General features: G+C 59.8%; 60 protein-coding genes and 1 pseudogene (2 of these 61 only partly in view). 13 read left to right on the forward strand and 48 right to left on the reverse strand.

The features are described from left to right. A protein-coding gene (locus tag C9F13_RS14775; protein ID WP_108447038.1) for a PDDEXK-like family protein crosses the window boundary here: on the forward strand, positions 1-563 show its final stretch. It extends 571 nt beyond the left edge of the window; 563 of the gene's 1,134 nt are visible here — the last part of the coding sequence; the start codon falls outside the window, past its left edge; it ends in the stop codon at positions 561-563. 198 nt (positions 564-761) lie between these two features. Here C9F13_RS14775 and C9F13_RS14780 read toward each other — a convergent pair whose 3' ends face one another. Beyond that, positions 762-1,790, reverse strand: coding sequence for an IS481 family transposase (locus tag C9F13_RS14780; protein WP_108447039.1), 1,029 nt, complete (start codon positions 1,788-1,790; stop codon positions 762-764). 217 nt (positions 1,791-2,007) lie between these two features. Here C9F13_RS14780 and C9F13_RS17530 point away from each other — a divergent pair, with 217 nt between their 5' ends. From C9F13_RS17530 to C9F13_RS17540, 3 genes are all read left to right on the forward strand, one after another. Next, positions 2,008-3,006, forward strand: coding sequence for a hypothetical protein (locus C9F13_RS17530; RefSeq protein ID WP_157955208.1), 999 nt, complete (start codon positions 2,008-2,010; stop codon positions 3,004-3,006). Positions 3,007-3,165: 159 nt separating this feature from the next. Further along, positions 3,166-3,600 (forward strand): hypothetical protein, encoded by a 435-nt coding sequence (locus C9F13_RS17535; RefSeq protein WP_157955209.1) that lies wholly within the window; start codon positions 3,166-3,168, stop codon positions 3,598-3,600. Positions 3,601-3,741: 141 nt separating this feature from the next. Then, positions 3,742-3,999, forward strand: a complete 258-nt coding sequence (locus C9F13_RS17540; RefSeq protein WP_157955210.1) for a hypothetical protein — start codon at positions 3,742-3,744, stop codon at positions 3,997-3,999. Positions 4,000-4,148: 149 nt separating this feature from the next. Here C9F13_RS17540 and C9F13_RS14785 read toward each other — a convergent pair whose 3' ends face one another. Beyond that, the gene (locus C9F13_RS14785; RefSeq protein ID WP_108447040.1) at positions 4,149-4,523 is read right to left on the reverse strand and encodes a histone-like nucleoid-structuring protein, MvaT/MvaU family; all 375 of its coding nucleotides are present in this window, start codon (positions 4,521-4,523) and stop codon (positions 4,149-4,151) included. A 212-nt stretch (positions 4,524-4,735) separates the two neighbouring features. Here C9F13_RS14785 and C9F13_RS14790 point away from each other — a divergent pair, with 212 nt between their 5' ends. From C9F13_RS14790 to C9F13_RS14795, 3 genes are all read left to right on the forward strand, one after another. After that, positions 4,736-5,791 (forward strand): calcium/sodium antiporter, encoded by a 1,056-nt coding sequence (locus C9F13_RS14790; protein ID WP_108447041.1) that lies wholly within the window; start codon positions 4,736-4,738, stop codon positions 5,789-5,791. 179 nt (positions 5,792-5,970) lie between these two features. Then, positions 5,971-6,267 carry a hypothetical protein gene (locus C9F13_RS17545; protein ID WP_157955211.1) on the forward strand — a complete coding sequence of 99 codons (297 nt, stop codon included), beginning with the start codon at positions 5,971-5,973 and terminating at the stop codon, positions 6,265-6,267. A 92-nt stretch (positions 6,268-6,359) separates the two neighbouring features. Next, on the forward strand, positions 6,360-7,052 hold the full coding sequence (locus tag C9F13_RS14795) for a GGDEF domain-containing protein (RefSeq protein WP_157955212.1): 693 nt from the start codon (positions 6,360-6,362) through the stop codon (positions 7,050-7,052). Between the two features lie 260 nt (positions 7,053-7,312). On the opposite strand, the gene C9F13_RS14800 is transcribed toward C9F13_RS14795, so the two are convergent. After that, positions 7,313-8,953, reverse strand: coding sequence for a methyl-accepting chemotaxis protein (locus C9F13_RS14800; RefSeq protein ID WP_245888797.1), 1,641 nt, complete (start codon positions 8,951-8,953; stop codon positions 7,313-7,315). Positions 8,954-9,715: 762 nt separating this feature from the next. Between C9F13_RS14800 and C9F13_RS14805 the strand changes: the two genes are divergently transcribed. After that, the gene (locus C9F13_RS14805; protein ID WP_281261080.1) at positions 9,716-10,012 is read left to right on the forward strand and encodes an EAL domain-containing protein; all 297 of its coding nucleotides are present in this window, start codon (positions 9,716-9,718) and stop codon (positions 10,010-10,012) included. Here C9F13_RS14805 and C9F13_RS14810 read toward each other — a convergent pair. Together C9F13_RS14810 and C9F13_RS14815 are read right to left on the reverse strand one after the other, a co-directional pair. After that, positions 10,009-11,742, reverse strand: coding sequence for a PilZ domain-containing protein (locus tag C9F13_RS14810; RefSeq protein ID WP_108447044.1), 1,734 nt, complete (start codon positions 11,740-11,742; stop codon positions 10,009-10,011). The genes C9F13_RS14805 and C9F13_RS14810 overlap by 4 nt on opposite strands. A gap of 150 nt (positions 11,743-11,892) precedes the next feature. Further along, on the reverse strand, positions 11,893-13,875 hold the full coding sequence (locus tag C9F13_RS14815; protein WP_108447045.1) for a sensor domain-containing diguanylate cyclase: 1,983 nt from the start codon (positions 13,873-13,875) through the stop codon (positions 11,893-11,895). A gap of 261 nt (positions 13,876-14,136) precedes the next feature. On the opposite strand from C9F13_RS14815, the gene C9F13_RS17815 reads away from it, so the two are divergent. Continuing rightward, positions 14,137-16,722, forward strand: a complete 2,586-nt coding sequence (locus C9F13_RS17815) for a bifunctional diguanylate cyclase/phosphodiesterase (protein ID WP_281261079.1) — start codon at positions 14,137-14,139, stop codon at positions 16,720-16,722. A 30-nt stretch (positions 16,723-16,752) separates the two neighbouring features. Here C9F13_RS17815 and C9F13_RS14825 read toward each other — a convergent pair whose 3' ends face one another. Continuing rightward, entirely contained in the window at positions 16,753-17,865 is a 1,113-nt protein-coding gene (locus C9F13_RS14825; RefSeq protein ID WP_245888798.1) for a GGDEF domain-containing protein, read from the reverse strand. An 806-nt stretch (positions 17,866-18,671) separates the two neighbouring features. Then, the gene (locus C9F13_RS17550) at positions 18,672-18,869 is read right to left on the reverse strand and encodes a hypothetical protein (RefSeq protein WP_157955213.1); all 198 of its coding nucleotides are present in this window, start codon (positions 18,867-18,869) and stop codon (positions 18,672-18,674) included. 78 nt (positions 18,870-18,947) lie between these two features. Here C9F13_RS17550 and C9F13_RS17870 point away from each other — a divergent pair, with 78 nt between their 5' ends. Continuing rightward, the gene (locus C9F13_RS17870; protein WP_108447048.1) at positions 18,948-19,202 is read left to right on the forward strand and encodes an antitoxin Xre/MbcA/ParS toxin-binding domain-containing protein; all 255 of its coding nucleotides are present in this window, start codon (positions 18,948-18,950) and stop codon (positions 19,200-19,202) included. 45 nt (positions 19,203-19,247) lie between these two features. Here the strand turns inward: C9F13_RS17870 and C9F13_RS14835 are convergent, their stop codons facing one another. Beyond that, complete coding sequence (locus tag C9F13_RS14835) at positions 19,248-19,592, reverse strand: hypothetical protein (RefSeq protein ID WP_108447049.1); 345 nt, start codon at positions 19,590-19,592, stop codon at positions 19,248-19,250. 353 nt (positions 19,593-19,945) lie between these two features. Then, positions 19,946-21,176 (reverse strand): annotated as a pseudogene (locus C9F13_RS14840) (IS256 family transposase). Positions 21,177-22,395: 1,219 nt separating this feature from the next. On the opposite strand from C9F13_RS14840, the gene C9F13_RS14845 reads away from it, so the two are divergent. Then, the gene (locus tag C9F13_RS14845) at positions 22,396-22,905 is read left to right on the forward strand and encodes an MbcA/ParS/Xre antitoxin family protein (protein ID WP_157955214.1); all 510 of its coding nucleotides are present in this window, start codon (positions 22,396-22,398) and stop codon (positions 22,903-22,905) included. A gap of 426 nt (positions 22,906-23,331) precedes the next feature. Here C9F13_RS14845 and C9F13_RS14850 read toward each other — a convergent pair whose 3' ends face one another. The 6 genes from C9F13_RS14850 to C9F13_RS14875 all read right to left on the reverse strand — a co-directional run bounded on the left by C9F13_RS14850 (position 23,332) and on the right by C9F13_RS14875 (position 30,906). Then, entirely contained in the window at positions 23,332-23,757 is a 426-nt protein-coding gene (locus C9F13_RS14850) for a hypothetical protein (protein WP_108447051.1), read from the reverse strand. Positions 23,758-23,759: 2 nt separating this feature from the next. Then, positions 23,760-25,835 (reverse strand): hypothetical protein, encoded by a 2,076-nt coding sequence (locus tag C9F13_RS14855; RefSeq protein WP_108447052.1) that lies wholly within the window; start codon positions 25,833-25,835, stop codon positions 23,760-23,762. Next, entirely contained in the window at positions 25,828-27,381 is a 1,554-nt protein-coding gene (locus C9F13_RS14860; RefSeq protein ID WP_108447053.1) for a site-specific integrase, read from the reverse strand. Before C9F13_RS14860 ends, C9F13_RS14855 begins: the two co-directional genes overlap by 8 nt. 6 nt (positions 27,382-27,387) lie before the next feature. Then, complete coding sequence (locus C9F13_RS14865) at positions 27,388-28,686, reverse strand: site-specific integrase (RefSeq protein WP_157955215.1); 1,299 nt, start codon at positions 28,684-28,686, stop codon at positions 27,388-27,390. Positions 28,687-28,821: 135 nt separating this feature from the next. After that, complete coding sequence (gene ssb / locus C9F13_RS14870; RefSeq protein ID WP_108447055.1) at positions 28,822-29,430, reverse strand: single-stranded DNA-binding protein; 609 nt, start codon at positions 29,428-29,430, stop codon at positions 28,822-28,824. A gap of 81 nt (positions 29,431-29,511) precedes the next feature. Continuing rightward, positions 29,512-30,906, reverse strand: a complete 1,395-nt coding sequence (locus C9F13_RS14875) for an MFS transporter (protein WP_108447056.1) — start codon at positions 30,904-30,906, stop codon at positions 29,512-29,514. 159 nt (positions 30,907-31,065) lie between these two features. Between C9F13_RS14875 and uvrA the strand changes: the two genes are divergently transcribed. Continuing rightward, on the forward strand, positions 31,066-33,921 hold the full coding sequence (gene uvrA / locus C9F13_RS14880; RefSeq protein ID WP_108447057.1) for an excinuclease ABC subunit UvrA: 2,856 nt from the start codon (positions 31,066-31,068) through the stop codon (positions 33,919-33,921). Positions 33,922-34,064: 143 nt separating this feature from the next. Beyond that, positions 34,065-34,841 (forward strand): hypothetical protein, encoded by a 777-nt coding sequence (locus C9F13_RS14885; protein ID WP_108447058.1) that lies wholly within the window; start codon positions 34,065-34,067, stop codon positions 34,839-34,841. A gap of 85 nt (positions 34,842-34,926) precedes the next feature. Here the strand turns inward: C9F13_RS14885 and rplQ are convergent, their stop codons facing one another. From rplQ to rpoC, 33 genes are all read right to left on the reverse strand, one after another. Then, positions 34,927-35,310 carry a 50S ribosomal protein L17 gene (rplQ, locus tag C9F13_RS14890; protein WP_108447059.1) on the reverse strand — a complete coding sequence of 128 codons (384 nt, stop codon included), beginning with the start codon at positions 35,308-35,310 and terminating at the stop codon, positions 34,927-34,929. Between the two features lie 39 nt (positions 35,311-35,349). Then, positions 35,350-36,348, reverse strand: coding sequence for a DNA-directed RNA polymerase subunit alpha (locus tag C9F13_RS14895; RefSeq protein ID WP_108447060.1), 999 nt, complete (start codon positions 36,346-36,348; stop codon positions 35,350-35,352). Between the two features lie 83 nt (positions 36,349-36,431). After that, a complete protein-coding gene (rpsD, locus tag C9F13_RS14900) occupies positions 36,432-37,052 on the reverse strand; it encodes a 30S ribosomal protein S4 (protein WP_108447061.1) in 621 nt (206 codons plus the stop codon). 12 nt (positions 37,053-37,064) lie between these two features. Beyond that, entirely contained in the window at positions 37,065-37,451 is a 387-nt protein-coding gene (rpsK, locus tag C9F13_RS14905; protein WP_013331014.1) for a 30S ribosomal protein S11, read from the reverse strand. Positions 37,452-37,490: 39 nt separating this feature from the next. Then, positions 37,491-37,847, reverse strand: a complete 357-nt coding sequence (gene rpsM, locus C9F13_RS14910; protein ID WP_108447062.1) for a 30S ribosomal protein S13 — start codon at positions 37,845-37,847, stop codon at positions 37,491-37,493. Between the two features lie 123 nt (positions 37,848-37,970). Continuing rightward, the gene (gene rpmJ / locus C9F13_RS14915; RefSeq protein WP_008959154.1) at positions 37,971-38,084 is read right to left on the reverse strand and encodes a 50S ribosomal protein L36; all 114 of its coding nucleotides are present in this window, start codon (positions 38,082-38,084) and stop codon (positions 37,971-37,973) included. A 29-nt stretch (positions 38,085-38,113) separates the two neighbouring features. Further along, a complete protein-coding gene (gene secY / locus C9F13_RS14920; protein WP_071943836.1) occupies positions 38,114-39,445 on the reverse strand; it encodes a preprotein translocase subunit SecY in 1,332 nt (443 codons plus the stop codon). Further along, positions 39,446-39,880, reverse strand: a complete 435-nt coding sequence (rplO, locus tag C9F13_RS14925; RefSeq protein ID WP_108447063.1) for a 50S ribosomal protein L15 — start codon at positions 39,878-39,880, stop codon at positions 39,446-39,448. A 3-nt stretch (positions 39,881-39,883) separates the two neighbouring features. Beyond that, positions 39,884-40,066: a 50S ribosomal protein L30 gene (gene rpmD, locus C9F13_RS14930; RefSeq protein ID WP_108447064.1), complete on the reverse strand. Its 183-nt coding sequence runs from the start codon at positions 40,064-40,066 to the stop codon at positions 39,884-39,886. Positions 40,067-40,071: 5 nt separating this feature from the next. Next, entirely contained in the window at positions 40,072-40,572 is a 501-nt protein-coding gene (gene rpsE / locus C9F13_RS14935) for a 30S ribosomal protein S5 (RefSeq protein WP_071943831.1), read from the reverse strand. An 11-nt stretch (positions 40,573-40,583) separates the two neighbouring features. Continuing rightward, complete coding sequence (gene rplR, locus C9F13_RS14940; RefSeq protein WP_108447065.1) at positions 40,584-40,934, reverse strand: 50S ribosomal protein L18; 351 nt, start codon at positions 40,932-40,934, stop codon at positions 40,584-40,586. Positions 40,935-40,943: 9 nt separating this feature from the next. After that, positions 40,944-41,474: a 50S ribosomal protein L6 gene (rplF, locus tag C9F13_RS14945; RefSeq protein WP_108447066.1), complete on the reverse strand. Its 531-nt coding sequence runs from the start codon at positions 41,472-41,474 to the stop codon at positions 40,944-40,946. A gap of 9 nt (positions 41,475-41,483) precedes the next feature. Further along, positions 41,484-41,876: a 30S ribosomal protein S8 gene (gene rpsH / locus C9F13_RS14950; protein WP_108447067.1), complete on the reverse strand. Its 393-nt coding sequence runs from the start codon at positions 41,874-41,876 to the stop codon at positions 41,484-41,486. Positions 41,877-41,908: 32 nt separating this feature from the next. Then, positions 41,909-42,214, reverse strand: a complete 306-nt coding sequence (rpsN, locus tag C9F13_RS14955; protein WP_108447068.1) for a 30S ribosomal protein S14 — start codon at positions 42,212-42,214, stop codon at positions 41,909-41,911. Between the two features lie 10 nt (positions 42,215-42,224). Next, positions 42,225-42,764, reverse strand: a complete 540-nt coding sequence (rplE, locus tag C9F13_RS14960; protein WP_108447069.1) for a 50S ribosomal protein L5 — start codon at positions 42,762-42,764, stop codon at positions 42,225-42,227. A gap of 18 nt (positions 42,765-42,782) precedes the next feature. After that, positions 42,783-43,097, reverse strand: coding sequence for a 50S ribosomal protein L24 (gene rplX / locus C9F13_RS14965; protein WP_108447070.1), 315 nt, complete (start codon positions 43,095-43,097; stop codon positions 42,783-42,785). A 14-nt stretch (positions 43,098-43,111) separates the two neighbouring features. Beyond that, complete coding sequence (gene rplN / locus C9F13_RS14970; RefSeq protein WP_071943813.1) at positions 43,112-43,483, reverse strand: 50S ribosomal protein L14; 372 nt, start codon at positions 43,481-43,483, stop codon at positions 43,112-43,114. Positions 43,484-43,535: 52 nt separating this feature from the next. After that, positions 43,536-43,796, reverse strand: coding sequence for a 30S ribosomal protein S17 (gene rpsQ, locus C9F13_RS14975; RefSeq protein ID WP_071943809.1), 261 nt, complete (start codon positions 43,794-43,796; stop codon positions 43,536-43,538). Position 43,797: 1 nt separating this feature from the next. Next, positions 43,798-43,989: a 50S ribosomal protein L29 gene (rpmC, locus tag C9F13_RS14980; protein WP_040183129.1), complete on the reverse strand. Its 192-nt coding sequence runs from the start codon at positions 43,987-43,989 to the stop codon at positions 43,798-43,800. Then, positions 43,989-44,402: a 50S ribosomal protein L16 gene (rplP, locus tag C9F13_RS14985; protein ID WP_021819610.1), complete on the reverse strand. Its 414-nt coding sequence runs from the start codon at positions 44,400-44,402 to the stop codon at positions 43,989-43,991. The genes rpmC and rplP overlap by 1 nt, the downstream gene beginning before the upstream one ends. 15 nt (positions 44,403-44,417) lie before the next feature. Next, the gene (gene rpsC, locus C9F13_RS14990) at positions 44,418-45,116 is read right to left on the reverse strand and encodes a 30S ribosomal protein S3 (RefSeq protein ID WP_089848246.1); all 699 of its coding nucleotides are present in this window, start codon (positions 45,114-45,116) and stop codon (positions 44,418-44,420) included. An 11-nt stretch (positions 45,117-45,127) separates the two neighbouring features. Further along, positions 45,128-45,460, reverse strand: coding sequence for a 50S ribosomal protein L22 (gene rplV / locus C9F13_RS14995; RefSeq protein WP_089848247.1), 333 nt, complete (start codon positions 45,458-45,460; stop codon positions 45,128-45,130). Positions 45,461-45,478: 18 nt separating this feature from the next. After that, a complete protein-coding gene (gene rpsS / locus C9F13_RS15000; RefSeq protein ID WP_071943800.1) occupies positions 45,479-45,754 on the reverse strand; it encodes a 30S ribosomal protein S19 in 276 nt (91 codons plus the stop codon). Between the two features lie 33 nt (positions 45,755-45,787). Then, complete coding sequence (gene rplB / locus C9F13_RS15005) at positions 45,788-46,618, reverse strand: 50S ribosomal protein L2 (RefSeq protein ID WP_108447071.1); 831 nt, start codon at positions 46,616-46,618, stop codon at positions 45,788-45,790. Between the two features lie 17 nt (positions 46,619-46,635). Continuing rightward, positions 46,636-46,932, reverse strand: coding sequence for a 50S ribosomal protein L23 (rplW, locus tag C9F13_RS15010; protein WP_040183135.1), 297 nt, complete (start codon positions 46,930-46,932; stop codon positions 46,636-46,638). Next, complete coding sequence (gene rplD / locus C9F13_RS15015) at positions 46,929-47,537, reverse strand: 50S ribosomal protein L4 (RefSeq protein ID WP_108447072.1); 609 nt, start codon at positions 47,535-47,537, stop codon at positions 46,929-46,931. Before rplD ends, rplW begins: the two co-directional genes overlap by 4 nt. A 14-nt stretch (positions 47,538-47,551) precedes the next feature. Next, the gene (rplC, locus tag C9F13_RS15020; protein WP_089848254.1) at positions 47,552-48,190 is read right to left on the reverse strand and encodes a 50S ribosomal protein L3; all 639 of its coding nucleotides are present in this window, start codon (positions 48,188-48,190) and stop codon (positions 47,552-47,554) included. 156 nt (positions 48,191-48,346) lie between these two features. Continuing rightward, entirely contained in the window at positions 48,347-48,658 is a 312-nt protein-coding gene (rpsJ, locus tag C9F13_RS15025; protein WP_089848256.1) for a 30S ribosomal protein S10, read from the reverse strand. 163 nt (positions 48,659-48,821) lie between these two features. Then, the gene (gene tuf / locus C9F13_RS15030) at positions 48,822-50,015 is read right to left on the reverse strand and encodes an elongation factor Tu (RefSeq protein ID WP_108447073.1); all 1,194 of its coding nucleotides are present in this window, start codon (positions 50,013-50,015) and stop codon (positions 48,822-48,824) included. A gap of 29 nt (positions 50,016-50,044) precedes the next feature. After that, positions 50,045-52,165: an elongation factor G gene (gene fusA / locus C9F13_RS15035; RefSeq protein WP_108447074.1), complete on the reverse strand. Its 2,121-nt coding sequence runs from the start codon at positions 52,163-52,165 to the stop codon at positions 50,045-50,047. 44 nt (positions 52,166-52,209) lie between these two features. Continuing rightward, on the reverse strand, positions 52,210-52,680 hold the full coding sequence (gene rpsG / locus C9F13_RS15040; protein ID WP_108447075.1) for a 30S ribosomal protein S7: 471 nt from the start codon (positions 52,678-52,680) through the stop codon (positions 52,210-52,212). 130 nt (positions 52,681-52,810) lie between these two features. Continuing rightward, entirely contained in the window at positions 52,811-53,185 is a 375-nt protein-coding gene (gene rpsL / locus C9F13_RS15045; protein WP_089848264.1) for a 30S ribosomal protein S12, read from the reverse strand. Positions 53,186-53,334: 149 nt separating this feature from the next. Then, positions 53,335-56,037, reverse strand: the 3' portion of a protein-coding gene (gene rpoC, locus C9F13_RS15050; RefSeq protein ID WP_108447076.1) for a DNA-directed RNA polymerase subunit beta'. Its footprint extends 1,515 nt past the window's final position; the window shows 2,703 of its 4,218 coding nt (coding positions 1,516-4,218); its start codon lies beyond the right edge, outside the window; the stop codon is at positions 53,335-53,337.

Below are 56,037 nucleotides of genomic sequence, written 5' to 3' on the forward strand. Positions count from 1 at the left end.
ACTTCCCTTCGGCAGGCAAACTGCCCCAGCAACTGGAAAAAGCCTTCACTCCCCTCGCTGCACGAGACTGGCCGGTGGAGGGCGGTTACCAAGCCGAGATGAAGCGTATGCGCTGGGGGCGGATTGGCATCGAATTTCTCCGCACCGATGCCAAACGCAAATGGAGCCCAGGTATTTTCATCGGTTGCGTGCTGGATGGCAGCGACCACCTGATTAACCATCGGACCGAAGACACCGTCAAGCTGCAGCTTATCCTCGATTTTAGTAATGCTCTGCGTCGCTATTATCCATCCATGGACAGCTATCGAGCATTAAAAGCGACATTAGCCGAAATATCGCAAGAAAGCCGCTGGACCTTCTACGACCATGGGGAAGAGCAGCAAGCAAATACCTACCATCCTCTTTATCTGGAAACCCCGCTAATCGAAATTCTCCGAGGCTCCAAAAACATGGAAGAGCAGCGAGAACGTATATTTGAGGCCGGGTGCGAAGCGCTGAAATTGTTGCAGCACCGTGGGGGATTGGATCAGATAAAGGCGGAATGTGATGCGGTTTCTGAGTGATAGCTAATGTCAACTGTCGACCCAAAGCGGACACGAAGAATTCATCAATTCCGCTGCATGGTTTCCTGAAGCTGTTGATTAATTATTGCGTTAAGTTTTAGGGTTTGAAAAGCATGGAAAAAGAAAAAACATACAACTTGCCATTGCAAACGCTTCCATCACTAGAGTACTCCCATCACTTTCAGGATCTAGTCGAAATTAATGAGTATCTCTCTTTAAAAGGGATAAGGCTAAAGAATACATGTCGGGTCCCGTGTGATTAACCACCCGCTTGGTAAATAGCTCAGGCCGTTTAGTCTGCCATTCTTTCATCATCGCAATGGGTGATTGGTGGTGCAGCGCCTTCTGCGGGATGTGGTGATTGTACAGCCAAGTGTAGCGTTTCAGCGTCTGCTCCAGGTCCTCGGCTGAGGCATAGCGCCGAGTCGCCAGCACGTCGCTGATGCGGCCGTTGAAGCGCTCCACCATGCCGTTCGTCTGCGGCTTTCCCGGCTTGATCAGGCGGTGTTCGATGTCATGTGCCCGGCACTCCTGGTCAAACGGATGCCGGCCGCTGGGCTTGCGCTCACCTGCACGTGTGAAGCGATCGGTGAAGGATTTGCCGTTGTCAGTCAGCACCGTCTGGATCTTGAAGGGCGCCTTCTCTTCCACCTGCTTCATGAACGCGCGAGCATCCTTCGCGGACTGACTGCTTCGGATCTCCAGATACACCCAACGCGTGGCGCGATCGATGGCGACGTACAGGTAGCGCTTTTGCTCCTCGTCGGGCATCTGAGGCAGGTGCTTGATGTCGATGTGCACATACCCCGGTTCGTAGTCCTTGAAGGGCTTGTGCCGTGGCTTCTCGTCATCTCCGGCGTCCTGCCGAGCGAGTTCCGCAAGTGTCGGCACGTCGCGCCGCTGGAGCATGCGATGCAGGCCGGAGCGAGACAACCGGGGGTTCAGGAACTCACGCGCCACGACGAGGAGATCATCCAGGCCGAGGCGAAGGAATTCGCGCGCTGCGATCAGCACCTCCTCTTGCTCGGGCGTGAGCGTGGCCAGCAGGTTGTGACGCGTGTGCGATCGGTCGTGGACATCGTCACGGTACCGCCAGCGCCGGATGGTCGCGGTGGCGACGCCATACTGGCGGGCCAGCTCGCTATCCGTGATGCTGGAGGGCGCGGCCTGGATCTCTGACCGGATCTTCGGTGTCGTGGTCGCCTGTTTATGCAGCTTGATGTCCATGAACCTGCTCCCGGATGAATTGCTGAAGAAGCTCCCTGGCTGCTAACAGAGGATAACTTCTATAGGCGATCCGATCATCCGGGACCCTACAAATACAAGGATTGAGAGGTATCTAGACTATTTTTCTTTGGTTTTGGAGAAAGACTCAGATCCTTGGAGAGTATTTAAAAATTCTTTGACAGGACCGTTTGAAAGCCCATTAGATTGGGAGCTTTATGTGTTGCGGGAAGTTCACGAGCTTATGTGGATATTGAGGGGGTTGAAATGCAAAGAGCCTTTAGGTGGTGATGAGAAGTTGGAGCTCATGATCGGCGGAAGTGATTTTGCCGCACTGGATAAAGACTCTGACTCTAGGAATGCTCAGTTTGAGCTTAGAATCGCTAGTTATTTTTTGCAATATGGTTGTCATGTTGATCTTACTACCGAAACTGATATTATTGCTGTTTCCAAAAAAGAAGCCTTTTATATTGAATGCAAGAGAATTGCCAGCAGTAAACAATTGAGCAAAAGAATAAGAGATGCTGAAGTACAGCTGCAAAAAAGAATGCCCGAAAAACGTGATGGGAGGAACGTCTTTGGCTGCGTTGCTGCTGATGTAACTAAAGTTGCGTACAACCATAATGGTTTGACATTTGCTTTTACTAGTGATCATGCTAAAGATACGATTCAAAAGGATTTAAAAAAAGTGGTTAACCACTTGGAGGCTAAGTCAGACTTCGGAATGAAGAAGAGGGTTTTTAATTATTGGTTTCAAATTCATATCCCCTCGTTAGTTTCTCATCCTACATCAGTGAGTACTAGATTTTCTTCATTCCACAAGCTTAAAGAACGTGCGAATAGAAAGGAGATTAGGGCCGCTAAGAATTTTTGTGAAATCTTTGAGACTGCTTCACTAAATCCTGATAGAAGAGAGGTTCCGCCTCGGCAGCTTAAGCCTCGGACTAGATACCATATCCCGGCAGGGGCTGTTTACTCATTTGACGACAACGTGGTTTATAGTGTTTTTAAAGTAAAAGAAAGTAAAAAATGGCCAATGGAGACGAGGTTGGCAGTCTTGGAATTTGGAGGCGATGTTCATTACTTTCACGTTTCTGATTTAGAGATTGTACTGCCTGAAATTAAAAAAGCCATACATGAGAATGGATGCGAGAAACTAGAAGAGATCGCACTGGTTATGATAGCTATTATGTTTGCACAAAGGTTTACGTATGAGTAAGTTTTTAAGATTTTAGGAATGTAAATAAAGCAAGATCTAGTTATTTTTTTACGAAAATACTGTAATTTTTGTGGACTTCAGCAGTGGGTCTATATCTAAGTTTTCAATTAATGACCCAGAGCGGGCATTCCGGTAAATAGATAGATACTTAGGAGAAAAATGAAAACAACTTTTACTATGTTGACAATGCTTATCCTAAGCGGATGTATTGGCGGTTCACCGGACAGGAGCTACTCACATAGCCTGTTGAGCCAGGATGAACTTTTACAAAGAATATTAAGCGGTAAGGTGATCCCCTCCTCCTATCGTGTCTATGCCGATGATTTTCCGATTGAGGGAAACGATGATGTTGAACTAGAAGATATAGTCTACCGCAATTCTTCATGTGTTATTTCAGAACTACGTCGCAATGCGACACGTATGGATCTCGAAGTTATAGACACTTTATGGGTGGGAAGTAATGGCGGCACCAAAGATGTGATAATTGAGACCTTGGGTAGACAAGCTTATTTGTCTGGTGTTGAGGCTTATGCAAATGCTACTTTTGATTGCGGATTAATAATTTCTAGATGGCTGGATGAAATGGATAGTTGATTGTAGTAAAAAGCAGGGCAGCATTCGACCGGGTGCGGAATGTTAGTCTATGCTAATCTGAATGGCTAAGGCAACTGAGGACCCAAGCGGGCATGTCGGGAAAAGCAGAATGTAAACCACAGTACAAGTAGCGGAGTTAAAATGTCATCACAAAAATTTAATCCACAAGATGTTGTTGAAGTTCTCGAATTTGAATATAATGATAAGGTTAATCGGCATTTAGCTAAGGGCTGGGTTCTTTTAGGTGTATATAGCATACAGTACTCAGATCATGGTTTTTGTCCGAGGTATAGCGTGGGTTGGATAAAACAAAATGGACAGGTTCAGTACCCTGTAAAAACAGAACATGAGCTGCGTATGGAGAAATTTGCATACGAAGATAAAGATTTTCCTTCATGAAAATCTTAACAAGAAGCTGCAGCTGATGAATTTTCGCTTCGTTTCAATTTACCTCAGAGCTTAGCGTTACATCAGGGGGGGGGCTAAATGTCAGCTTTTGGCCGAAAGCTGACCTGCCCAGCTGTTTTTGGTGAGCAGGTCAGGACTCATTAATCTTCGGTTCTTACCAGCCAGCTTTCTACGGTGTCGGCACCGTACTCTTCTTTCCAGCCCTTCAGCGTTTTCTGGTTGCCGCCCCTAGTCTCGACAACCTTACCCGTGTTTGGGTTCTTGTAAATCTTCAGCTTGCGCTTGGCACGACCTGTGCTCTTGGTGCTGTTTGAGGTTTTGTTGGCGGTGGGCTTCGGGTCGAGCAGGTGGATGACCTCGGCCGCCGACTTATCGAACTCGCGCATCAGGGTTTCGAGGTGGTTCTTGAACTCCAACTCTGCCTTGAGACGTTCGTCGTTCTTCAGCTTGTCCAGCTCGTCTTTCAGCTGCTTCAGCTGCTGCTCTTTTTCCACATACGTGTTGAGTAGAGACATTGGCGCTCCTGATAGCGTTTCGATGAAGGCCTATTATGAATCAATATGCAGGAAGATTAAATTCTATGGGTTACTCCGGTAGATATTTAAGTATAATTTGACAGGTGGCTTCCGGATAAGGGCACCATGCCTTTTCGATGCGGATTGAGAGTGCCATTCGTTCGGGCATCGATAATACTTGCCCATGACGACGATCTGACTTGGGGGGACGCATGGCGCTTTTGGCATTCGTGGCTGGGCTAGTACTGCTGATCGCCGGCGCTGAGGGACTGGTGAGAGGCGCCTCGCGTCTGGCCACCCGTGTCGGTATGTCGCCTCTGATCATCGGTCTGACGGTGGTGGCCTTTGGCACCAGCTCGCCGGAACTCGCGGTGAGCCTCAAGGCGGCTGTCGATGACCAGGCGGGTATCGCCTTGGGCAACGTGGTGGGCAGCAACATCTTCAACGTGCTGTTCATCCTGGGGGTCTCGGCCCTGATCGTGCCGCTGGTGGTGGCGCAGCAACTGATCCGATTCGATATCCCGCTGATGGTAGGACTCTCCCTAGCCGTGCTGCTGTTGGCATTGGACGGCGGCATCGGCCGCCTCGACGGTATGTTGCTGGTCGCCGGCCTGGCCGCCTACCTAGTGTTCCTGTTCCGACAGAACGCCAAGGCACAGTCGGCGGAGACAGGACAAGAGGCAGAAGCAGCCTCCGCCTCCCTGGGCATCAACCTGCTCTACGTGGCGGTCGGCCTGGGCATGCTGGTGCTGGGCTCGCGCTGGCTGGTGGAGGGCGCAGTGAGCTTCGCCCAGTCGCTGGGTATCAGCGAGCAGGTGATCGGCCTGACCATCATCGCCGCCGGCACCTCGTTGCCCGAGGTGGTGACCTCGATTATCGCCGCGCTGCGCGGCGAGCGGGATATCGCCGTGGGCAACGTGGTGGGTAGCAACATCTTCAATATCCTCGGCGTGCTGGGGCTCACGGGGCTGCTGGCTCCGTCGGGCATCGCCGTCTCCGACGCCATGCTGGGGTTCGATATCCCGGTGATGATTGTTGTCGCCCTGGCCTGCCTGCCGATCTGCTTCACCGGCGGGATGATCGACCGCTGGGAGGGCGGCGTGCTGCTGGCCTACTACCTGATCTATACCCTCTACCTGATCCTGGCGGCGATCCAGCATGATGCGCTACCGGTTTTCGGCGCCCTGGTCTATTTCGCTCTGCCGCTGACGGCGCTGACGTTGGTCGTGTTGGCGATCCAGAAGCGACGCAGGCAAGGTAAGAGGTAATGCTACCGAGTGGCACCGTTCGCTGCTCCTGGGCGTTTGGCCATGGAGCACACACCAATCTGTTCAGGCTGACGGGATGCTGGCCGATAACGGAGAATAGGCATGACCTCTCTCAGAAGTAGGCTGGGAGGTAGCGTCTGCTCCCAAGGCCGGGAGCGAACATTCCACGAGGAGCCTTGATGGACCTGATTCACGCCGCCTTCGAAGACTGCCCGGATGTGTCTAAGGTTGTTCAATCCGAAGCCGATGGCGGATTCCGTTTCCTGAAGGTTAACGGTGCCTTCGTGGAAGCCACCGGCTTTGCCCGGTATCAGGTCGAGAATGCTCGCCTGGAGGCGGTACTGCCATCGAGGATGCCGAAAGGCTGGCACTGGAGTACCGGCGGTGTCTTGCCAAGGGCGACACCGTCGAGTTCGAGCAGGCTTACGCAGTTCCCAGCGGCCAGCGCACCTGGCATGTTCTTTTCCGTTCCATAGGGCCAGCGCAAGCTGGAAGGCTGGTCGTCTCCGCTCGCGAAATCACCTGGACACGAAATTTTGCACAGCAGCTCACTACCGTGGCCGCCTTCATGCTGGAGTTCGTGTTCCAACTATGCCGGTCGTCGGAGGGCCACTGGTATTACTCCTTCGTCGGCGAGCGCGCCGAGACCATGTTCGGGGTGAAGGTAGAAGAGGCGCTGGCGGATGCTGATGCGCTGATGGGACGGATCCATCCTGAGGAGACCGAGAGGGTGATTCGTGAAAGCCTCTTCGCTGCTGAGCAGATGGTGTCATGGCACTCGGAGTTTCGCATGCTCCACCGCGATGGCCATGTCTTGTGGGTAGAGGCCCACGATAAGCCACAGCGACTCAATGATGGCACCATCCTGTGGACGGGGTATGTCAATGACAGCACCGAGCTGAAGGCCCTGGAAGCATCGTTGTTGGCCAGCGAGGCGAAGTATCGCCAGCTGGCCCAGTTCGACCCTATGACCGGGCTTGCCAACCGTAGCGAGTTTTTCTCTCGGTTGCGGCTAGCGATCCAGCTAGCGGAACGACAAGGCCAGACGCTTGCCCTGTTGTTCATCGACCTTGACCGATTCAAGGCTGTCAATGATGCCCACAGGCATGCCATGGGAGATGACCTGCTGCGACAGGTAGGCGAGCGGCTCCATTCGACGCTGAGGGAACCGGATCTCGTGGCCCGGATCGGAGGGGATGAGTTCACAGTGACCTTCCCCCTGGTTTTGCTCCACCCACAATGTGAGAAACCATCAGTCTAGGCAGTGGACTGCATGAAAAATTAGAGATAATTGATATTGTCGTATGCTGACTGAAGCGGCCCCTGAAACCCGGACCAAGCGTTAAGCTCCGATCAGACCGACTAGGAGACCCTACGCTGGCCTGTTTTTCGATAGTGTTCTTGTCAAAATGTCACTCGAGCGAGTGGGGCAGTCTCTCTTGGAACTTAAAAGGTAGCCCGGCGAGCTGAACCACCGGGCTATGATCTAAAAAGGCGGGAAGCCCAAACCATGGATGTCTGTCAGAACGCTTCCCACTCGTCGGCGACGGCTGCACGCTCCATGCGCTTGCGCTTTTCGACCTTGTGCATCAGCGTTGGCGCGGTCTCGCTGGGCGATGCTTTATAGGCGCTGTCCTCGCCGAGGATGAAGGAGTCCACGAGCTCGCGGAGTTGCTCGGCATGACGGGTCATCTCCGCGGCGCTGGAGGAGGCCTGCGATACCATGGCGGCGTTCTGCTGGGTCATGGTATCCAGCTCCGCCACCGCGGTATTGATCTGTCCGATGCCGCTGCTCTGCTCTCGTGCCCCTGCGCTGATCTCCGCGATCACGTCGGTGACTCGGGCAACACTCTCCACGATCTCCTGCATAGTGCCGCCTGCCCGCTGAACGATTGTGCTGCCATCACGCGCATGCGCGACAGACACATCAATCAGCTCGCGGATCTCCTTGGAGGCATCGCTGGAGCGGCTCGCAAGACTGCGGACCTCCTGGGCTACCACCGCGAAGCCGCGACCATGCTCGCCTGCACGCGCCGCCTCTACCGAGGCATTCAGCGCCAGGATGTTGGTCTGAAAGGCAATGCCGTCGATCAGCGTGATGATCTCGCTGATGCGCTCAGCGGAGGTGCGGATATCCCCCATGGTGCGCTCGACCTGTTGCATCGCCTGCTCGCCCTGGCGGGCAACGTCGGCGGTGCTGGTCACCAGCTGGTTGGCCTGCTGGGCAGACTCCGCGCTGTTATTCACGGTGGAGGTGATCTCCTCCATGGAGGCCGAGGTCTCCTGCAGGTTTGCCGCCGACTGTTCGGTCCGACTGGCCAGCTCCTCGCTGCCACGGGAAATGTCCTGGGCCGAATAGGTCACTTCCCGGGTGCTGCCGCGGACCTCGATCAGCGTGTGCTGCATGCGCTCCACGAAGGCATTGAACTGGGTGGCGAGCTCTCCCACCTCATCACGGCCGTGCACCGTCAGGCGTCGCGTAAGATCCCCCTTGCCCCTAGCGATATCGCTCATCGCCATGGACGTCTCACGGATGGGCCGCACGGCTTGGCGAACCAGCCAGGCTGCCAACAGTGCCACCCCCAGGAAAATCGCGAGCCCCGTCAAGGCAGCGCTCAGGATACTCTTGCGAAGCTCACCCGAGGCCGCGGCCTCGATGCCGGCCATGGTCTCCTCGATATCCCGCACGTAAGCACCGGTGCCCAGCACCCAGCCGAACTCGGGAATGTCGGCGATATAGGACTGCTTGGGCTCGATGTCCGAGGTACCCGGGTATTCCCACGGATACTCGTAGAAGCCGCCGCCCTTGCGGCCCACCTCGATGAAGTCCTTGACGATGTAGTCACCATTAGGCGATTGCAGGTCGCTTAGGTCCTTGCCTTCCCGCTCCGGCGAATGGGGAAGCACGATGTTGGTGCCATCATAGCGATAAACAAAAATATAGTTGTTACCGTCGAACCGGATGGCGCGCAGTACCTCGGCGGCACGCTCTCTCGCCTCGGGATCGCTCAGCTCGCTGTTGGCCACGATCGGCGCGATGGCACTCTTGGCGGTATTGACCACGTCACGAATCGCCGCCTTACGGAACTCCACCAGGCGACCACGCTGCGCTTCGAGCGCCGCACGCGTGTCGGCAGCCCGTTCCTGGGCATTGAGCAGCACTAAGGAAACGGTCACCACTAGGAGGGGGAGTAGAACGAGGCATAGCAGGCGAGTCTGCAGGCTGAATCCACTGAGGAAGTTGAGACGACGGGCTGGCACGTGAGACTCCAATGGGGGGTGGCAGAAAAAGTTTACTTTCTTGTCGGCCTGCGACCGGGCATCTTGAGTGCATCGCCATCTTAAGTGGTAGGACCAGTTGCTTTCCTGGCGACCCTTCCCGGGTTGGCGGCAGTGGCTTTCACGAACGGCATCGTCTTTTCTGAAGAATGATGCGCGAAATCAGCAGGTCATCGTCGCCGAGACGGTACTCCCGCTGGGTCAACGGTGTGTTTAAAAGTATCGCGTCAACTCTTTAAGGTCAGACATGGTGTCTCGTTGTGGGTCGATGCCTGTAGCTGAATGCCTGGCATCAAGTGTCGTGTGACGCTCGTTGCTCGCGCCAGTGGGAAAGCCATGTCGACGGACTGGAAGCGCTGGTCCGCTGACATCAGCCCACTACGGGCTTCATCTCACCGGTAAATTCGTTACCAACCCGGGAGAGTCCGGCCAGATCATCCCGCAGAGTTGCTGGGTGATGCGTCAGGCTTGCCAAGATGCCCAAAAGCTGGCCGGGGAGGGCCTGCTGAGTTGGTCATGGCTCCCTTCAACTTCATCGCCTCAACGTTGCACAACGTGCTGGACTAGATGGGCTTGGCACCAGAGCATCCGGAGCTGGAGCTTGTCTAGGGCATACTGATTCGCGACACCTACGGGGCCATCGATATCCTCCACGCCCTGAGCGGTATGGAGGTCAATACCGCCATCGATGACTTCGGCACCGGCTTCTCCAGCCTGAGCCACCTGCGTGACTTGCCGATCGACAAGATCAAGATCGACCGCAGCTTCGTACAGGACGCCGCCGAGAGCGACAAGAATGCCGCCATCTGCCAGGACGCCATCACCTTGGCCCAGGAACTCGACCTCAGGGTGGTCGCCGAGGGTACCGAAACGGTGGAGCAGCATAATTACCTGATGTCGCTGGGCTATGAGGTCTTTCAGGGCTTTCTTTGTGTCCGCTAGACCTTGATGACCTTCACGCCGTAGTCGGCTGGATTGACGATATCTTCCAGCTTGCCGATCTGTGTGAAGTCGCTACTGCTCAGCTCACTGCTGATGTTGGTATCAGGGAAGCGGAGGTTTTTGACCACCTTCACCCGGCTGGGCATTCCCTTGCTGTCGATATCCATCACCCAGGCGAGGAATCCCCCAGAGAACTTGGCCAGGCTGCCGATCGGATAGAGTCCGTAGACCTGGATGTACTCCACCAGTACCGTCTTGTCGAAGGCCGAGGCGGCATCATTGATCATGCGATAAGCATCCAGCGGCGTGCGCGGCGGAATACCGTTGCGGGTATGCATCAGTCGGTTGACTGCCTTGATCACCGCGATCAAGCGCACCAGGTCAGGAAGCTCGTCACCGCGCTTGCCTGCCGGATAACCTGTACCGTTCAGACGCTCGTTGGCGTTCTCGACGATCTCGCGGCAGGAGGGACTCGGTGACCAGCCAAGCGCCTGCAGCTTGTGTGAGAGTGCCGCCACATGGCCAGTGAGCATCTCCTTCTGCATTGGGTTCATGTTGACCTTGAGCGATGGGAGCTGCGGGCCGATCAGCAGTGGCTTGCCCTGGGTGTGCAGCAGGGCGCCCAGAACAGCCTCGCGCACCCTGGGGTCGTGTGGGTCTCGGATCAGCAGCATATCGGCCAGCTGGCCGGCGACCTGCACCGCGTGGCGGACCCACTCCGGCTCGTCGCGCAATAACGAAAGGGCGTAGAGAAACGCCTTGCGATCCTGCTCCACCAAGTAGCGCAGAGTATCGACGCAGTCGTAGAAGATCTCCTCAGGAAAGAGATGGCGGGTCTTCATGTACATCAGACCCACCTGGAGCTGATGTGCCACATCCATGACGCCGCGCTCCATGGGCGACTGGCGCGAACGCTTCTCGCGCTCCTGAGCTTCGCGCTGCTGGATCTTCTTCTCCTTGGCCCCGGGGCTGAACAGCGGGGAGTGGTAGTCGAGCTTGTCGTTGGCTCCCGTGCGGTAGGCGGCTTCACGCTCCGACTCGTTCACATAGCGGAACAGCGCTTCCGACTGTGACGTGCTCAGGTTGATGAATTGTACGCCGACCGCGGCATAACCGTGATTGCCGAAGGGGCGGATGTGACGAATCATGCCCTCGGCGAAGAAACTCTCCCCATTGGGAAACTCGAGAGTGATGCCAGGAATCTCCTGGTCAACATTGATGGCGACGCTCTCGGCCAGGTCAATATCGACCATGCAGCCCCCCACCGACAGGTTTCGCAGTCGTCCCGGCACATTGAGCTCGTGCAGATAGACCTCGAGGCTGACTCGGGTCTGCATACCAAGAACAAAGGGAATACGGATTGCCCCACGTTGCTCGGCCACGAACACGGAATCCGGGAGCTGGCATTCCAGGTGATAGAGCGTGCTATCGGTCTTGAGCAGCTTGGCGGCGACGTTGCTGAGACTGTAGGACTCTCGCTCTATGGCCATTGCACCCTTCATGGCCTCCAGGTCGAAGCTGATTCCGCCGTTGACCAGATAGCGCTCGATATCTGGGCCGACATATGCCACTTCCAACACCAACCGCCCACTACTCAGGTCGAGGTCGTGGACCTCTGCCCTCAGCGGATAGGCCATGTCCTTGGCGTAGATCGACACGTCATGGGTGTGTTGCAGCAGTGAGCGAATTACCGCTGCTGATGGGTTGGCATACAGAGTGGGGAGAACCATGTCGGATACCTTTGCATGCGATGGTGTTTTTATTGGTTCACATCAAGGATATGGAATAGTTCTATATACAAGTAGACTATATGCTTTTTTCTTTACAGAGCAATCAGCTGGTCAAAGCCTGCACATTTGCTTGCCCGTGCGGGTCGTGGCTCAGGTCGCCTGCCATCGTACGCGGTTACGCCCCGTTCCCTTAGCGGCATAGAGCCCCTGATCGGCGCGCTTGATCGCCGGCTTCAAGGTGCTCTCCCCGGCGCTAACCAGCGTCACGCCCAGCGAGGCGGTGTAGGCTAGCGTGCCGTCCTCCGTCGTGTCCTTTCCGACCCTAGCGGGGTTGGTGGCGACTGTCTCACGCAGTCTCTCGGCGACCCGCAGAGCCTGTTCTCGGTTGGTGTCGGGTAGCAGCAGAGCGAACTCCTCGCCGCCCATGCGGCACAGCACGTCGCCGTCGCGCAGCACCTGGCGAGCGAGACTGGCGAAGGCTTGCAGTACCGAATCGCCTACGTCGTGGCCATAGGTGTCGTTGATGCGTTTGAAATGGTCAAGGTCGATGGCGATTAGCGACAGCGGCGCCCCGCTGCGCTCGGCGCGAGCTATCTCCATGGCGGCCTGACCCTCCAGATACCGACGGTTGCCCAAGTCGGTGAGTGGGTCGGTGAGCGCGCGTCGCTCCAGGCGTGCTTCTAGTGCCTTGCGCTCGCTGAGGTCGAACACCGTGGCGCGAGAGTACTGGAAGCCGTCCTCGGTGACCTGGGCGGTGGCCTGGATCGCTACCGGCAAGCGGCTGCTATCGCGACACAACAGCTCGCACTCGGCGCTGCCCTCCTGCCCCTTGCCCAGCACCTGGCGGAAGGCTGCATCGAAAGCTTCTCGGGTCGCTGGAGTGACGAAGTCACGGTAGTGGCGCTCGCCGATCACCTCGTCAGCGCGATAGCCCAGCCACTCAAGCTCGGTGCGGTTCATCTTGACGACACGTCCATCGCTGTCCAGCGAGTGATAGCCACAGGGGGCGTGCTCGTACAGATCCTGTACCTCACTGGCATACTGGCGGGCCTCTCGGGAAAACAGCAGCTCCCGCTGTCGTAGCTCGCGCAGACGGTGGTTGCTGAGCACCCAGAACACCCCGCAAGCCACCGACAACAGGTAGACCAGGGCGATGGCCAGCAGCTGCACCGGATTTTCCTTGAGTAGCCCCCAGAAACTAGGCTGTGGCATCAGGATGCCGAGCCGCCAGGGCTGCGTAGCGGGGGCGCTGATGATCATGCCGGCTTGGCTGCGGTAGTGCTGCGTGCGCAGGTCGTGGCTGCGGAAGGCAAGCAAGTGGTCGTCCAGGTTCACCGTACCCTGGTTGTAGGACGACATGGCCGACCAGGCAGCGGGCCAGCGGTCCGTGACGGGATGGCCGAAACGTTCGTCTGGACGATCGGCGTCGGGTAATAGCCATTCGCCCTGCGCATCCACCAACAGAGCCTCGGCTTGGCTCTCACGGGCATGGGGGAGTGATGCAGTGAGTTGTGACCAGTCAAGGGTAAACAGTAGCACGCCGAGGCGCTCGCCCTGGTCATCGATGATCGGTGTGGCAATATCGATGACGGGGGTCACTGGCTCCTGCTCGTTGCCGGAGGCGCCTAGTCGTGGAGGGGAAACATAGAGGTCCCGAGCCTGCAGCGTCATGGCTTGGCGGAAAGCGGGTGTCGCCCCATGGTCCACCACAGGCGGCCGCGGTAGCAGAGACACTGTCGAGGTGGCGACCCACTCACGCCCTTCCGTGTCGACCACTGTCAGGTGGGTATAGCGACCGAAGTGGGTCAGCAACGTGTCGAACAATGCCTCCAGTTGCTCCCAGTCGTCCTTTGCCGCCAGTCCCCACGTTGGTGTCTGCTCGCCATCCTGACGGGATAGGAAGCGCTGCAGCAGAGGGTACTCTGCGGTAGCCAACACCTGGTTGAAGCTCTCGTTCATGCCCCGCAGGAGCAGGTTGTACTCGGACGAGAGAAGCGACTCGGCCGACCGACGTGTGCCGTCGACCCGCTCCTCCAGGTGCGAGGTGAAGATCGGTGTCAGTGTCAAGGTGACCAGCGCCACGGGTAGCAGGACCGCCAGGGTAAGGCGGGCCCATAGGGGGTTGATGATCAAGGGCAGAACCTCGAATCCGATCAGCCGCGGTCCGTGCAGGCAAAGGAGTCAGGATGTCATGGGCAAGCAGTCTCTGCCTCATGAATAACCGTGCGAAGTATCCAGCAAAAGCTGTATGGCGTCATCCCAGCATATAAACGGAATCCGTGTCGCCCGTGTGGCTTGCTCGTCAAGCCACACTCGGCCACTATCCCAAAATGAATGGCATTGCGCGGTCAAGCATCACGCTTTATGCCGTGAGCGCATACGAGGCACGGAGGCATGCGAGTGCTCAACGAATTGGCGCTTATGGAGGCGCAGCAAGAAGTCCACGAACGGATTGCGCAGCAGACACCGCTTGAGGACACTCTGGAGGCCATCGCCCACTGGATCGAGATCCTGCTGCCGGAGGCCATCGTGGCCTTCATGCGCTTCGATGCCAGGCGACAGACACTCAGTCTCATCCCCAGCCAGCGTTTCTCCAAGGCCTACCATGCGTGCCTACAGGCGGTACCCATCGGCCCGGGCGTGGCCTCCTTCGGTAGTGCTGCCTTCTGCCGCGAGCCGGTGATCACCGAGGATATCCGCAGCGATTCGCGTTGGGTGGCGTTCCGCGACTCCGCTGAGCGAGAGGGACTACGAGCCTGCTGGTCAAGCCCCGTGCTGACCTCCCAAGGAGAGCTTCTGGGTACCTTCGGTACCTACTTTTGCGAGCCGCGCTATCCCTCGGATATTAGCCGGCGTCGTCTGAAACAGGCTGCGGCGCTTGTCGCTTTAGCGATCGTTCGCGATCGCGACGCCATTAGCCACCGGGCATTATCTGAGTGGCATCGCTCGCTGTTCGTTAACCACCCTGACGGTGTCTATACGTTTGATCTGGAGGGACGCTTTCAGCGGTGTAACGCAGCGCTCACGCGCATTACTGGGTACTCTGAAGAGGCGCTGATCGGCCAGCATTTCAACGAATTCATCGAACCCGAATACCGTGAGTTGACCCAGACGGGGTTCGATATTGCCAGGCACGGCGGGTCGCACCAGTACGAAACGGTGGGCACCCACGGCGATGGCCACCCCTATCGGCTGGAGATTCTCAATTTCCCAGTCTCTGTGGATGGCGAGGTGGTGGGGGTGTATGGCATCTGTCGTGACATTACCGCCCGTAAACAGGAGGAAGCAGCACGCCGCCTGCTCGAGCGTGGCATCCAGGCCACACCCAATGGGGTGGTCATGGCCGATGCAAGTCAGTCAGACATGCCACTGGTCTATGCCAACGACGCTTTCTATCGACTCACCGGCTATGTGCCAGATGAAGTACTGGGCCGCAATTGCCGCTTTCTACAGGGGCCTGACTCTGATTCCGAAGCACTCGACGCCATTCGTCGCGCCATCCGTGCGCGAGCCTCAGTTGAAGTCACCCTGAGGAACTATCGCAAGGATGGCACGCCTTTCTGGAATCACCTTTCACTGAGCCCAGTATGCGCCGCTGACGGGACCTGCACACACTACATCGGTATCCAGCAGGACATCACCCGGTCGCGTGAGCAGGAGGCTCAGCTCACCCACCAGGCGACTCATGATCTGCTGACCGGTCTTCCCAATCGCACCGCCTTCGATGAGTGCCTGCAGGCGGCCTTCGAGCGGGTCCAGAGGGAGTCAGGGCTGCTGGTGGTGATGCACCTCGACCTGGACGGTTTCAAAGCGGTCAACGATGGCCTGGGTTACCACATCGGCAATCAGCTGCTGGTGGGAGTCAGCGAACGGCTGCGCCAGTTGATCGGCGAGGGTGACACTCTGGCACGCCTGACGGGTGATGAGTTCGCCCTGCTGCTCCCTAACCTCGATAGCCGACAGGCCGGGATCGACATGGCTGAGCAGGTATTGAACGCATTGGAGCGTCCTTTCGTGATAGAAGGCAAGCCATTGCATATCAGTACCAGTATTGGTATCGGAATCGCCTGTAACTGCGAGAACGTGGAGTACGCCTACGAGCTGATGCAGCGCGCCGACCTGGCGGTGGTTGACGCCAAGCAGCAGGGGCGCAATACCTGGCACTGGTACCAGGGGGGGCAGCAGCGTATCACCGAGGAAGCGGTGCTGTTGCGCCACGACCTGCATACGGCACTGCGTCATGATCAGTTCGAGCTCTACTACCAGCCCATCGTGGAAGCGGTGAACGGGCACATTCGCGGGCTGGAGACACTTATCCGCTGGCACCACCCCGAGCGTGGGATGATCTCACCCGGCGTGTTCATTCCGCTGGCCGAGCAGACCGGCCAGATCATCCCTCTGGGAGGCTGGATCCTGCGTCGTGCCTGTCATGACGCCGCGATCATGCATGCCGGAGGCTGGCTGAGGGGGCCGGTTGCCGTGAACATCTCCTCGCTGCAGTTCCGTCGCGACGGCTTCCTGGCGGATGTCCAGGCGGCTCTGGACGACGCCGGCCTGCCGCCCGAGCTTCTGGAGCTGGAGGTCACCGAGAGCGTGCTTCTCGATGGCGCCGAGCAGGCCATCGAGCTGATCAATGAGCTCAAGGCAATGAGCGTGCGCGTCGCGCTGGATGATTTCGGCACCGGCTTTTCCAGTCTCAGCTACTTGCGCGACCTGCCGATCCACAAGGTCAAGCTCGATCGTGCCTTTATCCAGGACATTACGACGAGCCGCAGCAACGCTGCCATCGTGCAGGGAATCATCACCATGGCTCACCACTTGGACCTGGTGGTGGCCGAGGGCATCGAGGAGCAGGAGCAGCAGCAAGACCTGATTCGCCGCAACTGCGACCTGCTGCAGGGGTTCTACTTCGCCAAGCCGATGCCGCGAGAGGAGGTCATGGCGTTGCCGAGGCTGCTGGCCGCTCCTGTTGGGAGCTGAAATAGAAAGCGGTGCCGGGCAGCCACATCTTCAGTTGCAACCCTCGTTTCCCATTTTCGGACTCAACACGACCCGGTTCCTGCCGCCGTGCTTGCCGGCATAGAGGGCCCGGTCGGCCTGCTGGATCAGGTCGTCCAGGTCGACTTCCCCGACAAGTCCCCCGGCGATGCCAATGGTGACGGTGAGGCGGTGGTTGGGCATGTCTTCCACCATCTCTAGCTCGGAGACCTTGCTCTGCAGGCGCTCTGCCACAATTTGTGCATCCTGCAGGTGAGTCTCCGGCAGAGCCACGATGAACTCCTCGCCCCCGAAGCGCCCGATCACGTCCTGCGGGCGGAGGGCTCGCTTGCACGTTTCCGCCATCGCCGTAAGCACCCGATCCCCCTGGCTGTGCCCCCAGGTATCGTTGATGGCCTTGAAGTGATCCACGTCGATCATGAAGAGGCTGAAGGGCGTCCTTTTGTGCCGTGAACGGTGCAGCAGGCCCTGGACTTGCGTCATAAAGTGGCGGCGAGAGTCGAGGCCCGTCAGTGCATCCCGTTCGGCGACCCAGCGCAGCTGGACCTCCAGCGACTTTCGGTGAGTAATTTCTTCGCTAAGCTGGCAGTTTCGTACACGCTCGTCCTCCAGGAGCGCGAACTGTTTGCGCTGTAGCTTTTCCAAGCGAAGCAGTGCGAAGAACCCTACGGCGTTGGCCATGACCACCAGCAACAGGATGCGCAGGGTGACCACTGCGGAGATGTCGGCCATCGTCACTGCCGCGGTAAGGAAGCCTACGCTCAGGTAGAGACTGGCGATGGCCACCACAGGCAGAAGGTTGGGGATCAGTAGGTAGAACGCCATGATGGCCACCAGCAATGCGGTGACCTGAGTGGGGAGGCTATCGGGCCTTAGGGGCACGATCAGGATAATACCCGTCGCCAGGATCCAGAGGGGTAGGGCGTGTAGCCAGATTCGGCGGTTATAGTCGCCGGCGCGACCGATCAAGAAAGCGAGAACTAGGCAGGAGACCATCACCACCAGGCGCATGGCGAGCAGCAGGTAGAGCTCCTTGCTCACGCCGATGTAGTGATAGTCGGAGATGGCGAACATACCGAATACCAGCGCCGCCACGCTGATCGCCAGGCCGGACTCGAGCCGCACCCTGGGTGCGACCTCCCGACGATATATCGCCTCTTTGGTCGTTTCGCGAAACTGACCGGTCAGCTGGTGCAGTGAGTATCGTGTAGTGGGTGATGACACAGGCCGACTCTCCCCGTCCCATAGTGATTGCAGCCTTCACCGCTTTGGTCTTAGCGGTGAGCGCCTCTACTTGCCGGCCTAGTGCAATATAAGCGTTTAAAGGTAGCTGTAAGTTGGCTGGGTGACAATGATCACTGACATCACCCGCCGTTCTATCGCGTCAAGTCCGTGTTCCCACCCGGTATTGACCAAGATGAACCGGTACTTGGCGCGGGTCTCGCTCGTGATTCAGGAGCACCACATCAGACATGCTTTGATTTGCTGGCGAGATGATGCGATGATGTCAAGACTACCAAGGTTTGCTTGCGAAGCTGCACCAACAGTACTTAGTTGATGATTCCGCCGGAATGGTCCGCTTCTGGCCGTTAGCTGTCGCACATAATTTGGTCGTTTTCTTTATATCATGCGACCAGTCGTGCAGAGCGGGCTGCTTTTCCGTAAAGAAATCGATTAAACCTTTCTATGTATAGAAAAGGCCCGTTTATCGGTTATCTGATGGCATCCTTGTACGCCCTTTTCTGCTCCCTTCACCTCTCCGCATCCTGATCCGGCCTTGATGGTGTCCATGGACGCCTAAATTATCTAATATACGGCCCGCTCGCCCAAGGTCACCGTCCGGCCCAGGCTCGGCCAGCGCATCCTGGATGAACCGCCACAACGCCACTCGGGTGAACAGCATCCCGTCGTGCTTTACGAGATCCGGAAAATTAGATGATGCCGAGCGCTTTGCGATGGCAGCGGACAGTTTCGATGGCTTTCTTATGGTGCTTTTTAAGGGCTTTAAGACGCTCAGCACCGCTGATTTCCGTTCCAGCAACGTCCGCAGAACTGATGCAGTACGACCGAGCTTTAGACTGTTTTCCTGCTTGGGTCTTCACTATCACCTGAGTCTCTGGGGTTGCCATGCTGACCTCCAAGGCAAGGGAAGTTGATTGTCGGTGCGACCAGCAGCCACTAACTGCTCGGTTGTTCAATCTTTGGACATGCTAAACTGCAATCTGACACATGACACAGCTACAAACGAGGTTACCGTGTCTCGTAATCCCCACGACCGCATCATCGCTGTGATCGACCTAGCGGCCGATGTCTTTGAAGATCGTGAGGCAGCCATCTCCTGGATGAACCGCCCCAACGCCGCCTTGGGCGGACAGCCCCCCGTCGCGCTTTGTGACACAGAACCAGGGGAGCATCAGGTTCGCCGGGTTCTCCACGCCCTAAAGTGGGGTGGAGTGGTGTAATGCTGTTCCGACGGTCTACCAGATCCTGCTCGCATCCACGCGTAGCTACGTCTCGCGCAGTGAAACAAGGTCGCTGTCGGCGATGACTTCTAACGGTGATCGGCCATTGAAACCTTCGTTGTGGTTGACCATCGACATGAAGCCGTACACGTTCGACGGGTTGTCGAAGATTAACCGCAGCGCGGCATGGATGTTCAGCACGTAGCTGATTCGAGTGAGCTGGTCTTCATCCAGGTTGACCTGCCATTCTGGATCATGACGCATGGCACGCGCATAGCTGTCAGGGGAAACACGCAGGATCGCTGTGCCCTGCTCACTGGTGGCACCCCACTTTCCCAAAATCGTGACGGCTGTCTGCAGCCCCGTAGTGGCCTTGTCCTTGTTTGTCATAGCCCCTCCCCCTCTTGCACGTGTGTGCTCATAACCAAACCTTGGCACGGCCACCACTGGTGGCGCCATGGTGCCTGCACGGCCAAGGTTGAGGTCATACACTCACGCTATGTGGGCTGACTTTGCGTAAAAGTATCTCAAAAACCTTTTCGCATATACAAAAGTCCCGTTTATCGGTTATTTGATGGAACCCATGGATACTATTTCTTGGCCCTCTAGCCATACAGATTTCTGTGTCTGGGAGCGACTGGGCAGACTGACCTACTTCTGAGGCCCTGAACCTGGATCTGGTTGATGGTACTCGCGAGATAGCGACCTGCCTATGAGTTATCGTCAAATCTGGTGGATGGCAGTCAGGCCGCATTCCTGTCTGATTGATCGGCTACCTGCTCCCCGTCCTGGAATTTGACGTTGCTGACCACCAGCTCCAGCTTCTGGAAGTGCTTGATCCGTCTCCAGCGTTTCTGGGCGGTCTGGAGCAGTTTGAAGACCATCGCCAGGGTCGTGTCCCGGGAGCCGCAGTTCCGGCTGCGCTTGGTCCTCAGACGGACCGTAGCGAAGGTCGACTCGATCGGGTTGGTGGTGCGAATGTGCAACCAGTGTTCTACCGGGAAGTCATAGAACGCCAGCAGCTCGTCCCGATCCTTGGCCAGGCACTCCATCGCCTGGGGGTACTTGGCGCCGAAGCGCTTCAGCGTCCGGTCGAAGGTCTGGTGGGCCGCTTCACGCGTCTCGGCCATCCGGATCTCGTGCAGGTCGGCCTTGACCTTAAGCTGCACCGACTTGGGCAGCTTGTTCAGCACATTGGCCGCCTTGTGGACCTAGCAACGCTGGTGCGCCGTGGTCGGGTAGACCTTGCTCAGCGCCTTCCAGAAACCGAGCGCGCCATCGCCGATCGCCAGCCTGGGAGCCTCTGTCAGGCCACGCTCATGCAGGCCCGTGAGCAGCTCCGTCCAGCTGGCTTCCGACTCGCGATGGCCATCCTCGACGGCGACCAGTTCCTTGCGGCCATGTTCGGTGACGCCAACGATCACCAGCAGACAGAGGCGGTCATCCAATCGCACATTGCTGAAGACGCCATCGGCCCACCAAGTCCCGCTGGCACCAGGCCTTGTGCTCGTCGAGCCACTGGGCCTTCAATCGCGAGACCGTGTTGGCCGATAGGCCCTTCGCCTAGTCACCCAGCAGAGCCGACAGGGCCTCCTGATAGTCGCAGGTGGAGATACCCTTGAGATAGAGCCAGGGAATCAACTCCTCGACGCTGCGGGTCCGTTTCAGGTAGGGCGGCAACAGGCTGCTGTTGAAGCAGGCCTGGCCGCCACTCCGGTCCCGCACCTTGGGCACCTTGACGGTGACGTCGCCGATGCCAGTCTGCACGGTACGCTCCGGCAAATAGCCATAGCGCACCACCTCCAGTCGACCGTCCTCCAGAGTCGTGTCGGTAAACTGGGCCAGGAACGTCGCCAGCTCGGCTTCCACGGCTTTGGCAATGAGGTCTCGTGCCCCTTGGCGCAACAATTCGTTCAACGGGTCGGAGATCTCGGGTTCTGGCTGCGACAGGGCTCGGAGGGTAGAGTCGGTCATGGCGTATCCGCTCTTGTTGATTGAGATCTTGGTCGTGATCAATCAACAGGATACGCCACCCTTCCTACCTCCTCCCGTACACCAGAAATCACCATAGCTCCCTGCCTATGGCGCTGAGTGCTTTTACTCGCGAATTCGACACTGCTGAGAGATCTGCTGGGAACTAGGGAGAAACTGGCGTACCTGCGAGGCCCTGGGACTAGGTGCTCGCGAAATAGCGACCTGTCCATGGCTGCTGAGGGCTTTTACTCGCGAATTCGCCGCTGCTGAGGGACCTGTCCGGTACTAGGGAGAAGCTGGCGTAGTCCGCATGGTACGGGCTTTCAGCCCGATCATCAGTAGGGAGAAACTGGCGTACCTGCGAGGCCCCGGAACTGGGTGCTCGTACTCGCGAATTCACCGCTGCTGAGGGACCTGTCCAGTACTAGGGAGAAGCTGGCGTAGCCCGTATAGCACGGGGCTTTCAGCCCGATCATCGGTAGGGAGAAACTGGCGAACCTGCGAGGACCTGAGGCTGGATGCCCATACTCGCGAATTCGACGCTGCTGAGGGACCAGTCCGGTACTAGGGAGAAGCTGGCGTAGCCCGCATGGCACGGGGCTTTCAGCCGATCATCAGTAGGGAGAAACTGGCGTACCTGCGAGGCCCTGGGACTGGGTGCTCGTACTCGCGAATTCGCCGCTGCTGAGGGACCTGTCCGGTACTAGGGAGCAGCTGGCGTAGCCCGCATGGCACGGGACTTTCAGCCCGATCATCAGTAGGGAGAAACTGGCGTACCAGCGAGGCCCTGAGACTGGGTGCTCGTACTCCCGAATTCACCGCTGCTGAGGGACCTATCCGGTACTAGGGAGAAGCTGACGTAGCCCGTTTAGCATGGGGCTTTCAGCCCGATCATCGGTAGGGAGAAACTAGCGTACCTGCGAGGCCCTGAGGCTGGATGCTGATACTCGCGAGTTCGCCGCTGCTGAGGGACCTGTCCGGTGCCAGGGAGAAGCTGGCGTAGCCCGCACGGTACGGGGATTTTCAGCCCGATCATCAGTAGGGAGAAACTAGCGTAGCCCGCATAGCATGGGGCATTCAGGCCACGCCCCCAGCAACTAGGGCGACTGACGTACCTGTGATGCCCTGCGACCGGGTCTTGTAGCCAACCTTGGTACGGCCACCGCTTAAAGACATGGTGTAAAGTAAAAGAAGGTTTTTTAGATTAGGGGGCATGGTGATGCGAAAAGACCGCAATCGGAGGAATAATACAGTTGGTGATGCCACCGACACCTCTTTGCAGCGCCTACAGGGTTCGAGACACGGGTACGAAAGGCCTTTTGAACCGGTAAGCGCCGAGGAATGGGAAGCTCAAAGAAATGCTGCTATCAGCGCGGCGGTCATGCGCACTATGCCGAACATTGCGCGCGAGTGGGGAATTTCAGATGCTGAAATGGCCGATACCCTAGGGCTGGATGCAGAGACCTACCGCACCTGGTCGAACGCTCCATCCCAAGCAGTGCTGGAGCCCGAGCAGTACGAGCGGGTCTCTCTCATACTGGGCATCTACAAGGCGCTGGTGACCTTGTTTCCACTGACAGACCGGCAACGTCGCTGGATCCATCAGCCTAACAAAGCTGCCCTGTTCCAGGGAGCCTCACCAATCGACTGCCTCCGGCATGGCGGGTTAGCGAAATTACAAGCTGTTCGCCAGTATCTTGGGGCTGAATGCCAGGGCGGCTTCGCATGATCATCGGCTACGACAGGATCAGTACCCAAGAGCAGAATTTACATTTATGGCGAAAATTGCCCCGGGTTTCGTAGACACCTTCACGCGTTGCCCGGTGCGAGTGTTGATCGAGAGGATACGAAGCTTTTCAGACGCAGAGGCCGTGTCCCCCTACATCAGCGGAGACCTTACCCCATTACCAGAGAAAGGGTGCCCTCTGCATGAGGAACCTCCAAAGCGGCTTTGAGCATCGGGTTATGGCGCAGACTGATCAAAGCCGCACTCGACAGCAATCACATTAAGGTTGAGCTGACCTCGCCGGAGTAGTAGGCCCAGACGCTTGCAGCTTCCCGTTCATTCAGCCATGACTGAAACGTTTCAAGTTTTCAGTGGCGAATTATTTTCCGTAAACATCCTTATTCATCTTGATTGGACGAATGATTCACCTCACCCCCTCCGGTCGATTTGCGATAGGGGTTTATCCAATTGCTGGCTGAGGCTAAACATATCAACTCCAGGCATCATATAAAGATTGTACTGCCAACGAACAAACTGCTCTTTCAGCCGCTCGTTCTCTCTTACCAATCGCGCATTCTTCGCTTCAAGCTCACCTATTCTCTCCATTGCACCTTCCAGAGTCACGTCAGACCTGACCGGCTGATTTTCCTTTTCCACCTTGATTGACTTCTTACGCTGCTTAAAAGCATCGACTAGCTCTGGATAAGACAGCAAAGTATGTCGAGATATTGCCTTCTCGCCTAAGACTTTCGCCAAGTGCTGAGAAAACAGCTCCCAAGTCAACTTACCCGACCACCGATCAATTTCTTCGAGTGCAATAAGCAGAGTCTGTGGGGTAATAATCTTCTTCGGCATGTTTACTCATCCTTCAACAGAAAATCAGAAATCGTCGACTGGTCCACCAATCCCTTTTCGTCAGGAGTGGCCTCGTACCCCTGCTGTCCCAGAGCACGCTTTACCGGGCTAGGATCATGCTCAGGCGGAATCCACAACACTGCGCCCTCAGGTGTATCATCAGACTCAAGGCGTAAACGTTGTGTCTTAATATGAGCCAGCTTCCAGCCAAGGTGTGTCACCCATCGATCTGCACCATAAGCACCATCGAAGGAATCACGCTGTGCCTTTTTCAACTGAGACCCCACCAGCCCCTCCAAACGAAGTATCCTATCCAACGTATTCGGCATGCCTTTAATACAGACATGCTCTTTGCAGGTCATACACTCACCACCCTTAGTGCAAGGCGACATGGCGTAGTCATGCGTACACATTCCATACTCAGTGACATCGGCAATGCCCAGCCGATTTATGCCGAGATCATTATAGGAAACAGGCAAATTCATCTTGATCGCCTGAAGCGCAGTCGGCCGCTCCTCAAGTCGAAGAATGTCACGCACCTGCTTATCTTTTTCTTCCTCAGTGCGCAAATCGTAGCTTCGGTTATCCTTAACCCGTGCGCGCCCTGCAAACTGGGCAAGACGCCAACTATCCATTCCACCTCGCTCGGCATTGGTGGAAAGCCAAACTCGCAGCTGATGCGAGGTCATCTGAATTTCCGAGCCATCCTCATCCTTACACCCGAAGCGCTGGAAAATCGTTGGCATAGGGTTCTTGAGCTTGCGCGCCTTCAACTGATCATTTAGGTTGTTGACTGAAGGCAAAATCCAGCTAAACGGCCGGGCCACAAAAGACGAGTGCAACTCATAATCTCTTACAAGTAAAAGAGAATCCCATACAAATTGATTGGTATTAGGGAGATAAGGCCAAGACCCTCTACGGTATTTCTCTCCAAAGTACTCCGCAAGCTTCCGATAGCTAGGAGCCCCACCTTTTTTTAATTCTTTTATCCACTGAGTATTTATTCCCACCCGCTGCCAAGAGGCTAAATCTGTTAAGCTCCCCGAACACTGCTGCAACTTTTCTGCTGCCTGAGAAAGCTTCATGGCGGCTGCAAACTGCAGAGCATCGAGCGGCTTGTCCTGAGGGAACATCTCATCTGTCATGCAGCCATCATGCCAAGGAAAAACCCCTGGATGGTCATAAGAAAACCTAGCAGCCCTTCGAGCCGGCCCGCCTATTTCAATGAGTCGTTGAAATGCCTCTTTTACTACCGCCTCCATTTCAAGAGGCACCCATTTTAGGTTCTCGCCGAATCCCTTTTCACTGTACCACCTCACCGCAAGCCTGCCTTCCTCTTCGTGCAAGCTGTTCACAGTCAACTCACACAACTCTCCACCGCGACCTGGAGCAAACATCAGAAGGGCAATAACACTGGACCAGTACCTGTCCTTTACCGTCTTAGCCTTTTGAAAACAGTCAGCTAGCGCCAACATTTGGTGAATGCTTGGACAGCGTTCTTCCTGCCATTTCCGCGCTTTTGAGTCGACCCGAATAGCATTCTCTTTCTGTTTCTTCCATGACCTCTTCCACGATGGCAGCGAGGGCGTTATCGCCTTTTCAATAAGAAAACCATACAATCTCTCTAACTGACCACCATGGCGATATAGCTTTTGAGACTTCCCGAACCACTTCTCCAGAAGCTCCACTACCTTGTATTGGACCAAGCCATCAATACGTAGCGGGCAGGCCTCATGGTGAACCTCTATCAAAGCGTCATGGATGGCTCTGAGTGCTACCATCTTGTCTTGCACCGATGCAACTTGATTCAGACTCTGCTGATATCGAATATATGCCTTGGCAAAGGTGAGAAACGGCTCTGAAAAAGGTTCATATTCATAATTATTATTCTTATCACTGTAACGCGAAAAACGCATCGCTATAGGCTTACCTTTATGATTGAACCTCCATAGGTTCACATCGAATCCACCCTGTTCTTCATAAAGCGTCAATTCATTCCTACAGAAACATATAAAATCATCTAAGTTGCGTCGCGCGTCTTTCTCGAAACGCGGAGAAAAGTAGACAACATCAGCCATCGATGGCCTCCTTCGCCTTTGCTTCCGAGCATAGGCTGATAACTTCTTCAACAGCCAGAAGCAAACGGTCTGTCGCGCCTATCACCGCTGGCGAGACACCAAGCTTCTTCTGCCTCTCACGCTCTTCGAGAACCTCTTTCTTTACTTCGTAGTGCGGGGCCTCCACCCATGGCTGAAAATTTGTGCATGTATAACAAGCACGATAACCTGAGGCACAAAATGTATGTGTACCACAATTTCCAATGTCGTTCGATCCGCTGTTCTTGATTCGGCTATGCGGATCAGCTGCACGATGTGCTTCCCTCTCGGAATCAATCAACTGACCTGCAAAAGCCTGAGCAAGCGGAGCCAGTACGGGGGACATAATCTCATCAATGTATTTTGCGTTAGCAGCTGTATTTTCAGTATACACCGAAACATGTTGGGTGTCGGTATGGTCTAATGAATATGCTAGCGCCGTTCCCTCAATCCCCCGTCTCGCCAAATTCGTGCCCTTTGTATAACGGAATCGTCGCGACGAGATATGAATAAACTCTCCTGTGCGCTCAGACTTAGCCCGACATGCCACATTGATATTGTGCATTTCAGTCATAGACTGCGCATAATTCATATGTAGATAGTCAGGAGTCTCAGCTAACACCTGGTCCAGTTCTCTTACATTCCTAAGTTCAATAAGACGGCTTTCATGCATGAAAACCGGTAGCTTTTTGGCTATATTCGAGGTGACTTCACACCCCAGAACAGCCCCGACTTTTTGCTTCACGTTCTGCGCCAAGTTTTCGAGCAGCAAATAGATATCTTCTTCAATCGGTACGGTTCTAAACTCATCCCGAAATCCTCCACGCTTTTGTTTGACGCGGGGAACTCTTAGTATGTATTCATTGCCGCTCTCGTCTTCCCTCGCAATGAGGTCCTCACTCCTAAGGCTTCTAATCTGCACCATTCTTCGCCCAGTTAGCATAAGGGTCATAAGGAGTGCATACTGTTGCAAGGTAATCTCTTTACGCATGAAAGCGTTGGATGACCACTCAACCAACGCACCCTGCTCAAGCATTGTCAGCGGCCCACTGTAGGGGCATCTACCTTTTACTGTTTTTCCTTTCACACTGCCTTTTAGGGTCAATTCACCAAGAAATTTTATGACCTTTTCCTCTATACCAGGAAACCCCCAGTCAAACCATGAGAGAAGAAACGACCTAAGGTGTCCAAGATTCTCCTCACCTGAACACCCACTATCTTTATATCTCGCAACACCTGAGACGTTAAAGTTGAGACCACCATTGATTCGTGCGTATTCACGAAGGTGCGAAACAACTTGTCTTACGGTAGCACCCGAGACCTCTTCAGCATAATGCGCTAACGCCTGACGCAGTCCTGAAGCGACCTCACTTTCAGCTACATCTAAAAGTGATCTCAGATAGATCGTTTGTGATCCATCAAGCTGCCAAACATACTCTGAGGTGTTAAACAGGTACCCCATCTTGGAATGTCGCCAATCCGGAGAAGCAGCGCTTTCTTCAACATCTTTCCTTAAATTAGCTAACATCGCGGATTAACCTTCCTCTGATTCCATCAACTGGTTCTTCCCATCCTCTTTAAGCAAAGCATCTGCTCTTTCCTTGATGTGACGTAGATTATATTTCTCAGCAGTTTCATCAGATTGCCAACCGTTTAACTGCTTACGTATCTGCAGCTCTTCTTTCTCAGAAATAGGGACCAAGCAAGTGTCCACCTTTGCCCGTTCATTGTGAGCGTCTATTTTCTTGGAAAGCCGGTAATTAAAATTGTGGCGGAAGCCATGTCGAGTAATCTCAGAAAACAACTCTTCATTTTTTTTCACAGCCGGCTTTAAGATACGGTTTCGGAATGTACTGTCAGAGATGGGGTTACCCTCGCAGTGCCTCGCGGCATGATGAGTAACGAACAAGAATGGGTGTCGGCTAGCCCCTTTGATCGTGGAACGCACCTCGATTATGTACTGACGAAGACGTTCAGCTACCTTAATTGGGATTGGAATAGTCCGCGGCAGGGTTTTCGCGACTGGTTGGTGCCGCCTAGGATCTATCTCATCGTCATGTAGCCTTCTAACCCTAATGCTGGCGGTGGGTCCGAACACTATGTCCTCGATACGAAGGGTTAGCAATTCCCCAGCACGCACTCCAGTGTGGTACAGAAGTTCAAACATTAATGCATTTCGAAGTTTTACCCCACTGTTTCTATAGGGGTTTGCCTCCGAATCTTCTTTGACGCATTCCATTAGCTGGTCAAAAGCTTTTGGGGGCGCGCCTTGTTGTCCTTCTTCCCTGATGCCCCCTTTCCCTGACACTCTTGGCCTTTGTTTGAGAAGGCGAAGTCGCATGTCGCTGAGCAGTTTACCAAGATCAGTAAAATCGCTATTTGCGCGAAGCATCGTACGGGCAACAAAGTCTAAATAATTAGCAATGTGGGCGATGCGGTTCGCTTGATGTGCCTTACCAACGCGTGGGAATGTTGCTGTCTTATTATTCCGCGTCCGACCTAGCACAACCACCTTTCGCTGCACCGAAGCTTGTAACCATCTACGAATACTACGGGTCTCGTTAGCGCAATGGTCACGAATACTCAGGACATCGATATCAGAAAGAACTTTACCCTTCCGGAATTCTGAAAGGACATCCCTCCCATTCACCTGCTCCCAGAGCTTGAAGTGAGCAATATCCTGAAGAATTCCCAATATCGCATTCTGCGAGAGTGACGGCCTCAGCTGCACGGTCACAAACAAAGTTATCCAGAAGTCGGGAACACCATCATCATCGACAAAGGTCGCGTACCGCTCCCCACTTTCAAATATCAAGCTCTCACGATTGAGCACCCTCTTTCCTCAACACATTAGACATGTACAGACATGCTAGACCGTAAATCTACATAAAAAAAGCTAAATTCATAAAAAAGCCCCGCGAAGCGGGGCATTAGGCTTTTCCTCTACAAAAACACTAAAAGGTCCGAATTAGAACGGGATCTCGTCGTCGAAATCGTCGAAGCTGCCCGGATCCGGGGCGCCATAGTTGCCGCCCTGCTGGCCACCCTGCTGGGGCGGGGCCGGCTGCGGGGCCGGGCGCTGGGGCTGACCGCCCCCGTACTGGCCGCCCTGCTGAGGCGGCTGCTGGCCGCCGAAGCCGCCCCCCTGCTGCGGGGGCTGGCCACCGTACTGGCCGCCCTGCGGGGGACGCCCGCCACCCGGCTGGCCGCCGCCGAAGCCGCCACCCTGGCCGCCGTCGCCGCGGCCGTCGAGCATCTGCATGTCGTTGGCGACGATCTCGGTGCTGTACTTGTCCTGGCCGTTCTGGTCCTGCCACTTGCGGGTCTGCAGGCGTCCCTCGATGTAGAGCTTGGAGCCCTTCTTGAGGTACTGCTGGGCGATCTCAGCCAGCTTGTTGAACATCACCACCCGGTGCCACTCGGTGCGCTCCTGGCGCTGGCCGCTCTGGCGGTCCATCCAGGTGTCCGTAGTGGCCAGGTTGAGGTTGGCCACGGCGGTGCCGGAGGGTGTGAAGCGCACCTCCGGATCCTGGCCGAGGTTGCCGATGAGGATGACCTTGTTGACGCCACGGGCCATGGGGGAACTCCTTGCTGTCATGAAATGCGTTATACGGCGATCGAGCGGCACCCTGGGCGCCCTACCCGGATCATACGCGGCTCAGGTGCCGCTGTGGGGATTACCGGAACCGGTGAGGCGCGCCAGGGCCTGCTCGTCGAGGCGCTGCCGGTCCACCTTAAGGTAGGCCAGGCGCTCCTCGGGCACGACCAGCACATCCTCCACCCCGGCCACGTCGGCGAAGCGCGCCATCAGCGTCTCCAGGGCGTCGTCCTGCTCATGGTCGTCCAGCGCCACCACCTCGCTGGAGAGGTGGCGAGGGGGCGTCATGCCGACCATCGCCGCCAGCCAGGCGAGCCCCAGCAGGCCGCAGCCGATGAAGACCGCGGAGAGGCCCCACTGCTGGGCGAGCCAGCCGCCCAGCACGCCGCCGAGGAAGGCGCCCAGGAACTGGCTGGTGGAGTAGACGCCCATGGCGGTGCCCTTGGCGCCGGCCGGGGCGAGCTTGCTGAGCATCGAGGGCAGGGTCGCCTCGAGCAGGTTGAAGGCGATGAAGAACAGCAGCAGCCAGCCGAACAGTGCCCAGGTGCCCTCGCCGAGGCCGGCCAGCCCGAACAGGCTCAGGGTGATGCCGGTGATCGCGGCGAGGCACATGCTCTTCATGCGGCGCCGTTTCTCGGCGACGATCACCAGCGGCACCATGGCCACGAAGGCCAGCAGCATGACGCCCAGATAGACGAGCCCATGCTGCGGCTCGGCGATGCCCGCGTTCACCAGCCGGAAGGGCACGGCGACGAAGATCGCCATCAGCACCAGGTGCAGGGCGAAGATCGAGAGGTCCATGCGCCACAGGTCGCTGCGCGCCAGGATGCCGCGCAGCTGCTCGCGGTCCATGCCCACGTCGCGATGGCGCACCCGGCGCGGCGCCGGCGGCACCAGCTTCCACAGCACGCCGAGCCCCAGCAGCGCCAGGGCAGCGGTGAACCAGAAGACCCCGGCGAGGCCGTAGTCCGCGGCGAGCCAGGGTCCCAGCACCATGGCCACGGCGAAGGCCACGCCGATCGAGAGCCCGATGGTGGCCATGGCGGCGGTGCGCACCTGCTCGCGGGTCTGGTCGGCGAGCAGCGCCATGATCGCCGCGGCCACCGCACCGCTGCCCTGCAGGCAGCGGCCCAGGATCACCACCCCGATGGTGTCGGCCTGGGCGGCCACCAGGCTGCCGAGCATGAACAGCACCAGGCCGAAGGCGATCACCGGCTTGCGCCCCAGCCGGTCGGAGAGCAGGCCGAAGGGGATCTGCAGCACCGCCTGGGTGAGGCCGTAGATGCCCAGTGCCAGGCCGACCAGCAGCGGCGTGGCGCCCGCCAGGTCGTCGGCGTACAGGGCCAGCACCGGCAGCACCATGAACAGCCCGAGCATGCGCGTGGCATAGAGCCCGGCCAGCCCGGTGATGGCACGACGCTCGGTGGCTAACAGCAGTCCTGAGACCTTTCGCATAGCGATTCGATATTCCGTGGGCGGGCCCTGGGGGCCGGAGGTGGACCGCATATTCTAGCGGCTCGCCACCCCCCAGGGAAAGCCGAGGGCGGCGGCGCTTTGCCGCCGGTGCGGCCCGCCCCGTATAATCGAGGTTTTGCCGCGTCCGGCGAGGTGGGAATGGACACTATTCTGGTCAGGGGTGCGCGCACCCACAACCTGAAGAACATCGACGTCGAGCTGCCCCGCGACAAGCTGATCGTGGTCACCGGGCTCTCCGGGTCGGGCAAGTCGTCGCTGGCCTTCGACACCCTCTATGCCGAGGGGCAGCGCCGCTACGTGGAGTCGCTCTCCACCTATGCGCGCCAGTTCCTGTCGATGATGGAGAAGCCCGACGTCGACCACATCGAGGGGCTGTCGCCGGCGATCTCCATCGAGCAGAAGTCCACCTCCCACAACCCGCGCTCCACCGTCGGCACCATCACCGAGATCTACGACTACCTGCGCCTGCTGTTCGCCCGCGCCGGCACCCCGCGCTGCCCCGAGCACGGCGAGGACCTCGAGGCGCAGACCGTGTCGCAGATGGTCGACCAGGTGCTGGCCCTGCCCGAGGGCAGCAAGCTGATGCTGCTGGCCCCGGTGGTCAAGGGGCGCAAGGGCGAGCACCTGCAGCTGCTGGCCGAGCTGCGCGCCCAGGGCTTCGTGCGCGCCATGGTCGATGGCCAGGTGCTGGAGCTCGACGACATCGCCCCGCTGGACAAGAACAAGAAGCACGACATCAGCGTGGTGGTCGACCGCATCAAGGTCCGCGAGGGGCTGGCCCAGCGCCTCGCGGAGTCCTTCGAGACGGCGCTGAACCTCGCCGACGGCACCGCTATGATCCACTTCATGGACGGCGAGGCGGAGGATCTGGCCTTCTCCGCGCGCTTCGCCTGCCCGGTGTGCGGCTACTCGATCGCCGAGCTCGAGCCGCGCATGTTCTCCTTCAACAATCCGGCCGGCGCCTGCTCCACCTGCGACGGCCTGGGCGTGCAGCAGTTCTTCGACCCCGACAAGCTGATCAGCCACCCCGAGCTCTCCCTGGCCGAGGGGGTGATCAAGGGCTGGGACCGGCGCAGCGTCTACTACTTCAACCAGCTGCAGGCGGTCGCCGACCACTACCGCTTCACCCTGGAGACCCCCTGGCAGGACCTGGCCCGCCACGAGCGCGAGGTCGTGCTCTACGGCAGCGGCAACGACGAGATCGCCTTCCACTACGTCAACGACCGCGGCCGCAAGGTGACCCGCGAGCACCCCTTCGAGGGCGTGCTGCCCAACATGCAGCGCCGCTACCGCGAGACCGAGTCGAGCATGGTGCGCGAGGACCTGGCCCGCCACATCGCCGTGCAGCCCTGCCCGACCTGCCACGGCTCGCGGCTGCGCAAGGAGTCCCGGCACGTCTACATCGACGACAACACCCTGCCCGAGCTCGTGCGGCTGCCGATCGGCGAGGCGCTGGCCTACTTCGCCGAACTCAGCCTGCCGGGACGCCGCGGCGAGATCGCCGTGAAAATCATCAACGAGATCCACGCGCGCCTGGAGTTCCTGGTCAACGTCGGACTCGACTACCTCAACCTGGAGCGCAGCGCCGAGACGCTCTCCGGCGGCGAGGCCCAGCGCATCCGCCTGGCCAGCCAGATCGGCGCCGGCCTGGTCGGCGTGATGTACATCCTCGATGAGCCCTCCATCGGCCTGCACCAGCGCGACAACGACCGCCTGCTGCAGACCCTGGAGCGGCTGCGCGACCTGGGCAACACCGTGATCGTGGTCGAGCACGACGAGGACGCCATCCGCGCCGCCGACCACGTGCTCGACATCGGTCCCGGGGCCGGCGTCCACGGCGGTCGCATCGTCGCCCAGGGCACGCCCCAGGAGATCATGGCGACCCCGGACTCGCTCACCGGCCAGTACCTGTGCAACAGCCGGCGCATCGAGGTGCCGCCGTGGCGCATCCCCGGCAACCCCGAGAAGGTGGTGCGCCTCTCAGGCGCCCGGGGCAACAACCTCCAGGACGTCACCCTGACGCTTCCGCTGGGACTCTTCGTCTGCATCACCGGCGTCTCGGGCTCCGGCAAGTCGACGCTAATCAACGCCACCCTGATGCCGATCGCCGCCCGGGAGCTCAACCGCGCCACGTCGCTGACCCCGGCGGCCCACGACCGCCTCGAGGGGCTCGAGCACCTCGACAAGGTGATCGACATCGACCAGAGCCCCATCGGGCGCACGCCGCGCTCCAACCCGGCCACCTACACCGGCATCTTCACGCCGATCCGCGAGCTGTTCGCCGGCACCCAGGAGGCGCGCTCCCGGGGCTACAAGCCGGGCCGCTTCTCCTTCAACGTCAAGGGCGGGCGCTGCGAGGCGTGCCAGGGCGAGGGCATGATCAAGGTGGAGATGCACTTCCTGCCGGACATCTACGTGCCCTGCGACGTCTGCAAGGGCAAGCGCTACAACCGCGAGACCCTGGAGATCGCCTACAAGGGCAAGAGCATCCACGAGGTGCTGGAGATGACCGTCGAGGAGGCGCTGGAATTCTTCTCGCCGGTGCCGGCCATCGCCCGGCGCCTGCAGACCCTGCTCGACGTCGGCCTCTCCTACATCCGCCTGGGACAGAGCGCCACCACCCTCTCCGGCGGCGAGGCCCAGCGGGTCAAGCTGGCCCGGGAGCTGGCCAAGCGCGATACCGGCAAGACGCTCTACATCCTCGACGAGCCGACCACCGGCCTGCACTTCGAGGACATCCGCCAGCTGCTGACGGTGCTCCACCGCCTGCGCGATCACGGCAACACCATCGTGGTCATCGAGCACAACCTGGACGTGATCAAGACCGCCGACTGGCTGATCGACCTCGGACCCGAGGGCGGCTCCGGCGGCGGGCGGATCGTCGCCGAGGGCACGCCGGAGCAGGTGGCGCGCCACGAGGCGTCCCATACCGGTCGCTTCCTGAAGCCGCTGCTCGAACGCAGCAAGGCCGGCCACGACAGCGTCCCGGCCTGATCCCGCCCGGCGCGCCGTCCTCCCCGGGACGGCCGTGCCCCGTTCCCCGACAGAGGCCCCGCCCGGCGGCGGACGTGCCAGGATGTGCTAGCTTGAGGTCAGATGCGATCAGCGTCCGCCCTGCGCGCTCCTGGAGAATGCCCATGCCCTCTGCCACCCCTCGCTCCCGCTTCGCCCCCGCCTCGCGCCTGGCCGCCGGGGCGGCGTTCTGTCTGGCCCTGCCGGCTACCCAGGTCGCCGCCGCGGAGACCACGGTCTCGCTCTACCTGTGGGGCACCGACGTCGATCAGACGCTGGAGGGCGGTACGCGCCTCGAGACCAGCCGCCAGACGGTGATGGAAAACCTGGAGTTCGGCCTGATGGGCACCCTGGTGCATCGTCGCGGGCCCTGGCTCTACGGCTTCGACGGCCTCTACGCCGATATCGGCAAGGACGGCGACGTGGATGTGCCGGTGCAGAGCGGGGAGCCGGACGGGCCCGAGTCGATCGAGGCGGCGCTGGACTTCACCACCAAGACGATCATGGCCCACGCCTTCGTCGGCCACGAGTGGTACCGCGGGGCCGACTGGGCCCTTTACGGCACCGGTGGCATCCGCTACACCCGCTTCGAGACCGAGCTGACCGTGGCAACGGACGCAGGCGGCCGTCGCTTCGAGACCGAGGACAACCTCACCGACGCCACCTTCGGCGTGCGCGGGCACTACGCCTACACCCCGCACTGGTCCACGCCGTTCATCCTCGACGTCGGCACCGGCAGCACCGAGGCCAGCCTGCACGCCTTCACCGGCATCGAGTACGCCTGGGGAGCCAGCAGCGTGACCGCCGCCTACCGCTACATGAAGTGGAAGCTTGACGACAGCGACTACCTCGACCGGGTCATCTACGAGGGACCGCTGCTGGCCTTCAGCTACCGCTTCTGACATCGGTTGACCCGCAGGCACAAAAAAACCGGCTCCCTGGGGGAGCCGGTTCGGGTCTCGGGACGCGAGGGTCGCCGGTCGAGGATCACTCCTCGGCGGCTTCCTCGACGACCGGACGGTCGACCAGTTCGACGAAGGCCATGGGGGCGTTGTCGCCGGTGCGGTAGCCGCACTTGAGAATACGGACGTAACCGCCCGGACGCTCGGCGTAACGCGGACCCAGCTCGTTGAAGAGCTTGCCGACCGCTTCCTTGGAGCGGGTGCGGCTGAAGGCCAGACGACGGTTGGCGACGCTGTCCTGCTTGGCCAGGGTGATAAGCGGCTCGATGACGCGACGCAGCTCCTTGGCCTTGGGCAGGGTTGTCTTGATCACTTCGTGCTCGACCAGCGAGACGGACATGTTCTTGAACATGGCCTGGCGATGCGAGCTGGTGCGATTCAGGTGACGACCACTCTTACGATGACGCATGGTTGTGATTCCTTACCAAACTGGGACTCGAGTCGAGGCTCACGCGGAGGCCTTGTCGTCCTTCAGGCTAGCGGGCGGCCAGTTCTCCAGCCGCATGCCCAGGGAAAGCCCGCGGGCGGCCAACACGTCCTTGATCTCATTCAGGGACTTCTTGCCGAGATTGGGGGTCTTCAGCAGCTCCACCTCGGTGCGCTGGATCAGATCCCCGATGTAGTAGATGTTCTCGGCCTTCAGGCAGTTGGCGCTGCGAACGGTCAACTCGAGATCGTCTACGGGGCGCAGCAGGATCGGATCGATATGATCCTCTTCCTCCACCACTTCCTGTTCCTTGTCGGCTTCCAGGTCGACGAACGCGGCCAGCTGCTCCTGCAGGATGGTGGCGCTGCGACGGATCGCCTCTTCCGGATCCAGGGTGCCGTCGGTTTCCAGGTTGATGATCAGCTTGTCGAGGTCGGTGCGCTGTTCGACACGCGCGGCCTCGACCGAGTAGGAAACCCGGCGCACGGGACTGAAGGTTGCATCCAGCTGCAGGCGACCGATGGCGCGGGACTCGTCGTCGGCCTCGCCACGGGCGTCCGCGGGCTCGTAGCCGCGGCCGCGGGCGACCTTGAGCTGCATCTTCAGCTCGGCACCCTCGTTGACGTGGGCGATGACATGCTCGGGGTTGACGATCTCGACGTCGTGGTCGAGCGCGATGTCCCCTGCCGTCACGACGGCCGGCCCCTGCTTGTTCAGCGAGAGCACTGCCTCGTCGCGGCTATGCATCCGGAGCGCCACGTCCTTGAGGTTCAGGAGGATTTCGATGACATCTTCCTGGACGCCCTCGATCGCGCTGTACTCATGCTCGACACCTGCGATCTCGGCTTCCACCACGGCACAGCCGGGCATGGACGAGAGCAGGATGCGACGCAGGGCATTCCCCAGCGTGTGGCCGAAGCCACGCTCGAAGGGCTCGAGCACGATCTTCGCGTGGTGTGCGCTGATCTCTTCGACCTTGATGTCGCGAGGACGGAGAAACTCTGTCACTGAACGCTGCATATGAACACCTATCAGGCTGCCAAACGGATTGTCGGTACTCCAGGCCACCCCCGCGAACGGGGGCGGCACGACGCAGGCGCCGCTTACTTGGAGTACAGCTCGACGATCAGGTTTTCGTTGATGTCGGCAGACAGGTCACCGCGTTCAGGCAGGGCCTTGAAAGTGCCTTCCATCTTCTTGGCATCGGTCTCGACCCACACCACGTCGCCGCGGTTGGCGGCGATGGCCAGGGAAGTCTGGATGCGCGCCTGGTTCTTCGCCTTCTCACGGACGGAGACCACGTCACCGGGCTTGACCTGGTAGGACGCCACGTTGACGGTCTTGCCATTGACGGCGATCGCCTTGTGGCTGACCAGCTGACGTGCCTCGGAGCGCGTGGAGCCGAAGCCCATGCGGTAGACGACGTTGTCCAGTCGGGATTCGAGAAGCTGCAGCAACAACTCGCCGGTCGCGCCCTTCAGGCGGGCCGCTTCCTTGTAGTAGTTGCGGAACTGCTTCTCGAGTACGCCGTACATGCGACGTACTTTCTGCTTCTCGCGAAGCTGCAAGCCGTAGTCGGAAAGACGCTGACGGCGCTGGCCGTGCACACCCGGGATCTGCTCGGATTTGCACTTCTTCTCGAAGGGAGTGACACCGCTCTTGAGGAAGAGGTCGGTCCCCTCACGACGAGACAGTTTGCACTTCGGTCCAATGTAACGAGCCATGAATCTGTCTCCTTAAACGCGGCGTTTCTTCGGCGGACGGCAGCCATTGTGCGGAATGGGCGTCGCGTCGGTGATGCTCTGCACGCGGAAGCCGGCGGCATTGAGCGCGCGCACGGCGGATTCACGGCCAGGACCGGGGCCCTTGACCAGCACGTCGACGTTTTTCACACCATACTCGGCTGCAGCGGTCGCTGCACGCTCGCTTGCCACTTGAGCAGCGAACGGGGTGCTCTTGCGAGAACCACGAAAACCCGAACCACCGGCAGTCGCCCAGGAAAGGGCGTTGCCCTGGCGGTCTGTGATCGTAATGATCGTGTTGTTAAAAGAGGCATGGATATGCGCAACGGCATCCACAACCTGCTTTTTAACCTTTTTACGGTTGCTACGCGGGTTAGCCATGTTGATGTCTATTCCTGTCTTTACGCCAGAACGTGCGTGTTATTTGCGGATCGGCTTGCGCGGGCCCTTGCGGGTACGCGCATTGGTCTTGGTACGCTGACCACGCAGCGGAAGACCACGACGATGACGCAGACCACGATAGCAACCCAGGTCCATGAGACGCTTGATGTTCAGCGTCACATCACGACGAAGGTCACCTTCCACGGTGTACTTGCCGACTTCAGACCGCAGGCTATCCAGCTCTTCACTGGAGAGCTCCTGGATCTTGGTGGTCGGCGCGATGCCGGTCGCGGCACAGATGTCCTGCGCGCGAGTACGGCCAATCCCGAAGATATAGGTCAGCGAGATCGCCGCATGCTTGTTGTCCGGGATATTGACGCCTGCAATACGGGCCATCAGCTTACTCCGAAATTTGAGCGGCTTGCTCGATTAATCATCTACAAAAGGCGCAACAGCATACCCCTTTCCTCGCTCGAGGACAAGGGGCATGCCGGCACCCGGTTCAGTGCAGCGTCGGACTTAGCCCTGACGCTGCTTGTGCCGCGGCTCGCTGCAGATGACGCGCACGGCGCCATTGCGACGAATGATCTTGCAGTTGCGGCACATTTTCTTCACGGAAGCTCGAACTTTCATCGTTCTCTCCAAATCGCCAGCGGCGCGCCTCAGCGCATGATGCCGCCGCTACCGTAGCCTTTCAGGTTGGACTTCTTCATCACCGACTCGTACTGGTGCGACATGAGGTGCGACTGCACCTGGGCCATGAAGTCCATGATGACCACCACCACGATCAGCAGCGAGGTACCGCCGAAGAAGAACGGCACGTTCCAGGCCACGATCAGGAACTGGGGCATCAGGGAAACCGCAGTGATGTAAAGTGCGCCGAACAGGGTCAAGCGGGTCATGACCTTGTCGATGTAGCGAGCGGTCTGCTCGCCAGGGCGGATGCCCGGCAGGAAGGCCCCTGACTTCTTGAGGTTGTCAGCGACATCCTTGGGGTTGAAGACCAGCGCTGTGTAAAAGAAGCAGAAGAATACCACCGCCGCGGCGAAAAGCAAGATGTAGAGCGGCTGTCCCGGGCCCAGGGCCTGGGAGGCGCTCTGCAGCCATTCCATGCCATCGCCGGCCCCGACCCACTGCCCGAGCGAGGCCGGGAACAGCAGGATGCTCGAGGCGAAGATCGCCGGGATCACGCCCGCCATGTTGACCTTGAGCGGCAGGTAGCTGCTCTGGCCGGCATACATCTTGTTGCCCACCTGGCGACGCGGATAGTTCACGGTGAGGCGGCGCTGGCCGCGCTCGATGAACACCACGAAGGCCACGGTGGCGATGCCCAGCACGGTCAGGGCCAGCAGCGGCAGGACGTTCCAGGCCCCCTCGTTGCGGGCCAGCTCGAAGGCCTGACCCACGGCGCCCGGAAGGCCGGCGACGATCCCCGAGAAGATCAGCAGCGAGATGCCGTTGCCGATCCCCTTCTCGGTGATCTGCTCACCCAGCCACATCAGGAACACCGCCCCGGTGACGAAGGTCACGATGGCGGTGAAGTAGAAGCTGAAGTCGGCCGAGTAGGCGATCCCCTGGCTGGCGAGACCCACCGACATGCCGGTGGCCTGGACCAGGGCCAGCAGTACCGTGCCGTAGCGGGTGTACTGGCTGATCTTGCGACGGCCGGCCTCACCCTCCTTCTTCAGCTGCTCGAGCTGAGGCGAGACCGCGGTCATCAGCTGCATGATGATCGACGCCGAGATGTAGGGCATGATGCCCAGCGCCATGATACTCATGCGCTCCAGGGCACCGCCCGAGAACATGTTGAACATGCCCAGGATGGTGCCCTGCTGCTCCCTGAACAAGGCAGCAAGCTGGTCAGGATTGATACCGGGAACGGGGATGTGGGCACCGATACGGTAGACCACGATGGCGAGGAGCACGAAGCGCAGACGCGCCCAGAGTTCACCCAGACCGCTACCCATCGCCGGCATGTTTCCTGACTTAGCCATTTAGTCCTCTACCTTGCCACCGGCGGCTTCGATCGCGGCCCGGGCACCCTTGGTGACCTTGAGACCGCGGACCGTGACCGCCTTGTTCAGTTCGCCGGAAAGGATCACCTTGGCATGCTTGGTGGCATCCTTGAGCACGTTGGCTGCCTTGAGGGTGTCCAGGGTGACTTCGTCACCCGCGACCCGGGCCAGCTCGGCCAGGCGGACTTCCTCGGAAACCAGCGACTTCGCGGAGGTGAAGCCGAACTTCGGCAGGCGCCGCTGCAGCGGCATCTGACCGCCCTCGAAACCAGGCTTCACGCTGCCGCCGCTGCGCGACTTCAGGCCCTTGTGGCCACGGCCGCCGGTCTTGCCCAGACCGGAGCCGATGCCACGACCGACGCGCTTCTCGGCGTGCTTGGAGCCCGGTGCCGGGCTCAGGCTATTGAGTTTCATGGATTACTCTCCCTCAACACGCACAAGGTAGTTGACCTTGTGGATCATGCCGCGGACGGCAGGGGTGTCTTCCAGCTCAACCGTGTGACCGATGCGACGCAGGCCGAGGCCCTTGATGGTGGCCTTGTGCTTGGCCAGTACGCCGATGGTGCTGCGGGTCTGGGTAACCTTGATCGTTGCTGACATGGTGCTTACCCCGTGATCGCTTCGACAGGCAGACCGCGCTTGGCGGCCACGTCTTCCGGCGACTGCAGGGAGGCCAGACCGTTGACGGTCGCCCGCACCACGTTCACCGGGTTGGTGGAGCCGTAGCACTTGGCCAGGACGTTATGCACGCCGGCCAGTTCGAGCACGGAGCGCATGGCACCGCCGGCGATGATCCCAGTACCCTCGGAGGCCGGCTGCATGTACACCTTGGAGGCGCCGTGACGGGCCTTGACCGGGTACTGCAGGGTGCCACCGGTGAGGTTCACCTTGACCATGTTGCGGCGCGCCTGGTCCATGGCCTTCTGGATCGCGACCGGCACTTCACGCGCCTTGCCGCGGCCGAAGCCCACACGACCGTTACCGTCACCCACGACGGTCAGGGCGGTGAAACCGAAGATTCGGCCACCCTTGACCACCTTGGCGACACGGTTGATCTGCACGAGCTTTTCCTGCAGATCGCCGTTTTGCTGTTCGTTCTTCGCCATCGTAAAACCCTTTAGAATTCCAGGCCGCCTTCACGAGCGGCGTCAGCCAAGGCCTTGACACGACCGTGGTACTTGAAGCCGGCACGATCGAAAGCCACCTGGGTGATGCCAGCCTGCTTGGCACGTTCGGCAATCAGCGCGCCCACCTTGGTGGCGGCGTCGGTGTTGCCGGTCGCACCCTCGCGCAGGGCCTTGTCCAGCGTGGAAGCGCTGGCGAGGACCTTGCCACCATCCGGCGAGATGATCTGCGCGTAGATGTGGCGGGGGGTACGATTGACGCACAGGCGATACACGCCCAGCTCGCGGATCTTGGCGCGAGCGCGGCGGGCACGACGGAGACGAGATTCTTTCTTCGCGTTCATAACCCTGCCTTACTTCTTCTTGGCTTCTTTGCGACGCACCTGCTCGTCGGCGTACCGGACACCCTTGCCCTTGTAGGGCTCGGGCGGACGGAAGGCGCGGATTTCCGCAGCACACTGGCCGAGCGCCTGCTTGTCCGCGCTCTTGAGCACGATGACGGTGTTCTTCGGCGTTTCCGCCGTGACACCTTCAGGCAGGGTGTAGTCGACCGGGTGCGAGAAGCCCAGTGTAAGATTGAGCGTCTGGCCCTTGGCCTGGGCACGATAACCGACGCCGATGATTTCGAGGGTCTTGGTGAAGCCCTCGCTGACACCGGTGACCAGGTTCTGAACCAGGGCACGGGTGGTGCCGACCATTGCCCAGCTCTTCGCGCTTTCGCTCGGCTGGAAGGTCAGCTGTCCCTCTTCCTGACCGATCACCACGTCGGGGTGAACGGACATGGAGAGGGTGCCCTGGCTGCCCTTGACGGACAGCTGGTCACCGTCGAGCTTGAACTCGACGCCTGCGGGCAGCTTGACTGGATATTTGGCTACGCGGGACATTCCAAACTCCTAGAATACGGTGCAGATGACTTCGCCACCGACACCCGCCTGACGAGCCGCGCGATCGGTCATCACCCCCTTGGAGGTGGTGACGATGGCGACGCCCAGACCTTCGGCGACCTTCGGCAGCGCGTCCTTGCCCTTGTACTGGCGCAGGGACGGCTTGGAAACCCGCTGCAGGTGCTCGATGACCGGCTTACCCTCGAAGTACTTGAGGGTCACGGTCAGTTCGGGCTTGGCGGACTCGCTGACGGCGAAATCGCCGATGTAGCCCTCTTCTTTCAGCACGCGGGCCACCTCGACCTTCAGCTTGGAGGACGGCATGGAAACCGTCTCCTTGGTGGCCATCTGCGCATTGCGGATACGGGTGAACATATCCGCCAGAGTGTCTTGCATGCTCATTTACGTTGCGCTCCTGATGATTCTACGTGGCGTTACCAGCTGGACTTCTTGAGTCCGGGCACATCGCCACGCATGGCGGCTTCACGCAGCTTGTTGCGGCCGAGGCCGAACTTGTTGTAGTAGCCGTGCGGACGGCCGGTGATACGGCAGCGGTTGCGCTGACGCACCGGGCTGGAGTCACGCGGCAGCTGCTGCAGCTTGAGCTGCGCGTCGAAGCGCTCTTCGTCAGAAGCGTTCACGTCCTGGATGAGCGCCTTGAGCTCGGCGCGCTTGGCGGCGTACTTCGCCACCAGCTTGGTGCGCTTGAGCTCGCGCTCTACCATGCTTTTCTTTGCCATGATCCCACCCTTATTTCTTGAACGGGAAGTTCAGCGCGCCGAGCAGCGCACGACCTTCTTCATCGGTTTTGGCGGTGGTGGTGATGGTGACATCCAGACCACGGATCCGATCGATCTTATCATACTCGATCTCCGGGAAGATGATCTGCTCACGCACCCCCATGGAGTAGTTGCCGCGACCGTCGAAGGACTTCGGGTTGAGACCACGGAAGTCACGAACGCGGGGAATCGCGATGTTCACCAGGCGATCGAGGAAGTCCCACATGCGCTCGGAGCGCAGGGTCACCTTGATCCCGATCGGCCAGCCCTCACGGACCTTGAAGCCCGCGATGGACTTGCGTGCCTTGGTGACCAGCGGCTTCTGACCGGAGAGTTTCTCCAGGTCGCCGATGGCGTTGTCGATCAGCTTCTTGTCGCTGGTCGCCTCGCCGATCCCCATGTTCAGGGTCACCTTGGTGACCCGGGGTACCTGCATCACGTTGGCGTAGCTGAACTGCTCTTGGAGTTTAGCCACCACCTCGTTCTGATAACGTTCTTTCAAGTTCGCCATTTTGCTATCCGACTCGCGTTAGGCGTCGATCTGCGACTGCGTCGACTTGTAGATACGTACCTTGGTACCGTCTTCCTGAACCTGGAAGCCGACGCGATCTGCCTTGCCGGTTTCCTGGTTGAAGATGGCCACGTTGGACGCGTGAATCGATGCCTCGCGCTCGACGATACCGCCTTGGTTGCCCGCCATCGGGTTGGGCTTGGTGTGACGCTTGATCATGTTCACACCGGACACCACGAAACGGTTTTCGAGAACCCGCTTCACCGTGCCACGCTTGCCCTTGTCCTTGCCGGCGATGACGATGACTTCATCGTCACGTTTGATCTTTTGCATATCCGCCTCGCTCCTTACAGCACTTCAGGCGCCAAGGAAATGATCTTCATGAACTTCTCGTTGCGAAGCTCACGCGTCACCGGCCCGAAGATACGGGTACCGATCGGCTGATCGTTGGTGTTGTTCAACAACACAGCCGCATTTCCATCGAAGCGGATCAGCGAACCGTCGTTACGACGGACGCCACTACGGGTGCGAACCACCACCGCTTTGAGGACCTGGCCCTTCTTGACCTTGCCACGCGGAATGGCTTCCTTCACCGTGACCTTGATGACGTCGCCGACACGCGCGTAGCGGCGGTGGGAACCGCCCAGCACCTTGATGCACTGCACCCGGCGCGCTCCGCTGTTGTCGGCGACATCCAGCATTGTCTGAGTCTGAATCATCGGTTTTCTCCAAACCTAATCTGACTGCACGGGATCGACCGGCCTTAGCCGATCAACCCTTGGCCTGTTCGACGACTTCGATCAGGGTCCAGGACTTGTTCTTCGACAGCGGACGGCACTCCTGGATGGAGACCGTGTCGCCGGCCTTGGCCTGGTTCGACTCGTCGTGGGCGTGCAGCTTGGTGGAGCGCTTGACATATTTGCCGTAGATCGGGTGGCGCTCACGACGCTCGATCATGACAACGATGGACTTGTCCATCTTGTCGCTCACCACCTTGCCGGTGAGCGTACGGGCTTTCTTCTCTTCGACCATCTCAGTCACCTGCCTTCTCGTTGAGCACAGTCTTCACGCGGGCGATATCCCGACGAACCTGCTTGAGCAGATGAGTCTGGCTCAGCTGACCGGTGGCCTTCTGCATGCGCAGGTTGAACTGCTCGCGGAGGAGTTCGAAAAGCTGCTCCTGGAGCTGCTCTGCTGACTTTTCCCGAATTTCCTGGGCTTTCATCACATCACCGTCCGTTTCACAAAGGTGGTGGAGACCGGGAACTTCTGCGCGGCGAGGGCGAATGCCTCGCGAGCCAGCTCCTCGGAAACGCCTTCGATCTCGTACAGGACCCGACCCGGCTGGATCTGGGCGACCCAGTACTCGACGGAGCCCTTACCCTTACCCATCCGGACTTCCAGCGGCTTCTTGGAAATCGGCTTGTCGGGGAAGACACGGATCCAGATCTTGCCGCCACGCTTGACGTGACGCGTGATGGCACGACGGCCGGCTTCGATCTGACGGGCGGTGACACGACCCCGGCCAGTGGCCTTGAGGCCGTACTCGCCGAAGCTCACCTTGCTTCCGCGATGCGCCAGGCCACGGTTGCGGCCCTTCTGCATCTTGCGGAACTTCATACGCTTAGGTTGTAACATCGACTCGCTCTCCCCTTACCTGGAACCTTTCTTCTTGGAGGGTGCGGCCTGCGGCTGCTTCGCCTTGGCACGGACCTCCTCGATGCCCCCGAGGATTTCACCCTTGAAGACCCAGACCTTGACACCGATGATGCCGTAGGTGGTCTTGGCTTCGTAGGTGGCGTAGTCGATGTCCGCGCGCAGGGTGTGCAGCGGGACGCGACCTTCGCGGTACCACTCGGTGCGGGCGATTTCCGCGCCGCCGAGGCGACCGGAGAGCTGCACCTTGATGCCGCCGGCGCCCAGACGCATGGCGTTCTGCACGGCACGCTTCATGGCACGACGGAACATCACGCGGCGCTCGAGCTGGCCGGCGATGTTCTGCGCGACGAGCTGGGCGTCGAGTTCCGGCTTGCGGACTTCCTCGATGTTGACGTGCACGGGCACGCCCATCATCTGAGTGACGTCGCGACGCAGGCGGTCGACGTCCTCGCCCTTCTTGCCGATCACGATGCCCGGACGGGCAGTGTGAATGGTGATGCGGGCGTTGTTGGCCGGGCGCTCGATGGTGATCTTGCTCACGGAGGCGTTCTTGAGACGCTCTTCCAGGAAGCGACGCACTTCGAGATCGCTGTTCAGCTTGTCGGCATAAGCGCCGCGCTCGGCATACCACACCGAGGTATGGTCTTTGACGATACCCAGGCGAATGCCTGTTGGATTGACTTTCTGACCCATCTGGTCGACTCCTACTTCTCGGCTACCTTGACGGTGATGTGGCAAGTGCGCTTCAGAATGCGATCCGCACGGCCCTTGGCGCGCGGACGGATGCGCTTGAGCGTCATGCCCTCATCGACGCAGATGGTCGAGACACGCAGCTCGTCGATATCCATGCCGTTGTTTTCTTCCGCATTCGCGATGGCGGACTGCAGCACCTTCTTGACCAGCTTCGCTGCCTTCTTCGGGGAGAAGGTCAGCAGGTCGAGCGCCTCGGCGACCGGCTTATCGCGCACCTGGTCAGCCACCAAACGGGCCTTCTGGGCGGATAAACGAGCGCCACGCAGCTTTGCTGTGACTTCCATCTCTCAATCCTCTCTGGCTTACCGTTTGGCTTTCTTGTCCGCCGCATGACCGCGATAAAGGCGGGTAGCAGCGAATTCGCCCAGCTTGTGGCCAACCATTTCCTCGGAGACGTGCACCGGGACGTGTTGGCGACCGTTATGGACAGCAATGGTGAGCCCGACCATGTTGGGCAGGATCATGGAGCGACGCGACCAGGTCTTGATCGGTTTGCGATCGCCCTTCTCCACTGCAGTCTCAACCTTCTTCAGCAGATGAAGGTCAATAAAAGGACCTTTCTTCAGTGAACGTGGCACAGCCGTTACCTCTTAATGTCTTGGCGTTGGATCTTATTTCCGGGCCTTGCGGCGACGGATGATCAGCTTGTCGGTGCGCTTGTTCTTGCGGGTCTTGTGGCCCTTGGTGGGGATACCCCACGGAGACACCGGGTGACGACCACCGCTGGTGCGGCCTTCACCGCCGCCGTGCGGGTGATCCACCGGGTTCATGGCCACGCCGCGAACGGTCGGACGCACGCCTCTCCAGCGCTTCGCACCGGCCTTGCCAAGTTGACGCAGGCTGTGCTCGGAGTTGCTCACTTCGCCCAGGGTCGCGCGGCACTCGGCCAGCACCTTGCGCATCTCGCCGGAGCGCAGACGCAGGGTGGCGTAGTTGCCTTCGCGAGCCACCAGCTGGGCGCTGGTACCGGCGCTGCGAGCGAGCTGGGCGCCCTTGCCGGGCTTGAGCTCGATGCAGTGCACGGTGGAACCCAGCGGGACGTTGCGCAGCGGCAGCGCATTGCCCTTCTTGATGGGCGCGTTGACGCCGGACTCGAGACGGTCGCCGGCACTCACGCCACGCGGGGCGATGATGTAGCGACGCTCGCCGTCCATGTACTTCAGCAGCGCGATGTGGGCGCTACGGTTCGGGTCATGCTCCAGGCGCTCGACCACGGCCGGGATGCCGTCCTTGGTGCGCTTGAAATCGATGATCCGATAGTGATGACGATGACCACCGCCCACGTGGCGGGTGGTGATGCGACCGTAGTTGTTACGGCCACCGGACTTGGACTGCTTCTCGAGCAGCGGCGCGTACGCGCGGCCCTTGTGCAGTTCCTCACCAACGATCTTGACGACGTGGCGACGACCGGCGGATGTGGGTTTAGTCTTGACGATTGCCATGATCCGTACTCCTGCCCTTATTCGGCGCCAGAGAAGTCTTCAAGCGTCTCGCCGGCGGCCAGTGTCACGTACGCCTTGCGATAACCCTTGCGCTGACCCAGACCCTGCGCGGTGCGCTTGGTCTTGCCCTTCATGTTCAGCACCTGAACACGGTCGACCTTCTTGCCGAACAGCTCCTGCACGGCAGCCTTGATCTCGGGCTTGGTCGCGTCGCTTGCCACCTTGAACACGTACTGGTTGCGCTCGGCGGCCATGGCGGCCTTCTCGGTCACGTGCGGACCGAGCAGAACCTTGAATACACGTTCCTGGTTCATGCCAGCTTCTCCTCGAATTTGCGCAGAGCGGAGACGGTGACCAGCACCTTGTCGAAGGCGACCAGGCTCACCGGATCAGCGGCGGCGACGTCCACCACATCCACGTTCGGGATGTTGCGGGCGGCGAGGTACAGGTTCTCGTCGACCTCTTCGGTCACGATCAGTGCCTTCTCCAGCCCCAGCTCCTCGAGCTTGGCGACCAGCTGCTTGGTCTTGGGCGCTTCGACGGTGAAGGCATCGACGGCCACCAGACGCTCCTGACGGACCAGCTCGGAGAGGATCGAGCGCATGGCCGCGCGGTACATCTTGCGGTTGACCTTCTGGGAGTGGTCCTGGGGACGCGCCGCAAAGGTCACACCGCCACTACGCCAGATCGGCGAGCGGATGGTACCGGCACGGGCACGACCGGTGCCCTTCTGGCGCCACGGCTTCTTGCCGCCGCCGCGCACGTCGGAACGGTTCTTCTGGGCACGAGTACCCTGGCGACCACCGGCCAGATAGGCGGTGACGACCTGGTGCACCAGGGCCTCATTGAATTCTTTGCCAAAGGTGGCATCGGATACTTCGACAGCACCGGCGCCTGCACCTGCAAGATTCAGATTCATCGGTAAGTTCCCCTTCAGCCTGCTTTGACGGCGCTGCGCACGATGACATCACTGCCGGTAGCGCCAGGCACGGCACCCTTGATCAGCAGCAGATTGCGTTCGGCGTCGACACGGACCACTTCCAGGCTCTGCACGGTGCAGCGAGCGTTGCCCATCTGGCCGGCCATCTTCTTGCCCTTGAACACGCGGCCGGGGGTCTGGCACATGCCGATGGAACCCGGTGCGCGATGGGCCAGGGAGTTACCGTGGCTGTTGTCCTGGGTGCGGAAGTTCCAGCGCTTGACGGCGCCCTGGAAACCCTTGCCCTTGGAGGTGCCGGTCACGTCGATCATCTGACCAGCTTCGAAGAGGGATACGGTGAGTTCGCCGCCCACTTCCGGAGCCTCGTCGCCTGCAGCCAGGCGGAACTCCATCAGCGAACGACCGGCCTCGACACCTGCCTTGGCGAACTGCCCGGCCTGGGCTTTCGACAGATGCTTGGCCTTGCGGGAGCCGGTTGTCACCTGAACCGCGGCGTAGCCGTCGGACTCGACGGACTTGACGCGAGTCACACGGTTAGGCTCAACCTCGATCACGGTTACGGGCACGGATGCGCCGTCTTCGGTGAAGACGCGGGTCATACCGGCCTTCCTACCGACTAAACCGATAGTCATTCTCAGTCTCCTATAGTGTACGGGGCTATCACCCGCTATGGCTGCCCTTTCCAGAGCATTCCACTAGCACGTTGTGTGGCGCCATCCCGGCGCGGCGGCTGCTGAACACCTTCAGAGGAGAGGGCGAACGCTGGGCCGCGAGTGTCTAGTGTGGTATCAGTCGAGCTTGATCTGCACGTCCACGCCGGCGGCGAGGTCGAGCTTCATCAGGGCATCAACGGTCTTTTCGGTGGGCTCGACGATATCGAGCACCCGCTTGTGGGTACGAATCTCGTACTGATCGCGCGCGTCCTTGTTGACGTGCGGAGACACCAGCACGGTGTAACGCTCGCGATTGGTCGGCAGAGGAATCGGACCACGGACCTGGGCGCCGGTACGCTTGGCGGTATCTACGATCTCCGCGGCGGACTGGTCGATCAGGCGATGGTCGAAGGCCTTCAACCGAATGCGAATCTTCTGGTTCTGCATTTGCCCTAACTCCAATGGATTCTGACGGCGCGAGCCGTCAACCCACGCATTCAAAGGATGCGCATTATAGGCACGCCGACAGTGAGAGTCAAACACTCACTTCCGGTGCGCAGAAAGGGGGCTCCTGGCGGAGCCCCCTTCGATCGATCAAGCGAGAAAACGCTTACTCGATGATCTTGGCCACGACGCCGGCGCCGACGGTACGACCGCCTTCGCGGATGGCGAAGCGCAGGCCGTCGTCCATGGCGATCGGAGCGATCAGGCTGACGACCATCTTGACGTTATCGCCCGGCATGACCATCTCGACGCCTTCCGGCAGCTCACAGGTACCGGTGATGTCGGTGGTACGGAAGTAGAACTGCGGACGGTAGCCCTTGAAGAACGGAGTGTGACGACCACCCTCGTCCTTGGACAGCACGTACACCTCGGCCTCGAACTTGGTGTGCGGGGTGATGGTGCCCGGCTTGGCCAGGACCTGACCACGCTCGACGTCGTCACGCTTGGTGCCGCGCAGCAGGGCGCCGACGTTCTCACCGGCACGACCTTCGTCGAGCAGCTTGCGGAACATCTCGACGCCAGTCACGACGGTCTTGACGGTGTCCTTGATACCGACGATCTCGACTTCTTCGCCCGCCTTGACCACGCCACGCTCGACGCGGCCGGTGACCACGGTGCCGCGGCCGGAGATGGAGAAGACGTCCTCGATCGGCATCAGGAACGGCTGGTCGATCGCACGCTCCGGCTCCGGGATGTACTCGTCCAGGGCCTTGATCAGGTTGGCAACGGCGGTGGTACCCATGCCGTTGTCGTCCTTGCCTTCCAGGGCCATCAGGGCGGAACCGGTGATGATCGGGGTGTCGTCGCCCGGGAAGTCGTACTCGTCGAGGAGTTCACGAACTTCCATCTCGACCAGCTCCAGGAGCTCCTCGTCGTCGACCATGTCGGCCTTGTTCAGGAACACGACGATGAACGGCACGCCGACCTGGCGAGACAGCAGGATGTGCTCGCGAGTCTGCGGCATGGGGCCGTCGGCAGCGGAACAGACCAGGATCGCGCCGTCCATCTGGGCGGCACCGGTGATCATGTTCTTGACGTAGTCGGCGTGGCCGGGGCAGTCGACGTGCGCGTAGTGACGCGTCTCGGACTGGTACTCCACGTGAGAGGTGGCGATGGTGATGCCGCGCTCACGCTCTTCCGGGGCGTTGTCGATGGCGTCGAACTCGCTCCAGTCACCGCCGAACACCTCGGCAGAAACGCGAGTCAGGGCCGCAGTCAGCGTGGTCTTGCCGTGGTCGACGTGACCGATGGTACCGACGTTGACGTGCGGTTTGGAACGTTCAAATTTTTCCTTAGCCACTGCTATAACCTCTTTACGTTAGCTAACGGTTAACCGTTCTGGTTGATGACGGCTTCAACGACGCTGGACGGCGCCTCTTCGTAGTTCGCAAACTCCATGACGTAGCTTGCGCGGCCCTGGGTCTGAGAGCGCAGGTCGGTCGCGTAACCGAACATCTCAGCCAGAGGTACCGTGGCGCGGATGACCTTGCCCATGGCTGTGTCATCCATGCCCTGGACGAGGCCGCGGCGGCGATTCAGGTCGCCCATGACGTCACCCATGAAGTCTTCCGGGGTCACGACCTCGACCTTCATCACCGGCTCCAGGAGCACGGCCTTCGCCTTCTTGGCACCTTCTTTGATGGCCATGGAAGAGGCCACCTTGAACGCGGTCTCGTTCGAGTCCACGTCATGGTAGGAACCGTCGAACAGCGTGACCTTGACGTCAATCATCGGGTAGCCCGCGATGACACCGTTCTGCAGCTGCTCGTAGGCCCCTTTCTCGACGGCCGGCACGTATTCCTTCGGAACCACGCCGCCAACGATCTCCGAGGCGAACTTGAAGTGCATGTCCTCGTCTTCACCCTTGTCCTCGGCGGTGAGCGGCTCGATACGCAGGTACACGTGACCGAACTGACCGCGACCACCGGACTGGCGGACGAACTTGCCTTCCTGCTCGACCGTACCGCGGATGGTCTCGCGGTAGGCTACCTGCGGCTTGCCGATGTTGGCATCGACCTTGAACTCGCGACGCATGCGGTCGACGAGGATGTCCAGGTGGAGCTCACCCATGCCGGAGATGATGGTCTGACCGGTCTCCTCATCGGTGCGCACCTGGAAGGAGGGATCTTCCTGAGCCAGCTTGCCCAGGGCAATGCCCATCTTCTCCTGGTCGGGCTTGGACTTCGGCTCGACGGCCACCGAGATGACCGGATCCGGGAACTCCATGCGCTCGAGCACGATCTTGTCGTTCAGATCGCAAAGGGTGTCGCCGGTGGTGACGTCCTTCAGGCCGATGCAGGCGGCGATGTCGCCGGCCAGCACTTCCTTGATCTCCTCGCGGGAGTTGGCGTGCATCTGGACGATACGACCAACGCGCTCCTTCTTCTGCTTGACGGAGTTGTAGACGCTGTCGCCCGACTTCAGCACGCCCGAGTAGACGCGGATGAAGGTCAGGGTGCCGACGAAGGGGTCGGTGGCGATCTTGAAGGCCAGAGCGGAGAACGGGGCGTTATCGTCCGCCTCGCGGGTGGCGACGGTGCCATCCTTGTCGTCCAGCTCGCCCTCGATGGCCTTGACCTCGGTGGGTGACGGCATGTACTCGATGACGCCGTCCAGCACGGCCTGCACGCCCTTGTTCTTGAACGCAGAGCCGCAGGTGACCAGGACGATCTCGTTGTCGAGGGTACGACGACGCAGGCCGGCCTTGATCTCCTCGATGGACAGGTCGCCCTCTTCGAGGTACTTGTCCATCAGCTCTTCGGAGGCCTCGGCGGCCGACTCGACCATCTCCTCGCGGTACTTCTCGGCGGTCTCCTGGAGCTCGGCCGGAATGTCGACGAGGTCGTAGTTCATCCCGAAGTTGCTCTCATCCCACAGGATGGCCTTCATCTGGATGAGGTCGATGACGCCCTTGAACTCTTCCTCGGTGCCCCAGTTGATCTGGATCGGCACGGTGTTGGCACCGAGACGCTCCTTCAGCTGGTCGACCACCATGAAGAAGTCGGCGCCGGTACGGTCCATCTTGTTGACGAACACCATGCGCGGGACTTCGTACTTGTTGGCCTGACGCCAGACGGTCTCGGTCTGCGGCTGAACGCCCGAGGAGCCGCACAGCACGACGACGGCGCCGTCGAGAACACGCAGGGAACGCTCGACCTCGATGGTGAAGTCGACGTGCCCCGGGGTGTCGATGATGTTGATGCGGTGCTCATCGAACTGCTTGTTCATGCCCTGCCAGAAGCAGGTGGTCGCCGCGGAGGTGATGGTGATACCACGCTCCTGCTCCTGCTCCATCCAGTCCATGGTGGCAGCGCCCTCATGGACCTCGCCGACCTTGTGAGACAGGCCGGTGTAGAACAGGACGCGTTCGGTGGTGGTGGTCTTGCCGGCGTCTACGTGCGCAACGATGCCGATGTTGCGGTAGCGATTTAGCGGAGTCTTGCGAGCCACGATGGAACTCCCCGTTGGTTGGCAGTGCGTCGGGTAGGACGCACTTAGAAGCGGTAGTGAGAGAAGGCCTTGTTGGCTTCTGCCATACGATGCACGTCTTCACGCTTCTTCACGGCCGAGCCCTTGCCTTCGGCGGCATCGAGCATCTCACCAGCGAGGCGCTGCACCATGGTCTTCTCGCCACGGCGACGGGCCGCATCGACCAGCCAGCGCATGGCCAGGGCCTGACGGCGCGAGGGGCGAACTTCCACGGGCACCTGATAGGTCGCACCGCCGACGCGGCGGGACTTGACCTCGACCATCGGCTGGATGGTTTCCAGCGCCTTGTCGAAGATCTCCAGCGGCTCTTCCTTGCTACGATCGGCAACCCTGTCCAGCGCACCGTAGACGATGCGCTCAGCTACGGACTTCTTGCCGCTGATCATCAGGTGGTTCATGAACTTCGCCAGGCGCTCACTTCCGAACTTGGGATCCGGCAGGATCTCGCGCTTAGCCGCAACTCTTCTTCTAGGCATGATAAGCCCTCATTAAAGGATCCTTCAGGTAAACCCGAGACGCTCGACCTTCGCTTTGCGACAGACCGCGCTCGACCTTACTCTTATCAGACCGTGTTCAAAATTAGGTGACTGCTGCGTGCGAGGCCGATCAGGCCTTCGGACGCTTGGTGCCGTACTTGGAACGGCCCTGCTTACGGTTCTGCACGCCGGAGGTGTCCAGGGCGCCACGCACGGTGTGATAACGCACACCGGGAAGGTCCTTTACACGACCGCCGCGAATCAGGACCACGGAGTGCTCCTGGAGGTTGTGGCCTTCACCACCGATGTACGAGGAGACCTCGTAGCCGTTGGTCAGACGAACACGGCACACCTTACGCAGTGCGGAGTTCGGCTTCTTCGGGGTGGTGGTGTAGACGCGGGTGCAGACGCCGCGGCGTTGCGGGCAGGCCTGCAGCGCAGGCACGTCGCTCTTGGCGGCCTGGCGCTTGCGCGGCTTGCGCACGAGCTGATTGATCGTTGCCATGGTGTGTAGCTGACTCCAATGGGTTGCCTTGCCTTGCCCAGCGGGTGCGGGCGCACCCGCCCCACTGTTAAAGGCTGCGCATTCTAATGGCTGACGCGCCACGTCGTCAAGCCTGCGCCCCCGGGAGGGCGCAGGCCGCGACGCGAACGTCAGATCTCGTCGTCGTCCGAGTCCAGCGCGGTGAGCTGGGCGCCCAGCTCCTGCTCGACATCGTAGGCCGACGGGTGGAGCAGCCGCTCGGCGTCTTCACGCTTGCGGCGACGCTCCGCGTGGTGGGTGAGGCCGGTACCGGCCGGGATCAGACGACCCACCACCACGTTCTCCTTCAGGCCGCGCAGGTAGTCACGCTTGCCGGTCACCGCCGCCTCGGTCAGCACCCGCGTGGTCTCCTGGAAGGAGGCCGCAGAGATGAACGACTCGGTGGCGAGGCTCGCCTTGGTGATACCCAGCAGCAGCCGCTGGTACTTGGCCGGGAACTTCTCTTCCTGCTCCAGGCGGGCGTTCTGCTCGAGCACGCGGACCAGTTCGGCCTGGTCGCCCGGGATGAAGTCGCTGTCGCCGGCGTCGGTGATCTCCACCTTGCGCAGCATCTGACGCACGATCACCTCGATGTGCTTGTCGTTGATGCCCACGCCCTGCAGGCGATAGACGTCCTGCACCTCGGCGGTGATGTACTTGGCCAGCTCGGCGATGCCCAGCAGGCGCAGGATGTCGTGCGGGTTGCTCGGGCCGTCGGAGATGACCTCGCCCTTCTCCACCGACTCGCCCTCGAAGACCGCGATCTGGCGCCACTTCGGGATCAGCATCTCGAACGGATCGCCGGCTTCCGGCGTGATCGTCAGGCGACGCTTGCCCTTGGTCTCCTTGCCGAAGCTGATCACGCCGCTGATCTCGGCGAGGATCGCCGGCTCCTTCGGCTTGCGCGCCTCGAACAGGTCGGCGACCCGCGGCAGACCACCGGTGATGTCCTTGTTGCCGGTCGCCTCGACCGGGATACGGGCCACCACCTCGCCGACGCCGATCCGCGCGCCGTTGTCGGCGGTGATGATCGCCTTGCCGGGCAGCGGGTACTGGACCGGGGTATCGGAGCCCGACACGGTGACCGCCTTGCCCGCCGCATCGGTGAGCATGATCAGCGGGCGCTTGTCGCGGCCCGCCATCGGACGCGCCGCCGACTCGATCACCTCGATGGAGGAGAGACCGGTCATCTCGTCCACGCTGCGGTGCATGGTCACGCCTTCGTCGAGGTCGGCGTACTGCACCTGGCCCTCGGCCTCGGCGATGATCGGGTGGGTGTGCGGATCCCACTTGGCCACCGACTGGCCGGCCTCGACCAGGTCACCGTCGCGCACGTCCAGCTCGGCACCGTAGGGCAGCTTGTAGTACTCGCGCTCGCGACCGTGCTCGTCGGCGACGGCCAGGGCGCTGGAGCGGGAGACCACCACCAGCTTGCCGTCGCCGCGTTCGACGTGCTTGATGTTGTGCAGGCGCACCTTGCCGCCGTGCTTGACCTGGACGCTGTCCACCGCGGAGGCCCGGGAGGCCGCGCCGCCGATGTGGAAGGTCCGCATGGTCAGCTGGGTGCCCGGCTCGCCGATCGACTGGGCGGCGATGACACCGACGGATTCGCCGATGTTGACCTGATGGCCCCGCGCCAGGTCGCGACCGTAACAGGCCGAGCAGACGCCGTGGGCGGTCTGGCAGGTGATGGCCGAGCGCACCACGATCTCGTCGACGCCCATGGTGTCGAGCTCGGCACACCAGGCCTCGTCGAGCAGGGTGTCGCGCGGGATCAGCACCTCCTCGGTGCTCGGGTCGACCACGTCCTGGGCGACCACGCGGCCGAGCACGCGCTGGGCCAGGGAGACGATGATGTCGCCGCCCTCGATCACCGGGTGCAGGGTCAGACCGGTCTCGGTGCCGCAGTCCGGCTCGGTTATGACCATGTCCTGGGCGACGTCGACCAGGCGGCGGGTCAGGTAACCGGAGTTGGCGGTCTTGAGTGCCGTGTCCGCCAGGCCCTTACGCGCGCCGTGGGTCGAGATGAAGTACTGCAGGACGTTGAGGCCTTCACGGAAGTTCGCGACGATCGGCGTCTCGATGATCGAGCCGTCCGGCTTGGCCATCAGGCCGCGCATGCCCGCCAGCTGGCGGATCTGGGCGGCACTACCCCGGGCGCCGGAGTCGGCCATGATGAAGACGCTGTTGAAGGAGTCCTGCTCGACCTCGTTGCCCTCGCGGTCGACCACGGTCTCCTTGGAGATGCCGGTCATCATCGCCTTGGCGACCTGGTCGTTGGCCCGGGCCCAGATGTCGATGACCTTGTTGTACTTCTCGCCGGCGGTGACGAGACCGGAGGAGAACTGGTCCTCGATCTCCTTCACCTCGTCCTCGGCCGCCTCGACGATCTCGGCCTTCTCGTCCGGGATGACGAAGTCGTTGACGCCGATGGAGGCGCCGGACCAGGTGGCCATGCGGAAGCCGGTGTACATCAGCTGGTCGGCGAAGATCACCGCCGGCTTCAGGCCCGCGCGGCGATACACCTCGTTGATCAGCTTGGAGATGGCCTTCTTCTTCATCGGCTGGTCGACCAGCTCGAAGGGCACCCCGTCGGGCAGGATGCGGAACAGCAGCGCGCGACCCACAGTGGTGTCGTAGATGCGACGCTGATGGCGCTCCTCGCCGGTCTCCTCGTCGAACTCGACCTCATCCAGGCGCACCTTGACGCGGGCGTGCATCGACACGCTCTGGGTGCCGAAGGCGCGCTCCACCTCGTCGAGGCCGGAGAACACCATGCCCTCGCCGTGGGCGTTGATGCGCTCGCGGGTCATGTAGTACAGCCCCAGCACCAC

The organism is Halomonas denitrificans (assembly GCF_003056305.1).
GTDB lineage: Bacteria > Pseudomonadota > Gammaproteobacteria > Pseudomonadales > Halomonadaceae > Halomonas > Halomonas denitrificans.

Coding starts and splice junctions, on each gene's coding strand:
- C9F13_RS17545 (WP_157955211.1), top strand. CDS start 5,971: ATGGACCTGATTCACGCCGCCTTCGAAGACTGCCCGGATGTGTCTAAG.
- rplC (WP_089848254.1), bottom strand. CDS start 48,190: ATGACTATCGGTTTAGTCGGTAGGAAGGCCGGTATGACCCGCGTCTTC.
- C9F13_RS17540 (WP_157955210.1), top strand. CDS start 3,742: ATGTCATCACAAAAATTTAATCCACAAGATGTTGTTGAAGTTCTCGAA.
- rpsK (WP_013331014.1), bottom strand. CDS start 37,451: ATGGCTAACCCGCGTAGCAACCGTAAAAAGGTTAAAAAGCAGGTTGTG.
- rplN (WP_071943813.1), bottom strand. CDS start 43,483: ATGATTCAGACTCAGACAATGCTGGATGTCGCCGACAACAGCGGAGCG.
- C9F13_RS14845 (WP_157955214.1), top strand. CDS start 22,396: ATGCGAAAAGACCGCAATCGGAGGAATAATACAGTTGGTGATGCCACC.
- rpmC (WP_040183129.1), bottom strand. CDS start 43,989: ATGAAAGCCCAGGAAATTCGGGAAAAGTCAGCAGAGCAGCTCCAGGAG.
- C9F13_RS14895 (WP_108447060.1), bottom strand. CDS start 36,348: ATGCAGCGTTCAGTGACAGAGTTTCTCCGTCCTCGCGACATCAAGGTC.
- C9F13_RS14875 (WP_108447056.1), bottom strand. CDS start 30,906: ATGCGAAAGGTCTCAGGACTGCTGTTAGCCACCGAGCGTCGTGCCATC.
- C9F13_RS14790 (WP_108447041.1), top strand. CDS start 4,736: ATGGCGCTTTTGGCATTCGTGGCTGGGCTAGTACTGCTGATCGCCGGC.
- rpsG (WP_108447075.1), bottom strand. CDS start 52,680: ATGCCTAGAAGAAGAGTTGCGGCTAAGCGCGAGATCCTGCCGGATCCC.
- rpsQ (WP_071943809.1), bottom strand. CDS start 43,796: ATGGTCGAAGAGAAGAAAGCCCGTACGCTCACCGGCAAGGTGGTGAGC.
- rplD (WP_108447072.1), bottom strand. CDS start 47,537: ATGAATCTGAATCTTGCAGGTGCAGGCGCCGGTGCTGTCGAAGTATCC.
- rplB (WP_108447071.1), bottom strand. CDS start 46,618: ATGGCAATCGTCAAGACTAAACCCACATCCGCCGGTCGTCGCCACGTC.
- C9F13_RS14785 (WP_108447040.1), bottom strand. CDS start 4,523: ATGTCTCTACTCAACACGTATGTGGAAAAAGAGCAGCAGCTGAAGCAG.
- C9F13_RS14885 (WP_108447058.1), top strand. CDS start 34,065: ATGCCCTCTGCCACCCCTCGCTCCCGCTTCGCCCCCGCCTCGCGCCTG.
- C9F13_RS17535 (WP_157955209.1), top strand. CDS start 3,166: ATGAAAACAACTTTTACTATGTTGACAATGCTTATCCTAAGCGGATGT.
- rpsE (WP_071943831.1), bottom strand. CDS start 40,572: ATGGCGAAGAACGAACAGCAAAACGGCGATCTGCAGGAAAAGCTCGTG.
- rpsD (WP_108447061.1), bottom strand. CDS start 37,052: ATGGCTCGTTACATTGGACCGAAGTGCAAACTGTCTCGTCGTGAGGGG.
- C9F13_RS14810 (WP_108447044.1), bottom strand. CDS start 11,742: ATGGTTCTCCCCACTCTGTATGCCAACCCATCAGCAGCGGTAATTCGC.
- C9F13_RS17550 (WP_157955213.1), bottom strand. CDS start 18,869: ATGGCAACCCCAGAGACTCAGGTGATAGTGAAGACCCAAGCAGGAAAA.
- rplR (WP_108447065.1), bottom strand. CDS start 40,934: ATGAACGCGAAGAAAGAATCTCGTCTCCGTCGTGCCCGCCGCGCTCGC.
- C9F13_RS14850 (WP_108447051.1), bottom strand. CDS start 23,757: ATGCCGAAGAAGATTATTACCCCACAGACTCTGCTTATTGCACTCGAA.
- rplE (WP_108447069.1), bottom strand. CDS start 42,764: ATGGCGAACTTGAAAGAACGTTATCAGAACGAGGTGGTGGCTAAACTC.
- uvrA (WP_108447057.1), top strand. CDS start 31,066: ATGGACACTATTCTGGTCAGGGGTGCGCGCACCCACAACCTGAAGAAC.
- ssb (WP_108447055.1), bottom strand. CDS start 29,430: ATGGCCCGTGGCGTCAACAAGGTCATCCTCATCGGCAACCTCGGCCAG.
- C9F13_RS17870 (WP_108447048.1), top strand. CDS start 18,948: ATGCTAAACTGCAATCTGACACATGACACAGCTACAAACGAGGTTACC.
- rplX (WP_108447070.1), bottom strand. CDS start 43,097: ATGCAAAAGATCAAACGTGACGATGAAGTCATCGTCATCGCCGGCAAG.
- rpsH (WP_108447067.1), bottom strand. CDS start 41,876: ATGAGCATGCAAGACACTCTGGCGGATATGTTCACCCGTATCCGCAAT.
- C9F13_RS14855 (WP_108447052.1), bottom strand. CDS start 25,835: ATGGCTGATGTTGTCTACTTTTCTCCGCGTTTCGAGAAAGACGCGCGA.
- rpmD (WP_108447064.1), bottom strand. CDS start 40,066: ATGTCAGCAACGATCAAGGTTACCCAGACCCGCAGCACCATCGGCGTA.
- C9F13_RS14795 (WP_157955212.1), top strand. CDS start 6,360: ATGCTGGAGTTCGTGTTCCAACTATGCCGGTCGTCGGAGGGCCACTGG.
- rpsC (WP_089848246.1), bottom strand. CDS start 45,116: ATGGGTCAGAAAGTCAATCCAACAGGCATTCGCCTGGGTATCGTCAAA.
- rplV (WP_089848247.1), bottom strand. CDS start 45,460: ATGGAAGTCACAGCAAAGCTGCGTGGCGCTCGTTTATCCGCCCAGAAG.
- rpsL (WP_089848264.1), bottom strand. CDS start 53,185: ATGGCAACGATCAATCAGCTCGTGCGCAAGCCGCGCAAGCGCCAGGCC.
- rplQ (WP_108447059.1), bottom strand. CDS start 35,310: ATGCGTCATCGTAAGAGTGGTCGTCACCTGAATCGCACCAGCTCGCAT.
- rpsN (WP_108447068.1), bottom strand. CDS start 42,214: ATGGCAAAGAAAAGCATGGTAGAGCGCGAGCTCAAGCGCACCAAGCTG.
- rpsM (WP_108447062.1), bottom strand. CDS start 37,847: ATGGCCCGTATTGCAGGCGTCAATATCCCGGACAACAAGCATGCGGCG.
- C9F13_RS17815 (WP_281261079.1), top strand. CDS start 14,137: ATGCGAGTGCTCAACGAATTGGCGCTTATGGAGGCGCAGCAAGAAGTC.
- rplO (WP_108447063.1), bottom strand. CDS start 39,880: ATGAAACTCAATAGCCTGAGCCCGGCACCGGGCTCCAAGCACGCCGAG.
- rplF (WP_108447066.1), bottom strand. CDS start 41,474: ATGTCCCGCGTAGCCAAATATCCAGTCAAGCTGCCCGCAGGCGTCGAG.
- C9F13_RS14835 (WP_108447049.1), bottom strand. CDS start 19,592: ATGACAAACAAGGACAAGGCCACTACGGGGCTGCAGACAGCCGTCACG.
- secY (WP_071943836.1), bottom strand. CDS start 39,445: ATGGCTAAGTCAGGAAACATGCCGGCGATGGGTAGCGGTCTGGGTGAA.
- rplW (WP_040183135.1), bottom strand. CDS start 46,932: ATGAACCAGGAACGTGTATTCAAGGTTCTGCTCGGTCCGCACGTGACC.
- C9F13_RS14780 (WP_108447039.1), bottom strand. CDS start 1,790: ATGGACATCAAGCTGCATAAACAGGCGACCACGACACCGAAGATCCGG.
- rpsJ (WP_089848256.1), bottom strand. CDS start 48,658: ATGCAGAACCAGAAGATTCGCATTCGGTTGAAGGCCTTCGACCATCGC.
- C9F13_RS14860 (WP_108447053.1), bottom strand. CDS start 27,381: ATGTTAGCTAATTTAAGGAAAGATGTTGAAGAAAGCGCTGCTTCTCCG.
- rpmJ (WP_008959154.1), bottom strand. CDS start 38,084: ATGAAAGTTCGAGCTTCCGTGAAGAAAATGTGCCGCAACTGCAAGATC.
- rplP (WP_021819610.1), bottom strand. CDS start 44,402: ATGTTACAACCTAAGCGTATGAAGTTCCGCAAGATGCAGAAGGGCCGC.